This window comes from Methylobacterium sp. Leaf108, from assembly GCF_001423265.1.
Classification (GTDB): Bacteria; Pseudomonadota; Alphaproteobacteria; order Rhizobiales; family Beijerinckiaceae; genus Methylobacterium.
The window spans coordinates 56,842-113,041 of record NZ_LMND01000031.1 but is presented as its reverse complement, the minus strand read 5'-3'; the positions used below and the strand labels follow the sequence as shown (position 1 = coordinate 113,041).

The following is a 56,200-nucleotide window of genomic DNA, read 5'->3' as shown; positions in this document are numbered from 1 at the left end:
CGGCCGCATCGTGGCGCCCTCGCAGCGCGCCCCCGACAGCACCGTCGACGCCACCGGCTGCGTCGTGATGGCCGGCGGCGTCGAGGTGCATTCGCACATCGCCGGCGGCAACGTGAACATGTCGCGCCTGCTCCTGCCCGACCTCTATGCCAGCGAGGCGGCGCCCGAGGGCCATCCCTTCGCCCATGCCGGCGGCTCCGCCGCCTGGATCGGCGCCAACTACGCCCGGATGGGCTACACCACGGCGGTGGAGCCGGCGATGCCGCCCGCCAACGCGCTCTCGACCCAGCTCGAACTCGCCGACATCCCGCTCCTCGACCGCGGCGCGCTCGCCGTGTTGGGGAACGACGACCAGCTCCTCGAGCTCCTGCGCCAGCGCGAGGGCGCCAACGCGGTGCGCGACCTCGTGGCCCTCAACGTCGCCACCTCGCGGGCGCTGGGCGTCAAGTGCATCAATGCCGGCGGCGCCTCGGCCTTCAAGGACGGCGTGCTCAAGCTCAGCCTCGACGACGAGATCCCGGTCTACGGCCTCTCGACGCGCAAGATCATGACGGCGCTCCTCGACGCCGTCGAGGAGATCGGGGTGCCCCACCCCCTCCACGTCCATTGCAACAACCTCGGCATCCCCGGCGCCGACGATTCGTTCGTCGCGACGATGGAGGCGGCGGAAGGCCGGCGCATCCACTTCGCCCATGCCCAGTTCTACGCCTATGCCGTCTCCGACCCGTCCGACCCCTCCGTGGGCGGGTTCCGTTCGGCGGCGGCCCGGATCGCGGAGGCGATGGAGAAGCATCCCAACGCCACCTACGACGTCGGCCAGGTCGCCTTCGGCCAGACCGTGACGATCTCGCTGGACATCCTGCGCCAGTTCGCCGGGCGCAAGGGCGCCAACCCGAAGAAGTGGATCCTCACCGCGGGCGATGCCGAGGGCGGCGGCGTGGTGCCGTTCCTCTACAAGCCGCGCGGCGCGGTCAGCTCCCTGCAATGGGCGATCGGCCTCGAGCTGATGCTGCTCTCGGGCGACCCCGAGCGCACCATCCTCACCACCGACCACCCCAACGGCGGCCCCTTCACCGAATACCCGCGCATCATCCACTGGCTGATGGACAAGGAGGCCCGCGACCGCGAGATCGCGAGCCTGCATGCGGTGATCGGCGAGCGCTCCGGCCTCGGCGCCATCGAGCGCGAATATACCCTGTCCGAGATCGCGCAGCTCACCCGCTCCGGGCCGGCCAAGCTGCTGGGCCTCACCGACCGCGGCCACCTGCGCGAGGGCGCCCGCGCCGATGTCGCGGTCTACCGCGACGACCGCGACCGCACCGCCATGTTCGCCCGGGCGAAACTGGTGTTCAAGGACGGCCAGGTCGTCGTCGAGGACGGCGAGGTGGTGTCCTGGCGCTCGGGCCACACCCTCGCACTGTCGGTGGAATCCGATCGTGCGATGGAGAAGCGCACCGACGCCTACCTGGTCGACCGCTTCGGCGCCGGCCTCGACAGTTTCGCCGTGCCCGACGAGGCGTTCTCCACGCCCGACGCCTTCGAGGACGTGGCATGCCTGGCGTGATCGCGAGGGTTCGTTGCGTCCCGCACGGGACCGTCCGGGCCAGTGGGACGACACGTGGCGTCAAGAACCGGTGACCGAGATGTCTGACTTCACCCTCAACGGCATCACCGTCGTCGACACCTTTGCCGAGGCGTTCGACGTCGCCGGGACGGCGCTGATCATCACCAACGACACCGCCAAATGGGCGATGATCGCGGCCGTCACGATGACCGGGTTCGCCACCTCCGTCATCGGCTGCGGCGCCGAGGCCGGGATCGATTGCGAACTGTCGCCGGACGAGACGCCGGACGGGCGCCCCGGCGTGCGCGTGCTGCTGTTCGGCTTCGAGCCCAACGGCCTCAAGGACCAGCTCCTCAAGCGCGTCGGCCAGTGCATCCTCACCTGCCCCGGCACCGCCTGCTATGCCGGCGTCGAGGGCCCCCACAAGATCAAGCTCGGGGGCGCCATCCGCTACTTCGGCGACGGCTTCGCCGTGGCCAAGCGCCTGCCCGACCCCGCCACGGGCAAGGCCCGGCGCTACTGGCGCATCCCGGTGATGGACGGCGAGTTCCTGTGCGAGGACTTCGTGCGCGCGGTGGACGGTGCCGTGGGCGGCGGCAACCTGCTGTTCCTCGGGCGCACCCACGCCGGGACGCTGAAGGTGGCCGAGATCGCCGTGGACGCCGCCCGCGCGGTGTCCGACGTCATCCTGCCCTTCCCCGGCGGTATCGTCCGCTCGGGCTCGAAGGTGGGGGCGCGCACCAAGGGCATGATGGCCTCCACCAACGACGCCTATTGCCCGACGCTCAAGGGCAGGGCCGGCTCTGAGCTGGCGGCCGAGGTCGGCGTGGTGCTGGAGATCGTCATCGACGGCCTGACCTCGCGTTCGGTGGCCGAATCCATGCGCGCGGCCCTGCATGCCTCCACCGAGGCCGGGGCTGCCCACGGCCTCGTGGCGGTGACGGCGGGCAACTACGGCGGCAATCTCGGCCGCCACCATTACCACCTCAAGGATCTCCTCTCGAAGGAGCCGGCGGCCGAGGCGACAGCGTCATGAGCACCCTCACCCTGCGCCAGGAGCCGCCCGAGCGGCTCGACCTCCTCCCCGTCACCCCGCTCTCGCTGTCCGGCCTGTCCGAGGCCGAGGCGGCGCGCCTGCCCGTCGGCACCAGCCGGCGCGGGCTGACGCTGGGCGATTGCTTCTCCCTGTCGCTCGACGGCTCCGACACGCTCACCATCGAGGGCGGATCCGCGCGCCTCGACGGCGTCGGCGGCTCCCTGAGCGGCGGCGTCATCCGGGTCGTCGGCGACGTCGGCCAGCGGCTGGGTGCCGGCATGAGCGGGGGGACGCTCACCGTCACCGGCTCGGCCGGACCCTTCGCCGGAGCGGGCGCCACCGGCGGCACCATCACGATCGAGGGGGATGCCGGCGACCATGCCGGCGGGGCGGTCTATGCCGCCAAGGCCGGCCTCGACGGCGCCACCCTGGTGATCCGGGGCCGGGCCGGCGACCACCTCGGCGACCGCATGCGCCGCGGCCTGCTCCTCGTGGGCCAGGCCGGCGCCTATGCCGGCGCCCGCATGATCGCCGGTACCATCGCCGCGCAGAGCGTCGGCGACCATCCCGGCTACGGCATGCGCCGGGGCACGATCCTCACCGGCGGCCACGGCGCCCTGTCCCCGAGCTTCGTCGCCACCGGCACCCACGACCTGGTGTTCCTGCGCCTCCTGGCCCGCTCCCTGCGCACGATCAGCGCCACCCATGCCGACCTCGCCGCCGGGGCGCTCACGCGCTACTCGGGCGACCTCGCGACCCTGGGCAAGGGGGAATTGTGGGTGGCGGCGGGCTGAGGGGCCTCTATGACATCATCCTGACGGTCCTCGTCGAGGCGCGGGTTCCCTCTCCTGGAAGGAGAGGGTCAGGGTGAGGTGAGAGGTTTGTCCGGAGAGGTCGCACACCTCACCCCAACCCTCTCCTTCCAGGAGAGGGAGCACCGGCGTGCCGCCCGCGATCGATCAAACCGCTCCAGGCTGCGCGATGGCCATGAGGATCGTTTCTCGCACGCCGTCGAGGTTGTCGTAGACATCTGCGTTGGTCACGCGCAGCACATGAAACCCGCAGGTTTCGAGCACCAGCGTCCGCAGTCTATCCCTCTCTCGTTCGTCGGCCGTTCCATGTGTTGCCCCGTCCACTTCGATGACGAGTTTGGCGTCGTGGCAGACGAAATCGACGATGAACCGGTCGATCGGAGATTGGCGGCGGAATTTCCAGCCGTTCAACCGACGGCCTCGGAGAGCCTGCCAGAGCTTGGATTCCGCCCACGCCGGCTCCGCCCGTAAACGCGCTGCTCTATTCCCGGTTTTCGTCTCGGCTGTCATCGGGAGCGCGAAGCCTGCAATATCCGGAGCACCTATCGCATCGTCGATCCTGAGGCGACGTGGCGCAGACTTTGCCGACGACGGGTCTTGCCTTGGCGATCTGGTTCCGTGACGTTTGATGAACCGGACCAGCGACTGCATCCGGTGCCGTTTCACCGTCAGGCGAGCCCGGACCGATGCTCCTCCTTCTCTCCGTCTGCCTCATCGCGCAGCCCGATCAATGCCGCGAAGATCGCATCAGCATGTCGTTCGAGGCGCGCAGCCCCTTCGTCTGCCTGCGCCACGCCCAGAGCACGCTGGCCACCTGGCAGGCCGAGCATCCCGAATGGCATGTGGCCCGCTGGCGCTGTGCCGTGCGCGGGAGCTTGCCCAAGGACCTCTAGGCGGTTCATCTGCCCCTCGAGCGGCGGTCCGGTCGGGCGTCGCGGGCGGGTATGGACGGTGTGAGACGATGCGGTCCCTGAAAGTCCGGTTCGCGCTTCTCCTCGGCGCGACGGCGGTCCTCGTCGTCCTCGCCGCCCTCGGGGTCCTCGCCGCCATCGGCGCCGCCGAGCGCGCCATCGACCGGACCCTGGCCGCGCAGGGGCGCCTCGAACTGCTGGTCGAACTCTCCGGACGGATGACGCAGTACGGGCTGGCCGCCCTCGAGGCCGTGAGCAACCCCGACGCCCAGCCTGAGGGGCTGGCCCTGGCCCGCACCGCCGTCGACAAGGCCCTGACCGCGGTGGACGATTCCCTCGGGCGCACCATCGTGGCCAGCAACGATCCCCTCGACCGCACCCTCTACGCCGCCCGCACCCGCCCGATGGCGCAACTGCGCTCGGCGCGGGTGGTGCTCGACCGGCAGGTCACCCAGGTGCTGCGCAAGTCCGAGGACGAACAGCGCAAGGCGGCGATCCGCGGCGCCCTCAACGGGTTCGGCGCCATGACAGGCCAGCCGCTGTCGTTCCTGATCGAGGTCGAGCGCCGCTCGATGATCGCCGGATCGGACGAGGCCCGCGACCTGTCGGGCCGGCTGCGGATCGCCGCCTTCGCGGCGGCCGTCTTCGCCCTCGCGGTGGTGCTGGTGCTCTACCGCGGCGTCACCCGCCCGACCCTGGCGCGGATCGAGGCGATCCGCCGGGCCGCCGGTGCCGTCGGCCGCGGCGAACTCGACACCCGTCTTTCGGTGGCCACCCGCGACGAACTCGGGTTGCTCGTCGCCAACTTCAACCGCATGGCCGCGCGCCTCGCCCGGCGCGAGGGCCGGCTGGCGGCGGACAGGGCCGCCCTTGAGGATACGGTGGCCGCCCGCACCCTGGACCTGCGCGCGGCCAACGAGCGCCTGGAGGCGGTGGACCGCTCGCGGCGCCGGTTCTTCGCCGACGTCAGCCACGAGTTGCGCACGCCGCTCACGGTCATCCTCGGCGAATGCGACATCGCCGCCCGTTCGTCCGGGCGCAACCTCGACCCCACCCCGGTCTTCTCCACCATCCGCAAGCGGGCGTTGCGCCTGCAGCGGCGGGTGGAGGACCTGCTGCGGGTCGCCCGCTCGGAATCCGGCCAGATCGAACTCGACCGCCGGCCCACGGACGCGGCCGCCATCCTCACCGATGCCGTCGACAGCATGGCCTCTGAGGCGGTCCGCCGGCGCGTGGCGCTGCGCCTCGAGACGCACGGGCACGAGGCCCGGGTGCTGGCCGACCGCGAGTGGCTGCGCCAGGTCGTCGAGAGCCTGGTGGACAACGCCATGCGCCACGCCCTCGGCCTGACCCGGGTCGTGGTCGCCCTGGAGGTCGGCGAGGCCGTGGCCACCCTCACGGTGAGCGACGACGGCCCCGGCTTCCCCGAGGCGGCCGAGGGGCTGTTCGAGCGGTTCCAGCGCGGCCCGCGCTCGGTGGAAAGCGGCTTCGGGATCGGTTTGGCCCTGGCGCGCTGGGTGATCGAACGCCATGATGGCGCGATCCGCATCGGGACGGCCGAGGGGGGCGGCGCCCGCGTGGCGCTCGACATCCCCCTCCTGGACGCCGATCCGGGCCACCCGATCGAGCTGACGCAGAAGGAGGGCGTGGCATGACGCGCATACTCATCGTGGAGGATGACGGCGACATCCGCGGCATGCTCGCCCGCGGCCTGGAGGCGGAGGGGTTCTCGGTGGGCGTCGCCGGCCGGGTCGACGACGCCCTGGCCGCCGCCCGCGACGACGCCCCGGAGGCCATCGTCCTCGATATCAACCTGCCGGACGGCTCGGGCCACGACGTCTGCCGCTCCCTGCGCGAGGGCGGCTATCCCGGCCCGATCCTGTTCCTGTCGGCCCGCGACGAGGTCCGCGACCGCGCCGAGGGCTTGGCGCTCGGCGCCGACGACTACATCGTCAAGCCGTTCGTGTTCGACGAGCTCCTGGCCCGCCTGCAGACCCACTTGCTACGGCGCAAGGCGTCGGAGCAGCCGCGCACCGTCATCACCGCCGGCCGGCTGATCCTCGACCTGACCATCCGCCAGGTCGCCTTCTCCGACGCCACCGCCCGGCTCACACCCCGCGAGGCCGAGGTGCTGGCCCTCCTGATGGACAGCGCCAACCAGCCGGTCTCGCGCGGCGACATCTTCGACAAGCTCTGGGCCGGCCAGGGCGGGCTCTCGCTCAACGTGGTCGACGTCTACGTCGGCTACCTGCGCACCAAGCTCTCGGACTTCGTGCGGCTCGGCGGCCCGGTGATCGTCACGGTGCGCGGACGCGGGTTCATGCTCGACCTGAAGGGGCAGGATTTTCGCCATTAGGCCCGCCGCGATCGGGCGACGGTGGTATCCGCGACCGCGGCTGCCGCGGGCGCACGGCGATCCCGCCGCCTGACCATCGCCGGGGGCGCGGCGTCGCGCCGCCCTGTCGCGAGGCTGCAGGATATGAGAACTTTCTAATGGCGCAGCGGGACGATTCGGCAATTTTGCGCTTGAAGATTCGGCGTAAAACGACGATACAGCTCCCGCGACAGAAATGACTGCGCCGTCAGTATCTTACGATCTTCTTAGTCGTCGATCCGGACACTGGCGACCCTTAAGAAACTGTATTGGAGAAACACCATGACCTGGGCTGCCCCCATCGTTTCCGAGATCTGCGTCGGCATGGAAGTCACGAGCTACGAGTCGGCCGAGATCGACACCTTCAACTGAGACCTTGTAACCAAGGTCGTGTGGAACCAGAGGATTGAAGGATAGCATCGGTTCGCCATGCATGTCGTGATCCTCGGTTCCGCCGCGGGCGGCGGCCTTCCCCAGTGGAACTGCCGCTGCCCCATCTGTTCCCTCGCCCGCACGGAGTCGGGGCGGGTCAAGCCCCGCACCCAGTCGAGCATCGCCGTCTCTCCCGATGGAGAACGCTGGCTCCTGGTGAACGCTTCGCCGGACATCCGGCAACAGATCTCCGATACCTCCGTGCTGCATCCGCGTGAGGGCCTGCGCCACTCGCCGATCCATGCCGTGCTCCTGACCAACGGCGACGTCGACCATGTCGCCGGCCTTCTCACCCTGCGCGAGGGCCAGCCCTTCACCCTCTACGGCACCGCCGGCATCCTCGATTCGGTGAACGGCAACCGGGTCTTCGACGTGATGGCGGCGGACGTGGTGCGCCGCGAGCCGATCCGTCTCGACTACGCCTTCGAGCCGGTCCCCGGCCTCACCGTCACCCTCTTCGCGGTGCCCGGCAAGGTGCCCCTGTGGCTCGAGGACGAGAGCATGGAGATCGGCGCCGAGACAGAGACCACGGTGGGCGCGATGATCGAGTCCGGCCCCAAGCGCCTCGCCTACATCCCGGGCTGCGCTCGCGTCACCGACGACCTCAAGGCGCGGATCGCGGGGGTCGACGCGCTCCTCTTCGACGGCACCGTCCTCCACGACGACGACATGATCCGGGCCGGGGTCGGCACCAAGACCGGCTGGCGCATGGGCCATGTGCCGATGACCGGTCCGGGCGGCTCGATCGAGGCCCTGGCCGACACGGACATCGGCCGGCGCATCTTCGTCCATATCAACAACACCAACCCGGTGCTGGTCGAGGATTCGGTCGAGCGCGACCGCGTCGAGAGCCGGAATTGGACCGTGGCCCATGACGGATTGAGCCTGACGCTCTAGGTCATGTGCGAGGTGCCCGCGTTCCTTCCGCCCAAGGGCGGAGTGACGCGTGCCCGGTGACGGACCTGGAAATTTAGTTCTCCGGTTCTTATAGGATGCGCAATATAATAGCGCGATCGGCACCCTCGACGGTGTCGCCCACGAACCATTCGGAAACGCCTCGAACGGACGAACGCCATGACCGCGCCCTTCCCGACTCCCAAGACCGAAGATGCCCAGCGCCTGCTCGGCCCCGACGAGATCGAGGCGGCCCTGCGCGACATCGGCGCCCGCCGCTACCACAACCTGCATCCGTTCCACCGCCTGCTGCACGACGGCAAGCTGAACAAGGATCAGGTCCGGGCCTGGGCGCTCAACCGCTACTACTACCAGGCGATGATCCCGGTGAAGGACGCCGCCGTTCTCGCCCGCATGGAGGATGCCTCCCTGCGCCGGGTCTGGCGCCAGCGCATCGTCGACCACGACGGCGACGCGCCCGGCGACGGCGGCATCGAGCGCTGGCTCAAGCTGGCGGAAGGGGTGGGCTTCGAACGCGCCTACGTTGAGTCGACGCAGGGCATCCTGTCGGCGACCCGCTTCTCGGTGGACGCCTACGTCCACTTCGTGAAGGAGCGTTCGCTCCTCGAGGCCATCGCCTCGTCGCTCACCGAGATGTTCTCGCCGACCATCATCTCCGAGCGCGTCGCGGGGATGCTCAAGAACTACGACTTCATCACCAAGGACACCCTGGCCTATTTCGACAAGCGCCTCACCCAGGCGCCGCGCGATGCGGAATTCGCCATCGACTACGTCAAGCAGCACGCCACCACGCCGGAGCTGCAGCGCAAGGCCATGGCGGCACTCACCTTCAAGTGCAACGTGCTGTGGACGCAGCTCGACGCCCTGTATTTCGCCTATGTCGCGCCGGGCATGATCCCGCCCGACGCCTGGACCCCCGGCACCGGGCTCGTGCCCGAGGTGACGCAGGCCGCCGGCACCGGGACGATCGGCGCCACCGACGTGCCGCGCCTGCCCCGCGGCGTGCGCCTGCGCCACGACGAGGTTCGCGGCCAGCACGTGCTGCTGGCGCCCGAGCGCACCTTCGACCTCGACGGCAACGCCGTCGCCGTGCTCTCCCTCGTGGACGGCAGGCGCACGGTGCGCGACATCGCGGGCGTGCTCGCCGAGACATACGCGGCCGATCGCGCGGTGATCGAGGTCGACGTCCTGGCGATGCTCAACGACCTGGCCACGAAACGGGTGCTCGAGCGATGAACGCCGTCACGCCGACCGGTCCCGTGTTGCCGGCCCCGGTCGGGCTGCTGGCGGAGCTGACGCATCGCTGCCCCCTGCGCTGTCCGTATTGCTCGAACCCACTCGAACTCGACCGGCGCTCGGGCGAGCTCGACACGGCCACCTGGCAGCGGGTGCTCACCGAGGCGGCGGGGCTCGGCGTGCTGCACGTCCACCTCTCGGGCGGCGAACCCACCGCGCGCAACGACATCGTCGAGATCACCGAGACCTGCGCCAAGCTCGGCCTCTACTCCAACCTGATCACCTCGGGCGTCGGCGGCGCGCTCGCCAAGCTCGACGCGCTCTACGACGTCGGCCTCGACCACGTTCAGCTGTCGGTGCAGGGCGTCGATGCCGCCAATGCCGAGAAGATCGGCGGCCTCAAGAACGCGCAGCCCCAGAAACTCGCCTTCGCCGAGCGGGTGACGCAGCTCGGCCTGCCGCTGACGCTCAACAGCGTGATTCACCGCGGCAATATCCACGAGGTCGAGGGCTTCATCGACCTCGCGGTGAAGCTCGGCGCCAAGCGCCTGGAGGTGGCCCACACCCAGTATTACGGCTGGGCCTACGTCAACCGGCCCGCTCTGATGCCGGACAAGGCCCAGGTCGACCGGTCGATCCGGATCGTCGAGGCGGCGCGTGAGCGGCTCAAGGGCCAGCTCGTCATCGACCTCGTGGTGCCGGACTATTATGCGAAATACCCCAAGGCCTGCGCCGGCGGCTGGGGCCGCAAGCTGATGAACGTCACCCCGGCCGGCAAGGTGCTGCCCTGCCACGCCGCCGAGACCATCAAGCAACTGGAGTTCTGGTACGTCACCGATCATTCGCTCGGCGACATCTGGGCGAACTCCCCGGCCTTCACCGCCTACCGCGGCACCGACTGGATGCAGGAGCCCTGCCGCTCCTGCGACCGGCGCGAGAAGGACTGGGGCGGTTGCCGCTGCCAGGCCCTGGCGCTGGCCGGCGACGCCGCCGCCACCGACCCGGCCTGCTCGCTCTCGCCCCTCCACGCCAAGGTCCGCGAACTCGCCACCGAGGAAGCGGCCGAGACCCCGCCCGACTACGTGTATCGCACCATCGGCAGTAACGCGGACCGCGCGGTCCGTTCGCCGCTGACGGAGGAAGCCCCCCAGTGAAGATTTTCGGACTGGCCGCGCTGATCGCGGTCCTGACATCGTCCGCTCTGGCGCAGACCGCCCCGCCCACCGAGGCCCCGCCCGTGGAGGCGGCCAAGCCGGACGCCGCCAAAGCGGATGTGCCCAACGCCTCCGACGTGCTGTTCGAACAGCCGCAGATGAAGAACGTCGCCCCCGGCACCACGCTCACCTACGGCTACCTGCGCCGCAGCGGCATCGAGAAGGCCCCGTTCGGCCCTCCCCTCGACGATCGCATCAAGCTGATGGTCGACCCGGGCGCCAACCCCGACACCCGCACCATCCGGGTCGAGATGTTCTCGGGCGCCAACCGCTTCCCTGCCGGCCCTTTCACCGACATGCCCGGCAATCCGGTGATGACGCTGTTCCTGGAGCATCACCTCAAGGATCTCGCCCGCGTCCTGATGGCCAACCCGCGCTACATCAAGAACGCCATCCGCAAGTCCCTGCGCGAGAACGCCACGGTGACGCCGGTCAAGGCGACCTTCAAGGGTCGGACGGTGGATGCCTGGCGCATCGAGACCCGGCCCTTCGTCGAGGACAGGATGAAGGATCGCATGCGCGGATTCGACAACCTGACCTACGTCTTCGTCACATCCGAGGCCGTTCCCGGCGAGCTGCTCTCCATCGAGGCGCAGTCCAAGAACCCGGAGGGCGGAGAACTCCTCGAGGAGAAGCTGAGCTATGATCAGAACGCTGGTTGAACGCGCCGCGGGCGCCCTCGTCGGTTTCGCCATGCTCGCCGGACCGGCGCTGGCCGTGGACGGCGAGAACGACTACCCCACCGAGGCGCGGGCCGATTACATCTTCGGCTGCATGGCGGCCAACGGCCAGTCGCGCGAGGCGCTGTCGCGCTGCTCGTGCTCGCTGGACGCCCTCGCCTCGATCCTGCCGTACGACAAATACGTGCAGGCGAGCACCGTGCTCTCGATGCGCCAGGGTATCGGCGCGCGCACGGCCCAGTTCAAGACCACCAAGGTGTTCGACGACCAGGTCGCCGACCTTCGGCGTGCCCAGGCCGAGGCCGAGATCCGCTGCTATCGCGGCAGCACCTGAGGGCCGGGCGTCGGTCCGTCCGCGAGCGCGGACCGGGCCCAGCGCCCTCGCGTTTTCGCCTTGCATGAGCGCCGTTTCGCGGGGATGACACGGGGGCGGTCCGGGTCTGCCGGGCATGCCCCCTTCCCGAGTGACGAGACGCCGTGCCGACAGCTCCAACGCCCCTCGCCGCGCTGCTTCCGGACCTCGGGCGCCGCACCCTGGTCATGGGCATCCTCAACGTCACGCCCGATTCCTTCTCCGACGGCGGTCGCTTCCAGGCCCTCGACGCGGCCCGGGACCAGGCCGGGACCCTGGTGACCGAGGGCGCCGCCCTCGTCGACATCGGCGGCGAGTCGACCCGCCCCGGACATGTCCCGGTGACCGCGGAGGAGGAGCAGGCGCGCGTCCTGCCGGTGATCCGCGCCCTCGCCCCGCATCTCGGCGTGCCGATCTCCATCGATACCTACAAGGCCTCCACCGCCCGCCTCGCCCTGGAGGCGGGAGCCACCATCGTCAACGACGTCTGGGGCCTGCAACGCGAGCCCGACATCGCCACCGTGGCCGCCGCCCACGGGGCGCCGGTGATGGTGATGCACAACCGCGAGGCCATCGATCCGGGGATCGACATCGTCGCCGACATGCTGGCCTTTTTCGAACGCTCCCTGGCGATCGCCCGGCGTGCCGGCATCCATGACCGCGACATCGTCCTCGATCCGGGCATCGGCTTCGGCAAGAGCTGGGCACAGCATCTCGAGGCCCTGCGGCGCCTCCCCGAGATCCGGGCTCTCGGCTTTCCCGTGCTCGTGGGCGTCTCGCGAAAGTCGCTGCTCGGGCGGCTGCAGGAGGGCGAGACCCGGCCGGCCGACCGGCTGTCGGGATCCATCGCCGCGCATGTCCTCTCGGCCACCCTCGGCGCCGACATCGTGCGCGTCCACGACGTGCGCGCCCATGTCGATGCCCTGCGCGTCGTCGATGCGGTGATGCGTCCTCCGCTTGAGGCGGCATCGGCATGACCGACCACATCCTCGTCGAGCGCATCGCCGTCTTCGCCTATCACGGCCTGCTGGCCGAGGAGGCGCGCATCGGGCAGCGCTTCTACATCTCCCTCGATTGCACCCTCGATCTCGGCCCGGCCGGACGCTCCGACGCGGTCGCCGCCACGGTCAGCTACGCCGATCTCACCGCCGTCGTCGTCCGGATCGCCACGGAGCGGCGCTTCGACCTGATCGAGGCCCTGGCCGAGGCCATCGCCACCGCCCTCCTCGACGGGTTCCCCCTCCTCGACGGCGTGACGGTGCGGGTGGACAAGCCGAGCGCGCCGGTGCCGGCGGTGATCGACGGGGTCTCGGTCGTGATCGCGCGGCAGCGGCGCTCCGCGGTGTCGGCATGACGGCCGCCTATCTTGGCCTCGGCAGCAACATCGGCGACAAGGCGGCGATCCTGGCCGAAGCGGTGGCGCGACTGGCGGTGACGCCCGGCATCCGCATCACGGCGCGGTCGAGCGACTATCGCACGCCGCCCTGGGGCGACACCGAGCAGGACTGGTTCCTGAATGCCGCCGTGGCCGTCGACACGACCCTGAGCCCGCATGCCCTGCTCGAAGCGGGGCTGGCCATCGAGACCGCCCTCGGCCGGGTTCGCGAACGCCGATGGGGGCCACGGGTCATCGACATCGACGTCCTCTTCTACGACGGCGCCGACATCGCCGACGAGCGGCTGGTGCTGCCGCACCGGTTCGTGCGCGAACGCGCCTTCGTCCTCGTCCCCCTGGCCGAGATCGCGCCCGACCTCATGATCGGCCCGGTGACCGTGACGCAGGCCCTGTCGGCGCTCGACGCCACCGGGATCGAACGGATGGCGTGATACGGTTTCCGCTTGGATCAAGCGGGAACCGTATCACCGAGCCCGCGCGGCGCCTGAGCGAAGCCCATGTCCGCACCACAAAGTGATCAACCGGAAATGGCGTGACAGAAAAAAGGCCGGTTCGCGGAACCGGCCTTTCGTCGTCGCCGGCCGGACCGGGATTATTTCGAGGGTTCGAGAAGGGTGTTGCCTTCTTCCGCCAGGAGCGGAACCTCGAACTCCCGCAGCACCGCTTCGATATCGGCCCGGCGCTTGCGCAGGACCGCGTTGAGGCTGCGCTTCCAGTCGTTCTCCTCGAGGCGGACGCCCATGGCGATCCGGAAGCTCAGGGGCGGGCGGTCCGGCTCGTTGAGGAGCGGGACCACGTCCATCCCGACGCCGCTCTGCTTGGCGAGCCAGCCGGCGGCAGGCCCCCACAGGACGGCGGCATCGAGCTTCTTCTCCGCGAGGTCGGCCACGATCTCGGCGGACACCGTCTGGTGCTTGCGGCCGGGATCGAGCTGGTAGGGCGCGTAGGTCCGCATCTTCCCGATCAGCCCGATCTCGCCCATCCGCGAGACCGGCGGCGTTCCGGCGATCACGCCGATGCTCTTGTCCTTGAGCTTGGGGTCGTCGAGGCGCGTGACGCCGTCGTACTCCCCCCGGCGGGTGATCAGCGCATAGGCCGAACGGTAATAGGGGTTGGTGTTCTGCACGCCATCGGCGCCGGAGGTCGACCCGATGATGAGGTCGCACAGACCGGTGCCGAGGGTGTTGCGAACGAACCCCGGTCCCTGCGTCAGCCAGTAGTACCGGACCTTGACCTTGAGCTCGTCGCCGATGATGGCGGCGATCCTGTTCTCGAAACCGTTCTCGCGCCGGTCCGAGAACGGCATGTTGCCCGGATCCCCGCAGACGCGCAGCACGTCCGGCGTCACGAGGTCGGGGAGAGTCTGTGAACGGGCCGGAAGCGCCCCTGCCGTCACCAGCAGGAGCGCGATGGCGTTCCGGAGTGCCGGGCGCATCATCAGCCGCCCAGGCATTCCTTTTCGGCCGCACGGGCAGCCTCGGGCTTCTCTTCCTTGTCGCCCGGACGGATGCGCGGCATCGCGCCGGATGCACGGGCCTTCAGGTACACATAGAGGTCGTCGGCGTAGCACATGACGTTCTTGTTGTCGCCGAAAGCCGGCATCACGCTCTGGCCGCCCGCGCTCTCGTTCTTCTTGCCGCCCGCGATGATACCGACGAACTCCTCGTAGGACAGGCGCTTGAGCGAGTCCTTCAGGGCCGGCGCATAGGTCGAGCCCATGGCATCGGGGCCGTGGCAGACGTGGCATTCGGCATGGTAGCGGCGGTAGCCCGAGTAGGCGTACCAGTCGAACTTCTTGCCGTCGTTGGAGATGTGGTAGGTCGGGGCGCCGTCCTTGTCGATGTACTTACCGTCTTCGACCTTGACCGCCTGATACTTGTCGAGAAGCTTCGGGTCCTGCTCACCGGATTTGTCGTTCGGGTCGAGCTGGTTCGCCAGAGCCGCATCGGCGGGCTTCGCATCTTGAGCGTGGACCGACAGTGTCGCGACGGACGCGAGGGCGACAAAGGCCAGGACCGGACGGATTGCTGCTTTGCTCAGGTAGTGCAACGACGTTTCTCCCATCTTGTATATCACATCGGCCAACATGCCGGATGTCACGACCATTCTTGAGGTGATCTAATCATAAAGGTGCCGGCGCGGAAACCCGCGCCGGCACCCTGAGGTTCAACGTGTCGTGCGACCGATTAGTTCGGCAGGGCGAACACGGTGAGCTGACCACCGAGGTTGGTGTAGTTCGACAGAGCGGCGTAGCCACCCACCGCACCGAGGCCGGCGTTCGGATCGGTCAGACCGGCGGCGAGGCCGATGCCGGCCCATCCACCGACACCCGACAGGATGCCGACGAACTGCTTGCCCTTGTGCTGGTAGGTCATCACGTTGCCGATGATGCCCGACGGGGTCTTGAACTTGTAGAGTTCCTTGCCCGACTTGGCGTCGACGGCCTTCAGGTAGCCCTCGAGGGTACCGTAGAACACCACGTCACCGGCGGTGGCGAGAGCACCGGACCAGACCGAGAACTGCTCGGCGTTGGACCAGGCGATCTTGCCCTTCACGCCGTCCCAGGCGATGAAGTTGCCCATGCCGCCATGGCTGCCCGGAGCCGGGTACATGGCGAGCGTGGCACCGACGTAGGGCTGGCCCGGGGTGTAGGTCACCCGGAACGGCTCGTAGTCCATGCAGACGTGGTTGGTGGGGACGTAGAACAGGTTGGTCTTGGGCGAGAACGCAGCAGGCTGCTGGTCCTTGGTGCCGAGAGCGGCGGGGCAGATACCCTTGGAGTTGGTATCTTCACCGTTCTGCTCGGTGGAGTACTTGGCCTGGACGAGCGGACGACCGTAGGTCTTCGAGCTCTTGTCCATGTCGACCTTGGAGGCCCAGTTCACGACCGGATCGAACTTCTCGGCGACGAGGAGCTCGCCGGTGGCGCGATCGAGGGTGTAGCCGAAGCCGTTACGGTCGAAGTGCGTCAGCAGCGGACGGTCCTTACCATCGACCTTCTGGTCGGTGAGGATCATCTCGTTGATGCCGTCGTAGTCCCACTCGTCGTGAGGGGTCATCTGGTAGACCCACTTGGTCATACCGGTGTCGACGTCACGGGCGAAAACGGTCATCGACCACTTGTTGTCGCCGGGACGCTGCTTGGGGTTCCAGGTCGAGGGGTTGCCCGAGCCGTAGTACATGGCGTTCAGCTTGGGGTCGTAGGAGAACCAGCCCCAGGTGCAGCCGCCGCCGGTCTTCCACTGGTCACCTTCCCAGGTGGTGATGGAGGAGTCCTTGCCGACCGGCTTGCCGAGGTGGGTGGTCTTGGTGGGGTCGATGATCAGCTGCTCGTCGGTGCCGACCGAGTAACCGCGCCACACCTTCTTGCCGCTCTTGGCGTCGTAGGCGGTGACGTGGCACTGCACGCCGAACTCGCCGCCGGAGATGCCGACGATGATCTTGTCCTTGACGGGCAGGACGGTGGCGGTGTTGGTCTCGCCCTTCTTGGGGTCGCCGTTGACGACGGACCAGTTCACCTTGCCGGACTTGGCGTCGAGCGAGACGACGGTGGTGTCGGCCTGGTGCAGGATGATGGCGCCGTCGGCGTAGGCCAGGCCACGGTTGACCGTGTCACAGCACATCACCGGGATGACGCTCGGGTCCTGCTTGGGCTCGTACTTCCAGAGGATCTTGCCGTCCTGATCGAGATCGAGGGCGTACACGATGTTCGGGAAGGGGGTGTGGACGTACATCACGTTGCCCACGACGAGGGGCGAGCCCTCGTGGCCGCGCAGCACGCCGGTCGAGAACGTCCAGGCCACCTGCAGGTTCTTGACGTTGCCGGCGTTGATCTGGTCGAGCTTCGAATAGCGGGTGTTGGCGTAGTCGACGGTCTGAAGGACCTGCTCGGCCGGGTTGGCCGTGCGCTTCAGGACGTCTTCGTTGGCGAAAGCCGGGGCCGAAGCCATCAGGCCGGCGCCGAGTGCGAGAAGATGGACCGCTCTCATGCATTCCTCCGACAAGTCTTTACAGCCGTCATCCGCTCGCATGAGCGGCATGTCCGGTGCGACCTGCTGTTTGCGACTGGGACTCGATCGCCTCGGTGGCTTCGCCAAACCCTTCCGGCAACGAACCTTTTCGCTGCCTTCCGTCTTTGCCGGCCGGACCCCGCTATCCCTTTGCGGCGCCCCTCAAAACCAAAGCTTGAATGAACTCTAAGAAAAAAACGGGCGGCGTCAACACGCTTCGCCAAAGCTCAGCGGTGCGGCCGGGACAGTGATGGTTGACGGTTTGTCTCGGCGGGCCCGGTCTTCGCCCCGCAAAATCGAATGGTGCAGCGCAAAAAGAAGACGAGGGTCGATAAAGCGATTTATAGCAACGACCCCTTTGTTCATGCGCTCCTTGCATGTCTCGCCGGTCTCCCTTTGCTCTCCATGCCGTTCGAGGGGCCGAAGGGCCCGTCGCGGTGCGTCTCGACAATCGTTTCGATACCCGCACGGCCGTGGACGGCAGTTGGATGCAACATGTTGCATGATGGCGGCAGTCAATGGGTGACGCGATTCAGGGCGCGCGATCGCGTCCGCGGTCTCGATTTCGCACGATCTGATCGTGTGTGCGCCTTCTCGCCGCAGAACCCGCCGACGAAACCGTGATCGCCCCCTGCCTCGCCGGAAGGCCTTGAGGCGGTACTTTTTCGCCTCCCGTGCGCGATCTCAGGCCGCGATGATGCCGGGAAAGCGAGTCGCGAGGCCCCGGCGGGTTTCCTCGGTCCAGCTGCGCGGTCGGTCGGAGCGCGGGCGATCGAGGGGAATCGTCGCCATCAGGCTCGCCGGCCGGCCCGAGAGCAGCAGGAGGCGGTCGGCCATCTCGATTGCCTCGGCGACGTTGTGGGTCACCATCAGCACGCTCACGCCTGCGCGGGTCACGCTCTCCACCACGATCGCCCGCAGCGCCGCGGCCGAGGCGTCGTCGAGGGAGACGAAGGGTTCGTCGAGGATCAGGATCCGCGGCGCCAGCGCCAGCGCCCGTGCCAGGGCCACCCGGCGCGCCATGCCCAGCGAGAGGGCGCGCGGGTAGCGGCCGCGCCAGGGAGAGAGGCCGAGGGAGTCGAACAGGGCGTCGAGGTCGCGGCCACGCTGCGGGCGCGGCAACGCGAGCCGCACGTTCTGCTCCACCGTGCGCCACGGCATCAGGCGCGGCTCCTGGAACACCATGCCGATGCCGGCCCCGGCCGGATCGGGCACGACGCTGCCCTCGTAATCGGGGTCGAGGCCGAGCAGGATGCGCAGGGTCGTGGTCTTGCCCGCCCCCGACGGTCCGATCAGGCAGGCGATCTCGCCGGCGACGACCGAGAAGGCGAGGTCGCGCACCGCCTCCACCGGCTCCGGGCCGGTGCCGCCGTAGACCTTGCGGCGGATGGCGACCGACAGGACGACCTCGCCCGCCGCCCGAGAGTCCGCACGCACGTCAGCGCCAGCGTCGGACATGGGCCTCGAGCCTCTGCAGGATCAGGATGTCGATGGCGATCATCACGCTCATGAAGACGATGCTGTAGCCGACGATCGCCGCGACGTTCAGGCTCTGCACGAAGTAGAAGTTGATGGCGAAGCCGACCCCGTTGGGCCGGCCCAGCAGCTCGATCACCAGGACGATCTTCCAGGACAGCGACAGCCCCGAGCGTGCCGCGGCCACCACGAACGGCTGGAGTTGCGGCACCAAGACGTGCGCGATCCAGGTGCGCCGGTCGAAGCGGTAGGTCCGGGCCATCTCCTCCAGCTGCGGATCGAGGCCGCGGGCACCCTCGCGCAGGATCACCGCCACGTTGGGCAGCTTGTTGAGGACGACGGCCAGCACCGCCGCCCCCTCGTTGAGCCCGACCCAGATGTAGGCCAGCACCGTGATCACCAGGGCGGGGGTGTTGAGCAGGATCAGGAGGGGGGTGTCGAGGACGAGGTTGAGCCGCCTGAATCGCCCCAGCGCGATGCCGAGGATCACCCCCAGCACCATGGCGATGAGGAAGGATACGCCCACCCGCGCCAGGGTCAGGCCGACGTTGCGCCAGAGGTCGCCGGTGGCCGATTCGGATACGATGAACGCCAGGATGGTCAGGGGGGCGGGCAGCAGGCGTGAGTCCGCGAGCATGGCCGCGACCTGCCAGCCGGCCAGCAGCACGAGCACCGAGACGAGGCGGGTGGCAAAGCCCATGAGCTTACCGCCGGGTCCGTGATGGCGGCTGGGCCGCGGTCCGCCGGAGGGTCATGTCGGGCATGTCGGGGCGGCCAACTCAGGCGGTGCCGTCGAAATAGAGCCCGGCCGGCAGGGTCTTGCCCGCTCCGACGAGGCGCTCGCCCCCGAGCCTGGCCAGCACGCCGTAGAGGCGTTCGCCGTCCGAGCGCTCGGTGTCGAGGGCACGCTGCGGGATGCCGGCGAGGAAGTCGCGCTTGAGCGCCTCGAAGGTCGGCGCGTCCTCGGCCGACATCAACGGCCTCACGATCTCCCAGGCGGAGGGGTCGGTGGCCAGCAGCGCCTTTGCGGCCTTCGAGGCCCGGGCGAACCCGGCGATCGCCTCGGGCTTGGCCTTCACGGTGCCCGCGTCGAACAGGTAGCCGATCAGGGCGATCGACCCGGTGGCGCCGAAACCGCGCATGATCTCGTCGGCTCCGATCAGCCGGCGAAAGCCCTTGGGCTCGAGGCGGGCGCAATAGGTCCAGTAGAGCAGGCCCGCGTCGAGTTCGCCCTGTTCCAGCTTCAGTGCCAGCAGCGGCGGCGCGCCGAAGGCGACGTTGGCCACCGACTCGAGGTCGATGCCGGCCACGTCGCGGGCCTGCGCCTTGAGGAGCAGCCAGTTCTTGTCGAGGGGGCCGCCGGCGACGCCGAGGCGCTTGCCGGCGAGATCCTTGAGCGAGGCGATCCCGCTCCCGGCCGCCACCATCAGTGAGCCCTCCGTGGTGGAATAGGGCATGAACCGCACCGGACGGCCGTCGTTGCCGAGCCGCGCCGCCCACAGGAGGTCGCCGACGATGGTGTCGACCTGGCCGCCCATGAAGGCGATGCGCGCCGCGTCGTTGCCGGCGAGCTTGACGACGTCGAGGGAAAAGCCGTTGGCCGCGTCGAGGCCGCGCGCCTTGATGACGGCGGCCTCCCAGGAGACGGTGCCGAACGGAAGGCTGCCGACGCTGACCGACCGGGGCGCGGCCACGGCCGGCCGCGCGACGGCGAGCGACCCGGCCAGGGATCCGGCGAGGGACCACAGCGACGCCGTCGCCAGCAACTCGCGCCGTGACAGCATGACCGCATCCTTCCCCGGTGATTCTTCGCTCAGGGCCGCACGATCGCCCGACGCGGCTGGACCGGTCGCGCCGTCATGCAGCTTATTGCCGGTCTAGATAGAGTGGCCCCGCCACCGCGTCCACACGGCCCGGGTGTCCCGGTCGCCCTGGCGGCCCGGCCCGAGCGCGACGTCGGCGCGCAGGTGCCGCGATCGAAAGCCTCACGTCGCCGTTCGATCTTGCCCCGAGGCCGCCCCCCGGCGCAGGGTCGTGCCACCCCCTCTCTCGACAGGAGCGACCCGATCATGGCCGGAACCCGCGACGACGTCCTCGACGACGCCACCATCACCCAGCGCCTCGGTGCCGAGCTGCCGCAGTGGACCTACGAGGGCGGCTGGATCAAGCGCACCTACAAGACCGCGAGCTGGAAGGGCACGCTCATGGTCATCAACACGGTCGGGCACCTGGCCGAGGCCGCCTGGCACCACCCGGATCTCACCGCCTCCTACGCCTGGGTCGAGGTGCGCCTCACCAACCATGCCGCCAAGGGCGTCACCGAGAAGGACTTCGCCCTGGCCAGGAAGATCGAGGAGGTGGTGAGCTGGCAGCCCGGCACCGAGGGCGGCGCCCTCGAAGGCACGCCCACCGATCCGCGCTTCGCCTACGTGAAGTACGACCGATAGCTCCACGCCGGAGTCGTCGCGAAGATCAGTCCGCCTGCTTCACCCGCCGGCATTCGGTCTTGAGGTAGGCGGTCTTGCCGATCTCGGCGCTGAGGTCGGTGCGGGCGATGATCTCCTGCCAGCCGTTGGTGCAGCCGAGCTCGTTGGCCACGCGCACCTTGCGCACCTCGCTCGCCTTGTCGTCGGTGCAGGCCTGCTGCGGGATGCCGTTGGCGCAGACGAGGACGACGGCGATGAAGCTGTTCATGGGAATTGTCCTGGGCGCGCGAGGGTGCGATTTGCGACGGTGCACCTTCCATGACCTTACGCTCGGGACGGCGGGCCGGTTTCACGAGGCCCCGCGCAATCGTCAGTCCTCGTCGAGTTCCCGCAGCATCGCGTCGACGACCGGCGCCAGAATGGGGAGATGTTCGGACAGGATGTTCCATAGTACCGGCGCCTCGACCGCGAAGTAATCGTGGCGCAGGATATTCCCGATGCCTTTGATGTCGGCCCAGGCCGGACCGGGATGACGGTCCGTCAGCTCGAGAGGAAGCGCCCTCACCGCTTCCGAAATGATGAGGATCGCGTGTTCCGTGGTGCGTCGCAGGACGTAGGAGGCCGCAAAGGCCTCCGGTGTCAGCCCGCGGGTGGCTTCGGAGAGATCCCGGATCTCGGCTCGAATGTGTTCGAGACGTATCCTTGGGTTTCGGCTTGCTGCCATCAGAAGACGCGGACGGCCTCACGTTCCACCGTCGGTCGGACGGCCGATGCGAGCCCCTGGCGAGTGGAGTAACCGATCGTGACGCCGGGAAAGGCCTCCACCAGACGCCTGTAGGCACCGACGTAGTTTCGCAAGCCGTAGAAGGCGTCCGTTCCAGGATCCACGAAGACGTCGAGGTCCGATCGGGCCTCTGCCTCGTCGCGGGCGACGGAACCGAAGATCGACAGGCTTTCGACCCCGAATGCCCGGATGTCCGGCTCGATCGCCTTCAAGATGGTCACTGCGTCCTGGCGCCTCATGAGCCGATCCTAGAGCATCGAAGACGGAGGTGGGAACCGGCTTCCTGCGTCGATGACGGGTCACCCCACCTCGATGATCCTGTCGGACTTGAAGCTTCCCCCCTCCACCGGATTCGCCACCCACCTGGTCCGCCCGACCCGGATGTCGTGGCCCGCGTGGAAATGACCCGAGATCCACAGGTCCGGCCGGTCGGAATCGGGGAGGTCGTCGAGGACGCGGCTGGCGTAGAAGGCCGGCAGCCACCAGGGCACGCCCGGCGCGTCGCGGAACGCGTCGGCCGCCATGGTGCCGGCGGGGTGGTGGGTGACGACCACGGTCGGGCCGGCGTGACGCACGGCCAGGGCGGCCATGAGGGTCGCGCGCTCGCGGGCATGGGCCGCCATCGCGTCGCCCGGCGACCACACCGAGCCGTCGCCGTTGCGGATCGCGCCGCGGAACTCGCGCGAGCCGGTGACCGGGTCGGTCATCCGTGCGGCCGCGTAGGCGACGGGGTCGCCGGGGTGCTCGGGATCGGCCGGGTCGAGCCAGCGGCCGGCGAGCGACCAGTCGCTCCACAGGGTAGTGCCCACGAAGCGCACGCCCGCGATCACGACCGCCTCGGCGTCCTGGAGGAGGTGGATGCGGGGCATTCCTCCGCCCCCGTTGATTCGGGCGACCTCCGCGCCCAGCGCCGCCATGAGTTCGGGGGCGGTGCGGCCGTCGCCGGTGGGGGCGTAACGCTCGTGGTTGCCCGGTACCAGCACGATCGGGCGCTCGCCGGCCAGAGCCAGCAGGGCGGCCAGCCCCCGCTCGGGCCGGCCCTCGTGCATGTCCCCGGCACAGACGAGGACGTCGAACGGCCGGCTCGGCGGCGGAATCAGGTCCGGCCGCCGCCGTTCGAGGTGGAGGTCCGAGATCGGGAACAGGCGCAGGCTCATCGGGTCGTCTCCTCGCCCGCCCGCGCGGCCCGCCATTCGGCGCGGGCGGCACGGACGATGTCGCCGGCCGAATCGGCGTTGAGGACGGCGATGCCCGCCGCCGCCACGAGGTCGGGCCAGGGCGAGAGCGTCATCGCCGTGGCAAGCCCCGCCGCGATGATGGCGAGGTTGGCGAAGGCGTCGTTGCGGGCCGAGAGGAAGGCGGCCCGCGTCAGGCTGCCGCCGCCGTCGCGGTGGGCGCTGAGCATGGCGGCACAGGTGAGGTTCACGGCGAGCGCCCCGAGTCCGGTGAGCGTCAGCGGGATCGGGTCGGGGGGCGCCATCGTCGCGAACTTCTGCCAGGCGGCGTAGGCGGTGGCGATCGCCGGTAGCATCAGGATGGCGGCCAGCGCCATCCCAAGGCGGGCCCGGTTGCGCAGGCTCCAGCCGATGCCGGCGAAGATCAGCAGGTTGATCGCCGCGTCCTCCAGGAAGTCGAGGCTGTCGGCGATGAGGGCCACCGAGCCGATCGCGAGGGCGACGACGATCTCGATGCCGAAATAGGCGAGGTTGAGCCCGGCGACGCGGGCGACCACCGGGCGCAGGGCCGGGTCGGGGGTAGTCTGGCGAGGCATGGGGTTGGCCGATACTCCGAAGGCCCGGCCTCATGGCGCATCCGCCACGCGCGTGTCGAGGGCGCATTTTCAGGTGGCGGCGGGCTGGATTTGAGTGTTCGCCTGTGTGAAGGGCGATGGACGGCCCCTGCGGCACCAAGCCCTCGCCTGCAACGAGCCCCTGCCCGTATCGGGCGACCGCGACACGGAGACCCCGACGATGATGCCCGAACTGCGCGTCCTCTATTTCGAGGATCTCGAACTCGGCATGTCCGAGACGCTGCTCAAGGTCATCGCCTCGTCCGACGTGGTGGGCTTCGCCGAGATCACCGGCGACCGCAACCCCATCCACCTCTCCGAGCATTTCGCGGCGCGCACCCCCTTCGGCACCCGCATCGCCCACGGCCTCTACACCGCCGGGCTGATCTCGGCAGTGCTCGGCACCCGCTTGCCCGGTCCGGGGGCCATCTACATTTCCCAGACCCTGAACTTTCGCGCGCCGGTGCGCATCGGCGACACCGTCGAGGTAAAGGTCGAGGTGGCCGAGTTGGTGCCCGAGCGCCGCCGCGCCCGCCTCAAGTGCACCTGTTCCGTCGCCGGCGAGGTCGTCCTCGACGGCGAGGCCCTGGTGAAGGTGCCGACCAAGGCGGAGGCCGACCCGCTGGCGATCCGGATGGGGGGGCGCGCCCCGGAGGCGTGACGCGGGCGTGCCCGACGTCTTTGCCATCGACGACCCCGCCGATCCGCGCATCGCCGCCTACGGCGCGATGCGCGAGCGCGACTTGATCGGACGGGCCGGGCGCTTCGTCGTCGAGGGCGAGGTCACCCTGCGCATCGCCCTGTCGGCGCGGTCGCGCTTTTCCCTCGACTCGATCCTGCTGCTGCCCGAGCGGGTCGAGGGCCTGACGGGGGCGATCGCGGCCCTGCCCGCCCCTCCGCCGGTCTACGTCGCTTCGCGCGCGGTCATGAGCGCCATCGCCGGCTTTCCGATCCACCGCGGCGTGCTCGCGGTGGGGGTGGCTGGCCCCGCGCCCGACCCCGAGGCATCGATCCCCCCTGCCCCGGCCGGGGCCCTCGTCGTCGGCCTCCTCGGGCTCACCAACCACGACAACGTCGGCGCGATCTTCCGCAACGCCGCCGCCTTCGGCGTCGACGCGGTCCTGCGCGACGCCGCCACCTGCGATCCGCTCTACCGCAAGGCGATCCGGGTCTCGGCGGGCGCCGCCCTGATCGTGCCCTCGGCGCGCGTGGCCGATGGACATGCCCTCCTCGACCTCGCCGAGCGGCACCACCTCGTACCGCTGGCCATGACGCCGCGGGGACGCACCGACCTCGACCGCCTCGACCACGTTCCGCGCGCCCTGCTCCTGCTCGGCACGGAGGGGCCGGGCCTGGCGCCCGAGGTCATGGCCAGGGCGCGGACCCTGCGGATCGCGATGGCGCCGGGCTTCGATTCCCTCAACGTCGCCACCGCCGGCGCCATCGCGTTGCACCATCTGGCGGGCCGGTCGCGTGCGATGCGCGACAATCGGTGGCAATTGTCGCATACCCAAGCGTAGCCGATGTTGCCCCCAGTCGGTACGCGGCGGCCCCGGGGTTCCAACCGGCCGGCCCCGCCTCGTTTCGGCTGCGCGGGCGAGTGCGCTATGATCGCCGCGTAGGCCCCCAGGCATCGGGAGTTGTGAGCGTTGCTTCAGTCACGGGACGGCTTGCGGACCTTGTCCGGACGCCGAGTCATCATCGTCGGTGCCGGTCCCGGTGGCCTGGCGACGGCCCTGCTCCTCGCCAAGGCGGGGGTCCACGTCACCGTCCTGGAGAAGGACGAGGCGGTCGGCGGGCGCACCAAGACGGTCGAGGCGCCGGGCGGTTTCCGGTTCGACATCGGACCGACCTTCTTCCTTTACCCGCAGATCCTCGCCGACATCTTCGAATCCTGCGGTGAGCGGCTCGAGGACCACATCAAGCTCGAGCGGCTCGATCCGCAGTATCACCTCGTGTTCGAGTCGGGCGGCGAGATCCGCGCCACCAATGACATGGACCGGCTCGAGGCCGAGGTCGCCCGCATCGCCCCCGGCGACGCCCCGAACGTGCGCAAGTTCTTCGCGGACAACCGCGTCAAGCTGAAGTTCTTCAAGCCGATCCTGCAGCAGGCCTTTCACACCCTGCGCTCGATGGCCTCGCCGGCGATGCTCACGGCCCTGCCCCACCTCCACCCGGGCCGCAGCGTCGACCAGGACCTGAAGCGCTACTTCAAGGACCCGCGCATCCGCCTGGCCTTCGCGTTCCAGACCAAATACCTCGGGATGTCGCCGTTCCGGTGCCCGAGCCTGTTCACAATCCTCTCGTTCCTCGAATACGAGCACGGCGTCTATCACCCGGTCGGGGGCTGCGGCGCGGTCTCGGAGGCGATGGCCAACCTCGCCCGGCGCATGGGCGTCGACGTCCGTCTCAACGCCGCGGTCGAGCGCGTCACCTTCACCGGAAAGAAGGCCGACGGCGTCATCGTCGGCGGCGAGCGCATCGGCGCCGACGCGGTGGTGATCAACGGCGACTTCGCCCGTGTCGTACCGGACCTGGTGCCCGAGACTCATCGGCCACGCTGGCGCGACGCCAAGGTCGCCAAGGCGCGCCTCTCGTGCTCCACCTTCATGCTCTACCTCGGCATCGAGGGGAGCGTGCCGGACGCGCTGGGCCACCACACCATCCTGCTCGCCGACGATTACGCCCGCAACATCCGCGAGATCACCGACGGCACGCTGTCGCAGCAGCCCTCGCTCTACGTCCAGCACGCGGGCTTCACCGACGGCGGCATGGCGCCCCCCGGCCACACCAGCCTCTACGTGCTTGTGCCGGTGCCCAACCTCAAGGCTGGCATCGACTGGCCGGGCGTGCGGGCGGACTACCGCCGCCTCGTCCTCGACCGCCTCAAGCTCCTGGGCCTCGGCGACATCGAGTGCCGCATCCGCTACGAGCGCATCGTCGACCCGACCCAGTGGCGCGACGATTTCTTCGTCCACGAGGGCGCCACCTTCAATCTCGCCCACGACCTGATGCAGATGCTGTACTTCCGGCCCCACAACCGCTTCGGGCCGGGGCTCTACCTCGTCGGCGGCGGCACCCATCCGGGTTCGGGCCTGCCGGTGATCTACGAGGGCGCGCGCATCACCGCCCGGCTGCTCATGGAGGAGCTTGCGGCCGGCCGCGTGCCCGTCGAGACCTCCGGGCTGCCCACCACGCCCCCGCTCGCGACCTCGGGCGAGGCCACGTGAGCGTGCTGCGCTGGGCCGCTCCCGCCGTCCTGGGCCTGTCGTTGACGGGGATCGCCGCCGCCGCCACCGTCGAGGTCACCGTCGACGGGATCGAGCCGGTGCAGAGCAACCTGTACGTCGCGCTCTGCCAGGGCGGCCTCTCCGAGGCGAACTGCCGGACCGGGCAGGACGCCCCGGTTCGGGGCACGCTCCAGCGGGTCGTCCTCCAGGACGTCGCGCCGGGGACCTATGCGGTCGCCGTCTTCCAGGACGTCAACGGCAACGGCCGGCTCGACCGGACCGGCCTCGGCCTGCCGATGGAGCCCTACGGCTTTTCCGGCGAGGCCGTGCGCGGCGCCCGGCCCGATTTCGAGCGCGCCCACATCGCCGTGCGCGAACCCGGCCTGTCGGTGCGGGTCCGTCTCTCGCGCGCCCTGCCGCCGCGCTGACCCATCTGCGCGCGATGAGCCAGCCGGACGTGCCCCTGGTCCGGGTCAGGGGGGCCTCGCTCTCCTATCGCGGGCGCCGGGTGGTGGAGGGGGTCGACTGCGTCCTCGACGCGGGCGAGACCCTGGCGCTGCTCGGCCCCAACGGTGCGGGCAAGAGCTCGCTGATGCGCCTCGTCGCCGGCCGGCTGCCGCCGGAATCGGGGACCGTGCGGATCGCCGGGGCCGACCCCTACCGCGAGCGCGCCATCCGTGGCGGCATCGGCTGGGTGCCCCAGGACATCGCCCTCTACCCGCGCCTGAGCGTCGCCGAGAACCTCGACGTGTTCGCCCAGCTCTCCGGCCTCACGCGGCGCGAGCGCCCCGCCCTGGTGCGGGCCGCCCTCGACCTGGCCGACATCGCCGACGTCGCCCGCCGGCCGGTCGGGCTGCTCTCGGGCGGCTACCAGCGCCGGGTCAACATCGCCGCGAGCCTGATGGCGCGGCCGCGGCTCGTCCTCCTCGACGAGCCGACGCAGGGCGTCGACCTCGCCGCCAGGGCCGCGATCCACGCGGTGCTCGCGCGCCTGAGGGCGGAGGGTGCGGCGATCCTCATCGCCAGCCACGATTTCGCCGAGGTCGAGCGCCTCGCCGACCGCATCGCGGTCATGGCCGGCGGCAGGATCGTCCAGGAGGGTCGCCTGTCCGACCTCCTCGCTCGCCTGCACCAGGGCGCGCCCGAGCACGAGGTCGCCCTCGTCGACCTGCCCGACGCGGCGGCCACCGCCGCCCTGCGCGGCGCGGGCTTCACCCCCGTCGATACCGGCCTGACCTGGCGGGCGACCCATCGCGGCGGGCCGGAGGGCGCCGCCCTCCTGTCCGCCCTGCGCGGCCACGGCGTGCCGGTGGGCGAAATCCGCATCCGCGCGCCGGGCGTCGAGACCCTCTACCGTGCCGCCCTCGACCCCGCCCCGGTCGACCGGGGCCATCCGCGCATCGTGGCAAGGAGCCCGTCGTGATCGGTGCCGCCTTCCGGGTCATGCTCCTGAGCCTGCTGCGCGACCGCGCCGCCCTGGCGATGGCGTTCGTGCTGCCGACCGTGATCTTCGTGATCTTCGCGGCGATCTTCTCGGGCGCCATCGGCGACCGCATTCGCATCCACCTCGGCCTCGTCGACCTCGTCGGCAGCGCCACCACCCAGCGCCTGGTCGCCGCCCTCTCCGAGGATCCCTCGCTGCGCATCGAGATGCTGCGCGCCACCTCCATCGCGCAGGCCACGGCGTCCGTCCGCCGCGGCGAGGTCGATGCCGCCCTCGTCCTGCGCGGCGACCTCGACGCCGGCGCCGGCAAGGACGAGGCCGCCCAGCCCGTCGTCCTCGTCGAGAACCCGGCCCGCGCCCTGGCGACGCCGATCGCCCTGGGCCAGCTGCAGCGGGTCCTCAACGAATCGCTGCCCGACGTGGTGCTGGCGCGGATCGTCGCCGACGTCGAACGCTCGGGCAAGATCGGGCCGGACGAGCGCGCCTTCCTTACCTCCGCCTTCGCCGAGCAGCGGGCGCGCAAGGAGCCGTTCTCCTTCGCCTCCCTGGTGGAGCGCCGCTCGACGTCCTCGGGCCAGGCCAACGAGCGGGTCGGCTATTATGCCGGCGCCATCACCGCGGTGTTCCTGCTGTTTGCCGCCATGCAGGGGGCGATGTCCCTGGTGGAGGAGCGCCAGTCGGGCCTCGCCGACCGCCTGATGGCCGGCCCCGGCGGCCTAGCGGTGATCGTGGTCGGCAAGTTCGGCTTCCTGGTGGTGCAGGGCGTGCTCCAGGCCGGGCTCATCTTCACCGCCGCCACCCTGTTCTACGGGGTCGACGTCGGCCCGCATCTGGCGTCCTGGCTCGCGACCTCGCTCCTCGTGTCGGCGATGGCGGCCGGTTTGGCGCTGGCGGCCTGTGCCGCGGCCTCCACCCGCCAGCAGGCGCATCTGGCCTCGACCTTCGGCGTGCTCCTGCTCTCGGCGGTGGGCGGCAGCATGGTGCCGCGCTTCCTGATGCCGCCCTGGCTGCAGGAGGCGGGCTGGTTCACGCCCAACGCCTGGGCGATCGAGGCCTACCAGATGGCGCTGGGCGAAGGCTGGGCCGCGGCGCTGCCGGCCTGGGGCGTGATGATCACCGTCGCGGCGCTCTCGCTGGTGACGGCGGTGGGGCTGGTGTCGCGCCGGGTGGTCTGACCGGCGAGCCCGGCGGTCAGAACGGGCTCACCGGGAAGAAGCGCAGGTAGATCTCGGTGTACTTGCCCTCGTCCCACAGCCGCTGCAGGGCGTCGTCCAGGGCGCGGGACAGGGCAACGTCCTCGCGGCGGGCGACGAAGCCGATGCCCTCGCCGAAGTAGCGGTTCTCCAGGTAGTCGCCGCCGAGGAAGCCGCAGCAGCCCTCGGCCTCGGTGCCGCCGATCCAGAGGGCGAGGGTGAGGCCGTCGGAGAACAAATAGTCGGTCTCGCCGCGCTTGAGCGCGCCCTGCGCCGCGCTGAGATCGGTGAAGTCCTTGGCCAAGGACTTGGGAAAGAACGCCTTGAGGTAGGCCGCATGCGCGCTGCCGCCCAACACCGCCACGGTCCTGCCGGCCAGGGCCTCGGCCGAGGGCGCCGGCAGTCCCCGGTCGCTGCGGGCGGCGAAGCGCGCGGGCCACCGGAAGTACGGCCGCGTCGCCAGGAAGCGGGCGCGCAGGGCCGGCGTCAGCGGGATCGCCGCGGCGACCACGTCGCCCTGGCGCTCGGCCAGGGCGTCGAGGAGGGTATCGAACCGGCGGGCCTGGACGGTGCAGGTGATCGACAGGCGCTCGCAGACCGCGCGGGCGAGCTCGACCACGAAGCCCGTGGGCGTGCCGTCGGGCCCCGAGAAATGCAGCGGCGGAAACTCGTCGTCGGTGAGGAAGCGGACCGGGCGGCCGGTCTGTGGCGCCTCGAGGCGCTCCTGGCGGCTGCGCGGATTCCACAGGTTGGGCACCATCACCCCGGGGGCGGCGGATTTCGAAGCGTCGGTCTTCGAAGCCTCGGTCTTCGGGATCTCGGCTGTGGGAGTCTCGGCTCTGGGAGTCTCGGCGCCCTGGGCCAGGGCCCCGTCCCCGCCCGCGAGCGTCAGAACGGCCAGGACGATTGCGGTTCGCAATCCCTGCGGGCATCTTGACGCAAGGGTTGCAGGCGTGGTGCGCTGGCGATGCGCGGACGGGCTGTGGCTCACCGAGGTCCTCTCAGCAGGGTCCGCAAACGTGCCGTGCGGTTTGTTCGACCGGACCTTGCGGCACTCCGAGGATCGCGGCGGGCGAAACGTCGGCCAGCCGACGCGCACCCGCTTAGCACGATCCGCAACCGTCGGGAGCCGGTTCTGGTGTCGATCCCGGGTTTCAGGTGGCCGCGACGGGACGCCGGACGACCGGTTCGCGGGGAAACGCGGGCCGGCGGCACCCGGCTCCCGGTGGAGATCGGCTTCCTCCTCGCCGAAGGCGTCGCGCCGGCCGGGCTCGTCGAGGCCGCCGCCCGGGCCGAGGCCTGCGGCAGCGACGCCGCCACGGTGCTGGTGGCCACCGGGACGGTGAGCGAGGACGCCTATTACCGGGCCCTGGCCAGCGCCCTCGGGGCGCCCTTCCTCAGCGAGCCCCTGCCCCTCGGACCGGGCACCCGCTACCCCGAGAGCCTGGTGGCAGGGCTCGCTCCCCTGCTGCCCGGGACGGGTGCCGCCTTCGTCTACGCTCCGCGCGGCCGGGCCATCCGCGAACTGCTGGAGGGCCGTGGCCCGGTCGGGCGGATGCCGGCGATCGCGACGCCGACCGGCCTGCGCCGGGCCGTGTTCGCCCAGAATCCCGCCGGCATCGCCGCCCACGCGGCGGACGACCTCCAGGTCCGGCGGCCGGACTGGGCCCTCAAGACGCGGGCGCCGCCGCCGACCCTCGCCGCCGCCGGCCTCGGGCTCTGGGCTGTCGCGGTCGCCTGCCTTGCCCTGCCGTCCCCGGTGCTCATGGGCGCCTGGACGCTGCTGCAGATCGGCTTTCTCGTCCTCGTCACCTTTCGCGTGGCCGCCGTCTCGGTCGACCCGGACCCGGAGGCCACCGCCCCGCCGCTGGCCGACATCGACCTGCCGATCTACACCGTCCTCGTCGCCCTCCACCGCGAGACCGCCGTGGTGCCGCGCCTGATCCTGGCGCTCGGCCGGCTCGACTATCCCGCGGCCAAGCTCGACATCAAGCTCTTGATCGAGGCGCACGACGGCGAGACCGCCGCCGCCCTGGCCGCCGCGCCGCTGCCGGGCCGGTTCGAGGTGATCGTGGTGCCGCCGGGCCTGCCGCGCACCAAGCCGCGCGCCCTCAACGCCGCCCTGCCGCTCGCCCGCGGCGAGCATCTCGTGGTCTACGACGCCGAGGACGTGCCCGACCCCGGCCAACTGCGCGCCGCCGCCTCGCGGTTCGCCCGCGCCCCGCGCCAGACCGCCTGCCTCCAGGGCCGCCTCGTCATCGACAACGTCCGCGACGCCTGGCTCACCCGCCTGTTCGCCCTCGAGTACGGGGCGCTGTTCGACGTCCTCGGCCCGGCCCTGGCCGCGTGGAAGATGCCGACGCCGCTGGGCGGCACCTCGACCCATTTCCGCACCGACGTGCTGCGCGCGGTCCATGGCTGGGACGCCTGGAACGTGACCGAGGATTGCGACCTCGGCATCCGGCTGGCGCGGGCGGGCTATCACGTCGGCGACCTACCCAGCGACACCATCGAGGAGGCACCCGCGCGGATCGGCGCCTGGCTGGCCCAGCGCACCCGCTGGATGAAGGGCTTCCTGCAGACGAGCCTGACCCATGGCCGTCACCCGCTGCGGACCTTTCGCGAGCTGGGCCTGCCGGGCACCCTGTGTGCGCTGGCCATGGTGCCGGGCACCGTGCTCTCCGCCCTCGCCTACCCGTTTCTGATGCTGCCGGCGGTGATCGGGCTCTGGCCGGGCCGGATCGAATCGGCGCCGGATTTCTGGTCAAACCTGCCCACGGGCACGGCGATCGTCATCCTCCTCACCGGATTTGCCGCGATGCTGGCACCGGCGGCACTCGGCGCGGTGCGGCGGGGATGGTGGGACCTGCTGCCGTTCGTGCCGCTGCTGCCGGCCTACTTCCTGCTCATGAGCGCGGCGGCCTGGCTCGGGCTGATCGAACTCGTCACCGCGCCCGACCGCTGGAACAAGACCGAGCACGGCCTCTCGCGCACCTCCCGCAGCGGCGCCCTGTCGCCCGGTCGCAGTGATCCTAAGGCGTCCGCTTGATCCAGGCGGACGCCTTGTGATTCAGCCCGCGCGGCGCTCGAGCGAAGCCGAGATCCGTATTGCAAAGCAATCGAACGGATTTCGCGTCATATCATTTCCGGTTGATCACTTCGTGATGCGGAAATGGGCTTCGCTCAGGTGCCGCGCGGGCTCGGTGATGCGGTTCCCGCTTGATTCAAGCGGGAACCGCATCACAACAGCTTGCCGAGTTCGGCCGCGCTCTGCTCGGGGGGGCGGGCGAGGTTGAGGGCGGTCGCGAAGCGGTTCCTGGCGTCCATGATGTAGACCAGCGCGGTGTGGTCCATGGTGTAGTCGTCGCCCTTGGTCGGTACCTTGCGGACGTAGGCGCGATAGGCCTTCACCGCCGCGGCGACCTCCTCGGGCGAGCCGGTGAGGCCGACGATACGCGGGTCGAAGCTGGCGAGATAGGCCTTGAGGGCGGCCGGCGTGTCGCGCTCGGGGTCGACCGCGATGAACAGGGCCTTGGTGTCCCGGCCCTTGGGCCCCAGCGCCTTCAGCACGTCGCCGATCTGCTGCAGGGTCGTCGGGCAGATGTCGGGACAATGGGTGAAGCCGAAGAACACGAGGTGGGTGGCGCCGGTGAAATCGCGCTCGGTGACCCGTCGCCCGTCCTGCGTCGTCAGCGTGAACGGCCCGCCCACGCTGCTGGTGGACACCTCGCGCGCGCCGGGCAGGAACGCGAACACGCTGGCGATGCCCAGCGCCACGACACCCAGGGCGAAAGCGATGATGGGAAGCGCACGCCGCATGTCGAAAACCCCTCGCTCCCGATCGCGGCGCGCCGTCGCCGCCCGACCGGTCCCGGGGCCAAGACCATAGGGCGGCGGCACGGGCAACCCCGCAAAGGGTCGCCCGTGCCGCTCCGAGGGGATGCGCGAGGGTCACACGCTCGCCGCCTCGATCCATCACACCCGCGGTCGCACCGCCTCAGCCCCCGAAAGCCAGAATGCCCTCGACCCCCGCGACCGAGACGTCCGCCACCGGCCGGCCCACCGAGATCATGGCCATCAAGATCCCGGCCACAGAGATCCTGGCCACCCGCCTCCTGTTCCTGATCGTCGGGTTCGGCGTCGCCGCCTGGGCGCCGCTGGTGCCCTTCGTCAAGGCGCGGACCGGGCTCGACGACGGCGCCCTCGGCCTGCTGCTCCTCGCCCTCGGGATCGGCTCCCTCGTGGCGATGCCGACGGCCGGCGCCATGGCGGCCCGGTTCGGGTCGCGCACGGTTCTCGCCGTGGCCGTGGCGGTCATCTGCGCCACCCTGCCGGTCCTGGCGGCGGTGGCCGACGTCGCCCTGCTCACCGCGGCCCTCGTGCTGTTCGGGGCCGGGATGGGCTGCCTCGACTGCCTCATGAACCTCCAGGCCGTGGCGGTGGAGCGGCGGGCCGGACGCCCGATGATGTCGGGCTTCCACGGGCTCTACAGCCTGGGCTGCATCGTCGGGGCCGCCGGGGTCAGCGCCATGCTGAGCCTCGGCCTGACGCCGTGGAGCGCCACCCTCGTCGGCGTCGCCTGCATCGTCGCGGCCTTCGTGGCGGCGCTGCCCGGCATCCTGCCGAGCGGCGGCGGCGGCGGGCCCGCCTTCGCGATGCCCCGCGGCCGGGTGCTGTTCCTCGGCGTCCTCTGCTTCGTCGTGTTCCTCACCGAAGGGTCGGCGCTGGATTGGAGCGCGGTGTTCCTGGTGCAGGAGCGCGGGCTCCCGGCGGCGCAGGCCGGCCTCGGCTATGCCGCCTTTTCGGCGACGATGACGGTGGGGCGGCTCACCGGCGATGCGATCGTGGCGCGGCTGGGCCCGGCCCGCGTGGTCGCCGGCGGCGGTGCGCTCGCCGCGCTGGGCCTCGCGGTCGTCACGATGGTGCCCGGCTGGCCGGCGGCGCTCGCCGGCTACGCCCTGGTCGGGGCCGGCTGCGCCAACATCGTGCCGGTGCTGTTCACCGCGGCCGCGCGCCAGCGGGCGATGCCCGAGCGCCTGGCGATCCCGGCGGTGACCACGCTGGGCTATGCCGGCGTGCTGGCCGGGCCGGCGCTGATCGGAGTCCTCGCCCATGCCACCAGCCTGGCGGCGGCCTTCCTCCTGGTGGCGGTCCTTCTCGTCGGCGTCGCGGGCGGCGGACGGTGGCTGCGGGCCTGATCCTTCACACCGCCACCTGCCCGCGTTCGCCCGCCTCCGCCGTCGCCTGGGCGCCGTGGTGGTGCAACGCCTCGCCCACCATCAGCAGCGCGGGTCCCTCCAGGCCCGAGGCCTCGACCCGGTCGGCGAGGTCGGCGGCCGTGCCCGCGACCACCGCCTGGTTGGGCCGGGTGGCGTTGAAGACGAGGAGCGCGGTGGTCGTCGGCGCCAGCCCTTCGGCGACCGCGCGTTCCAGCAGCACCCGCAGCGTCTTCTTGGGCATGTAGACCACGGTGGTGACGCTCGGATCGGCCAGCGCCCCCCAGTTGAGGTCTTCGGGCAGCGCCCCGCGCCGGTCGTGGCCGGTGACGAACTGCAGGCGCCGGGCCGCGTCGCGGTTGGTGAGCGAGACGGTGAGCGAGGCCGCCGCGCCCTGCGCCGCCGAGATGCCGGGCACCACGCTCACCGGCACGCCGGCCAGACGGCAGGCGTCGATCTCCTCCCCGGCCCGGCCGAACACCAGCGGATCGCCGGACTTGAGCCGCACCACCTGCTTGCCGGACTTGGCCAGCGAGACCATCAGCGCGTTGATGTCGTCCTGGCGACAGGACGGGCCGTGCCCGGTCTTGCCCACCAGCATGGTGCGGGCCTCGCGGCGGGCGTAGTCGAGGATCTCGGGCGCGACGAGGTCGTCGTAGAGGATCACGTCGGCGTTGCGCAGGGCGCGCAGGGCCTTGAGGGTGAGGAGTTCGGCGTCGCCGGGCCCGGCGCCGACCAGCGTCACCGCCCCGCCCTTGGGCGCGGCCTCGGTCTGGCCGAGGAGTTCGGCGAGGTCCTGGCTCGTGGGCGTCCGGTCGGGTTCGGCGAAGGCGCGATCCGTGAACCGCTCCCAGAAGGCGCGGCGGTCGGAAAAGGCGTGGAAGCGGCTCGTCACCTCCTCGCGCCAATCCCGCGCCGCGCCGATCCAGGCCTTGAACCCGCGCGGCAGCATGCCCTCGATGCGGGCCCGCACCGTCTGCCCGAAGACCGGGGCGGCGCCCTCGGTGGAGATGCCGACCACCATCGGCGAGCGGTTGACGATGGCGCCGAACTTCACGTCGCACAGGTGCGGCCGGTCGACGGCGTTGACGATGGCGCCGGCCCGGCGCCCGGCGGCGACGAATTCGATGCAGTCGGTCTCGTCCTCCATGGCGCCGATGACGAAGGCGGCGCCGTCGAGGTCGGCCGGGTGCCACTGGCGCTCGTGCAGCGTGACCGAGCCCGCGACGATCTCCCCCGGCACCGCGCGCAGTTCCTCGCTCGGCTCGGGCGCGTAGACATCGACGTGGGCGCCGGCCGCGGCCAGCAGCTTCACCTTCCAAGGCGCCCCGCCGTTGGACCCGGCGAGCACCGCGCGCTTTCCGACGAGCGGCACGAAGACCGGCAGGACGGCGAGCGGTTCGAGGCCGGCCGGACCTGCGCCCTCGCGGGTGGTGCTTCCGGCGGCCCGGGTTTCGCGGGGAGTTCTCGGTGTACTCATGGTTCTCGACAGCGGATCGGGCCTGGGACGGCCCGCGACCCGAAAGTGCGACTACGCGGCGTCGCGCGCAAGCGCGGGAGGCAGCATCTTGCGGATCTCAGGGATGCACGAGCCGCAATTCGTGCCCGCCCTGCAGGCGGCGCCCACCGCCTCCACGCTGCCGGCACCCGCCGCGATGGCGGCCGCGATCACGTCGAGGCCGACCCCATGGCAGGCACAGACCGTGGGCCCGGCCGATGCGGTCTCGGCCCGGCCCGAGAGCAGCGCGCGCCGCGCGCTCGGCTCGAGGGCCGGAGCCGCGAAATAGGCCTTTTCCGCCTCCCAGTCCGGGCGCTCCGCGCTCGGTGCCAGGGCGAGGCAGGCGACGAGGCGGCCCTCGTCGTACACGGCACAGCGATAGCGGCCGCGACCGTGGTCGGCGTAGTCGGCGACGTCGAGGCCCTGGAACAGGCCGCGCATCGCCAGGGCCACCTCGCGGGAGGAATCCTGCGTGGCGAACTGCAGCCCCGAGCCGCCCTGGACCGTGGCCCGCGCCCACCACCAGCCCGCCGGCGGACGGATCGGCGCGCGGGCGAGGAGGAAGCCGCGGTGGCGGTAGGCGACCGGCGCGACCGCGGCCGGGGTCGCCTTGAGCTCGGGCTGGCCCGAGACCGGGTCGGGCACGCCACGCACCAGGGCGCCGACGCGGGCGTCCGACGCCGTGGCGTCGCTCCAGTGGAAGGGGGCGAACAGGCTGCCCGGACGGACGCCTGCGGTGACCATCACCTCGAGGACGGCGCTGCCGTGGAACGTGGCGACCCGCGCGAGGTCCCCGTTGGCGAGGCCCGCCGCGGCCGCGTCGTCGGGGTGGATCTCGACGAAGGGCACGGCCCGGTGCGCCGAGAGGCGCTGGCTTTTGCCGGTGCGCGTCATCGTGTGCCAGTGGTCGCGGACCCGGCCGGTGTTGAGGACGAAGGGGAAGTCCGGGCTCGGCGCCGAGGCCAGTGCCGGCGCTTCCACCGCCACGAAGCGGGCGCGCCGGTCGGGCGTGAAGAAGCGGCCGTCCGCGAACAGCCGGGCCTGTCCATCCCCTGAGTCGCGCAGCGGCCATTGCAGCGGCGCGGCGTCGGCGTAGGCGGCGTCGGTGATGGCGCCGACGCCGGTGAGGTCGAAGTCGCGGCTGCCCGCGTTCTCGAAGCCGGAGAGGGCGGCATGCTCGCGGAACACCGCCGCCGGCCCGTCGAACCGGAAGGCGGCCCCGAAGCCCAGGCGCCGGCCGACGTCTGCCATCACCGCCCAATCGGCGCGGGCCTCGCCCGGCGCGGGCAGGAACCCGCGCTGGCGCGAGATGCGGCGCTCGGAGTTGGTGACGGTGCCGTCCTTCTCGCCCCAGGCCAGCGCCGGCAACAGCACCGTGGTCCGCCCGCGTGCGCGTACCGTGTCGCTGTCGTCCACCGCCTCGGAGACCACGTAGAGGTCGAGTTGTCCCATGCTCTCGCGGATCGTGTCCGCCTGCGGCATCGAGACGAGGGGGTTGGTGCCTATCACCCACAGCGCCTTGACGGTGCCGGCGCGGATCCCCTCGAACAGGGCCACGGCCTTCCTGCCCTCGCCGGTGACGATGGCCGGCGCGTCCCAGAACCGGCGGACCCGGTCGACGTCGGGGGCGGAAAAGCCCATGTGGGCGGCCAGCATGTTGGCCAGCCCCCCGACCTCGCGCCCGCCCATGGCGTTGGGCTGGCCGGTGAGCGAGAACGGCCCGCACCCGGGCTTGCCGATGCGCCCGGTGGCCAGGTGGCAGTTGATGATCGCGTTGCCCTTGTCGGTCCCCTGCGCCGACTGGTTCACGCCCTGCGAGAAGGCGGTGACCACGCGCGGGGTCGCGGCGAACAGCGCGAAGAAGGCGGCCACGTCCGCGATCGCGAGGCCGGTCGCCCGAGCGGTTGCGGGTACGTCGGGGGCGATGGTGCGGGCGCGCTCCAGGGCGGCCTCGAAATCCGCGGTGTGCTCGGTGACGAAGCGGCGGTCGATCGCCCCGGTCTCGGCCAGATGGACGAAGAGGCCGGAGAACAGGGCCGTGTCGGTGCCGGGCTCGAGCCCGAGGAAGAGGTCGGCCTCCTCCCCGGTCTGGGTGCGCCGGGGATCGACGACGACGAGCTTCGTCCCGCGCCGGGTGCGCGCGTCGACCATGCGGCGGAACAGGATCGGGTGGCACCAGGCGGTGTTGGAGCCCACCAGCACGATCACGTCGGCCTCGTCGAGGTCCTCGTAGCAGCCGGGCACCGTGTCCGAGCCGAAGGCGCGCTTGTGCGCGGCCACCGCGCTCGACATGCACAGGCGCGAGTTGGTGTCGACGTTGGGCGTGCCGATGAAGCCCTTGGCGAGCTTGTTGGCGACGTAATAATCCTCCGTGAGCAACTGGCCCGACAGGTAGAACGCGATCGCCTCCGGCCCGTGCTTTGCGGCGATGCGGGCAAAGCCGTCGGCCACCGTCGACAGGGCGGCGTCCCAGCTCGCCCGGGCGCCGTCGACGGAGGGGTGCAGCAGCCGGCCGTCGAGGGACAGGGTCTCGCCCAGCGCCGAGCCCTTCGAGCACAGGCGGCCGAAGTTGGCCGGATGCGACGGGTCGCCCGCGATCGCCGCCCCGCCCTGCCCGTCCGGGGTCGCGAGCACGCCGCAGCCGACGCCGCAATAGGGGCAGGTGGTCTTGACGGTGACCGGCACCGGGTCCGGGACGTGCGCATTCATGGCGTGATCCTCGGGGATGGCGACGTGTCCTCCCCCCTTGCGGGGAGGGGGAATGCCACCTCAGTAAACGTCGGCCTGGTAGCGCCCGCTCTTCTTCAGGTGCGCGAGATAGGCCACGGCCTCGTCGGGGTTCTTGCCGCCGTGGGCGCCGGCGACGTCGATGATCGCGCGCTCGACGTCCTTGGCCATGCGCTTGGCATCGCCGCAGACGTAGAAATGCGCGCCGTCCTCCAGCCACTTCCAGAGTTCGGCGCCGTTCTCGCGCATGCGGTCCTGGACGTAGGTCTTCTCGGTACCGTCGCGCGACCAGGCCAGCGACAGGCGGGTCAGAACACGCGCGTCCTTCAGGCCGTTCAGCTCGTCCCTGTAGAAGAAGTCGGAGGCCTGGCGCTGGTGGCCGTAGAACAGCCAGTTGCGCCCCGGCGCCTTGGTCGCGGCCCGCTCGCGCAGGAAGGCCCGGAACGGCGCGATGCCGGTGCCGGGGCCGCACATGATCACGTCCTTCGAGAGATCCTCGGGCAGCGCGAAGGCGTGCGCCTTCTGCAGGTAGACCTTGACCTTGGTGCTCTCGGGCATGCGCTCGCCCAGGTGCGTCGAGGCGACGCCGAGCCGCAGGCGCGAGCGGTGGGTGTAGCGCACCGCGTCCACCGTCAGCGAGACCCGGCCCGGATCGGCCTTGGGGCTCGACGAGATCGAGTACAGCCGCGGCTGCAACGCGTCCAAGGCTTCCAGGAACACCTCCGCATCGGGCCGGGCACCGGGGAACTTGTGGAGCGCGCCGAGCACGTCGAGATGGGCGGCGTCCCCGTCCGGGTCCTCGCCGGCGGCGAGCGCCTGCGCCTTCCTGCGGGCCTCCCCCGCGGTGAGAAGCGAGAGGAGCTGGTAGAGCGCGTCCGGCGCGCCGCCGAGCGCGTAGTCGGCGATGAGGCGCTGACGCAGGGTCTTGCCCCCGATCATCCGCTCGGGCCGGCTGCCGAGTTCGGCGATCACCGCATCGACCAACGCCGGGGCGTTGGTCGGGAACAGGCCCAGCGAATCGCCGACGACGTATTCGATCGGCGTATCCGTCAGGTCGAACTCGATGTGCCAGGTCTCCTTCTCGCCGCCCGGCGCGTTGAGGCGCCTGCGGAACAGGAAGGTCGCCTCCACCGGGTTTTCGCGGCAGTAGCCGAGCGGGCCGAGCGGGGCCTCCGCCTTGGGCGCATCGGCATCGACGGTCTTGGCGGTGACGCCTCCGGCAGCGCCGAACTCCTCCTCCAGCTTCTTGAGCATCCGGAGGGTGTCCTTGCCCCCGGGCTGGCACAGGTTCAGCCGCTCCTCCTTCTTGAGGAAGATCGCATTGGCGTAATCGGCGCAGTTGTAGCCGCACTGGCCGCAGTCCTGCTGGGCCATGGCCGCCATCAGCTTCTGGGGCTCGGGCCGCTCACGCGCCATGTCCATGCGCTCGGGCAGGGGCATGGCCGGGTCGTGCCAGGGCGCGTCGTCGTTGTCGGCGAGCTTTGGCCCGCCCGGCAGGGCGCCGGGTGCCAGCGCGGTGGCACCCTCGACGGCCGGGCCGAGCAGCGCCGCGAAATAGCCCGACAGCCAGGAGCGCTGGTCGTCGGAGAAGGGGGCGGTCTCGGGGATGAGGACCAGCGGGGGGGCGACGTGCTCGCTCATGCGGCGGCTCTCAACACGGGTTGGTCTTCGGCGAGGTTGCGCAGGGTCTCGGGCCCGGTGCGGGCGGTGAAGGCCTGGAAGCTCTCGGCGGGGCTCGTGCGCCGGGCGAGGTAGCTGCGCAGCAGCGCCTCGACCCGGCCGGGGCAATCCTCGGCCTTGACCGCCTTCCAGATCTCGGTGCCGATCTTGGGGGCGTCGCCGAAGCCGCCGCCGACGACGATGTCGTAGCCCTCGACGGTGTCGCCCTCCTCGCCCACCGGGACCTTGGCGCCGATGAGGCCGATGTCGCCGATGTAGTGCTGGGCGCAGGAATGGTGGCAGCCGGTGACGTGGACGTTCACCGGCACGTCGAGCTCGAGGACGTTCGCCTCGATGTAGTCGGCGATCATCAGGGCGTGGCCCTTGGTGTCGGAGGCGGCGAACTTGCAGCCCTTGATGCCGGTGCAGGCCACGAGGCCGGCGCGGATGCTGGAGGCCGAGGTGGTGAGCCCCAGCGCGGCGACCCGCGCCTCGACCTCGGCGACCTTCGCGTCAGGCACGCCCGAGAACAGGAAGTTCTGCCAGACGGTGAGGCGGATGGCGCCGTCGCCGCAGTCGGCGGCGATGGCGGCCAGGGCCCGCATCTGGTCGGTGGTCATCTTGCCCACCGGCAGGATCACGCCGATCCAGTTGAGGCCGGGCTGCACCTGTTCGTGGACGCCGACATGGGCGAAGCGGTCCATGGGCCCGCGCGGGGCGACATGGGCGGGATCGACACGAGCGAGCGTGTAGCCCAGCTCCTCTTCGACGGCGGCGAGGTACTTGTCGAAGCCCCAGGCGTCGAGGACGTACTTCATGCGGCTCTTGTTGCGGTTGGTGCGGTCGCCGTTCTTGATGAACACCCGCAGGATCGCGTCGGCGACCCGGTTGCAGTCCCCGGGCTTCAGGACGACGCCGGTGTCGCGGGCGAGGTCGCGGTGGCCGGAAATGCCGCCGAGCACGAGGCGCATCCACACGCCCGGAGCGACCGCGGCACCCTCCAGGACCTCGACCGCCTGGAAGCCGATGTCGTTGGTCTCCTCCAGCACCGGCATGACGCCGCCGCCGTCGAAGGCGACGTTGAACTTGCGCGGCAGGCCGTAGAGCGAGCGGTCGTTGACGATCCAGTTGTGCCAGGATTTCGCCAGCGGCCGGGTGTCGAGCAGTTCCTGCGCGTCGATGCCGGCCACCGGCGAGCCGGTGACGTTGCGGATGTTGTCCGCCCCCGAGCCGCGGGCGGTGAGCCCGAGGTCGATCAGCCCGTCGAGGAAGGGCTGGCCGTGCTCGACCTTGATCTCGCGGACCTGGAGGTTGGCGCGGGTGGTGACGTGGCTGTAGCCGCCGCCGTGGGCGTCGGCGAGGTCGGCGATGCCGGCAAACTGCCAGTGCTGCAGGATGCCGTTGGGGATGCGCAGGCGGCACATGAAATCGCTGCTGGCCGGCGAGAGCCAGAACAGGCCGTGGTAGCGCCAGCGGAAGTTGTCCTCGGGCTTCGGGGTCTTGCCGGCGGCGGCTTCCGCGATGAGGCGGTTGTGGCCCTCGAACGGGTTCTCGGCGCGCTTCCACTTCTCCTGGTCGACGAGCTTGCCGCCGGCCTTCACGGCGGCGTCCTGCGCCTTGATGTGGATTGCGTCCGGCCCGGTGGGTTCGGAGGGCGCGGCGGCACCTTGCCCGAGGGCGAGGCCGCCGGTGAGGCGCGCGGCGGCGATGCCCGAGGCGAAGCCTTCGAGGTAGCGCTTCTGCTCGGCGTTGAAGTCGTCGGCCATGGTAGCCTCCATCATGCTGCCAGGGATTGAGCTTGGGGCGCCGCGCGCCCGAACATCAGGTCGTCGCGGCGGTCCGCGATGCGTTCGCCCGAGCGGATCAGGGACTTGCACCAGCCCTGTTCGGAGATGTCGCCGACGAAGACCGCGCCGATGAGCCGGTCGTCGGCGATGACGAGCTTGCGGTAGAGGCCGAGGCCGGGATCGGACATCACCACCGTCTCGGCGCCATCGGGCGCCTCGATCTGCCCGGCGGAGAACACCGGCAGGCCCGAGACCTTGAGGCTCGTCGACAGGGCGGTGCCGGCATAGGCCGCCTCCTCGCCGATGAGGTGGCGGCTCAGGGCCTCGGCCTGCTCGTAGGCCGGCTCCACGAGGCCGTAGACGAGCCCGCGATGCTCGGCACATTCGCCGAGCGCGAAGATGCGCGGGTCCGAACTCGTCATGCGGTCGTCGACCTTGATGCCGCGACCGACCTCGATCCCGGCGTCCCGGGCCAGGCCCGCGTTGGGGCGCACCCCCACCGACATCACCACGAGGTCGGCCGGCAGCACCGTGCCGTCCGAGAGGACGAGGCGCTCGACCCGGCCCTCGCCCTCGATCGTGGCGGTGTCGGCCTCGAGCAGCACCCGGATGCCGCGCGATTCCATGGCGCGTTTGACGAGGTCGGCGGCCGCGTGGTCGAGCTGGCGCTCCATCAGCCGGTCCATGACGTGGAGCAGGGTGGTGTCGACCCCGAGGCGGGCGAGGCCGACGGCCGCCTCCAGCCCGAGCAGGCCGCCGCCGATGACGATGGCCTTCGCCCCGGCCACCGCCGCCCGGCGGATCGCGGCGACGTCGGCGAGGTCGCGGAAGGTGAGGACGCCGGGCAGGTCCATGCCGGGCTTCGGCAGCCGGATCGGCAGGGAGCCGACGGCCAGCACGAGCTTGTCGAAGGGCAGGACGTGCGCCTCGCCGACGATGACCATCGCGTTCTCGCGGTCGATCTGCGTGACCGGAGCGCCGGTGATGAGGCGGATGCCGTGGCTCTCGTACCAGTCGAGGCCCCGGAAGGCGCAGGCGCCCTCGTCGACCTCGCCGCCGAGCAGCGAGGACAGCAGCACCCGGTTGTAGGCGGCCACCGGCTCGGCGCCGACCACCGTGACGTCGTAGAGGCCCGGCGCCGCCTCGGTCAGGCGTTCGAGGAAGCGCAACGAGGCCATGCCGTTGCCGATGACGACGAGACGCTCACGCATGACGGGCTCCCGCACGGTCCGCGTCAGGCCGCCACCGCCGGCTTGGCGTGGCGGGCGTAGAGGAACTCCAGCACCTCGGCGCGGGCGTGGGTGTAGGTCGGGTCCTCGACGAGTTCGAGGCGGCGGCGCGGGCGCTCGAGGTCGACCTTGAGGATCTCGCCGACCGTGGCCGAGGGGCCGTTGGTCATCATCACGATGCGGTCGGACAGCAGCACCGCCTCGTCGACGTCGTGGGTGATCATGATGACGGCGTTGCCGAGCCGCCCGTGGATCTCCATCAGCGAATCCTGAAGGTGGGCGCGGGTGAGCGCGTCGAGCGCCCCGAAGGGCTCGTCGAGCAGCAGCACCTTGGGCTCCATCGCGAGCGCCCGGGCGATGCCCACGCGCTGCTTCATGCCGCCCGAGATCTCGTTGGGCCGCCGCTCGGCCGCATGGGTCATGTTCACGAGCGCCAGGTTGTGGTCGATCCACTCGTTGCGCTCGGCCTTGGTCTTGCGGCCCTTCATCACCTTGTCCACGGCCAGCGACACGTTCTCGCGCACCGTGAGCCAGGGCAGGAGGGAATGGTTCTGGAACACCACGGCCCGGTCGGGGCCGGGGCTGTTCACCTCCTTGTCCTCCAGGAGAACCACGCCGGTGGAGGCCTTGAGCAGGCCGGCGACGATGTTGAGCACCGTCGACTTGCCGCAGCCCGAGTGCCCGATCAGCGAGACGAACTCGCCCCTGGCGATCTTCACGCTCACGTCGCGCAGCACCTCGTTGGTGCGGCCGTTGCGCGTGAAGCTGATGCCGACGTTCTCGATGCTGAGGTAGGTCATCGTGGGCTCTTCGATGTCGGAGGAAGCGGGCGTCGTCGGGGGCGTGCCCGCGGCCCGCCGGGCCGCGGGCACGGGGGTCAGGCGGCGGCGCCGCGGGTGACGAGGTTGCCGATGAAGGCCACGAAGCGGTCGAGGATGAACCCGATCACCCCGACGTAGACGAGGGCGACGATGATCTCGCTGATGTGCGAGGAATTCCACGCGTCCCAGATGAAGAACCCGATCCCGACGCCGCCGATCAGCATCTCGGCGGCCACGATGGCGAGCCAGGACAGGCCGACGCCGATGCGCAGGCCGGTGAAGATGTAGGGAGCGGCCGAGGGGAGCATGATCTTGGAGAAGAACTCGATCGGGTTGAGCTGCAGCACCGCCGAGACGTTGCGGTAGTCCTGCGGGATGTTGCGGATGCCCACGGCCGTGTTGATGATGATCGGCCAGATCGAGGTGATGAAGATCACGAAGATCGCCGAGGGCTGCCCGTCGCGAAAGGCGGCGAGCGAGAGCGGCAGCCAGGCCAGCGGCGGGATCGTGCGCAGCACCTGGAAGATCGGGTCCAGCCCGCGCATGGCCCAGTCCGACTGCCCGATCAGGGTGCCGACCAGGATGCCGACGACGGTGGCGAGGGCGAAGCCCAGGGCGACGCGCTGGATGCTGGCGGAGATGTGCCAGAACAGGCCCTTGTCGGTGCCGCCGTTGTCGTAGAACGGGTTGACGATGATGTCCCAGGCCTCGGTGACCACGCGCGAGGGCGGCGGCAGGCCGGCGCCGGGGCGCGAGCACAAGAGCTCCCAGATCACCAGGAAGGCGATCATCACCACCACGGGCGGGATCAGGTTGGCGGCCATCCCCCGCAGGGACGCCGCGGTGATGAACGGCGCCCGCGGTGCCTTCTCCGCGGCCTTGGCGGCGATGCCCGGCGCGGTGACGCCGATGGTGGAGGTGGTGGCCATTTAAGCGGTCCTCTTGATGCCGAGGCTGGCGAGGTAGGCGGCGGGATCGGCCGGATCGAACACCTTGCCGTCGAAGAAGGTCTCCTTGCCGCGCGAGGTCGAGGCCGGGATCGCGGTGACGCCGAGCGCCTTGGCGGCCTCGCGCCAGAGGTCCTCGCGGTTGACCTTGGCGATGAGCGCCTTGGTGTCGGTCTGCGCGTCGAACTTGCCCCAGCGGATGTCCTCGGTGAGGAACCAGAGGTCGTGGGACTGGTAGGGGTAGGAGGAATTGTCGGCGAAGAACTTCATGATGTGCGGGCTGTTCTCGACCACGCGGCCGTCGCCGTAGTCGATGGTGCCCTTCATGCGGCCGGCCACGTCGCCGACGGGGATGTTGATCCACTGGCGCTTGGCGACGATGGCGGCGAACTCGTCGCGGTTCTCGGGCTTGTCGCACCACATCTGCGCCTCGAGCACCGCCATCAGCAGCGCCCTGGTCGCGATCGGGTTCTTCTCCACCCAGGAGGTGCGCATGGCGAAGGCCTTCTCGGGGTGGTCCTTCCAGAGTTCGCCGGTGGTGAGCGCGGTGTAGCCGAGCCCCTGCTGCACGAGCTGGGCGTTCCACGGCTCGCCGACGCAGAAGCAGTCCATCGTGCCGACCTTCATGTTCGCCACCATCTGGGGCGGGGGCACGACGATGGTCTCGATGTCCTTGTCCGGGTCGATGCCGCCGGCCGCCATCCAGTAGCGGATCCAGAGATCGTGGGTGCCGCCGGGGAAGGTCATGGCCGCCTTGGCCGACTTGCCGGCGGCGCGCTTCTTCTCGACGGCCGCCTTGAACACCTTGGAATCGAGCCCGACCTTCTGCTCGAGGTATTCCTTGGCCACCGAGATGCACTGGCCGTTGGTGTTGAGCCGCGCCAGGATCTGCATCGGCACGGGGACGTTGTTCTGCGTCACGCGGCCGGCGGTGATGAGGTAGGGCATCGGCGTCAGGATGTGGGCGCCGTCGATGCCGTTGCCCTCCGAGCCCAGCACGAGGTTGTCGCGGGTGGTGCCCCAGGAGGCCTGCTTGAGCACCTCGACGTCGGGCATGCCGTGCTTGGCGAAGAAGCCCTTCTCCTTGGCGACGAACAGCGGGCCGGCATCGGTGAGCGCGATGAAGCCGAGCTTGGCGCCCTTGACCTCCGGCCCCGCGCCTTGCGCGAAGGCGCCGCCGGGAAGGGCGGCCCGGGCGGCGGCGGCCACCGAGAGGGCGGCGGCCGCCCCCTTCAGGAGGCTGCGCCGGCTTGTGGGGCGGTCATGTTGAAAACTGTCACCCATCGAACCGCAGACTCCCTCGTGAAGATCGCCAAACAAAAAACCGCCGCCCAGCGCCGATCGTCGGCAGCAGCGGATGCGCGCCAACGGAAGACTTGGGTCAGCGGCTTTGCCGACGGATACGCCCATCGCCTTTGACGGACCGGGGGGAGGCTTGCAGATCGCGTGCCAACCGCCGTGAGCGGCCGATTCCAGTCGCGGACGGCAGCGCAAGGGGGGCACGGCGACGGCGGGCGCCGCCTCGCCCGGTCTCGGCGTCTTGAGTGCGCTGCACAAAAGCCGGGCAGGCTGCCGGTGTGCCGTGCAGAAAGGCATCCGGCGTTGCGTGACGGACTCAGGCGATCCCGGTCGCGAGGGCGTCGTCGTAGAGGTCGGGCCGGTAGATCGCGGCGGCGACCTCGGCCGCGCCTGCGGTCGGGACGACCTGGCCGGCCCGCCGCATCGCATCGAGGCACCAGAGCGCGTGGGCGGGATCGGGCCTTTGCGCGCCCTCCCCGAACACGATGAAACGCGGATCGACCCTGACGGCACCGTCGGCGCCCGAGATCGGGGTTCCCGCCAGGGCATGCCCCAGTACGGTGGGATCGACGCCGAGGACGTCGCGCGCGGACAGCAGCGCGGCCAGCTGCGCGCGGTTGCCCGGCTCCTGGCACCAGAGCCCGGCCCGGCGCAGGGCCCGCACCAGCGGCAGGCTGATCTCGGTCTCGCTGGCGGGCAGGGCCAGCACCTTTTCCGGGCAATCGGCGATGAGTTCGCTGCCCAGGACCGCGACCCGCCCGTAGCCGGCGGCGGCCGCGACGCTGTTCCAGGGGCTGCCGACGCAGAACCCGTCGATGAGCCGGCGCTGCAGCGCCTCGGCGATCTGCGGCGGCGGGATCACCACGAGGTGGACGCCCTCGTCCAGGTCGAGGCCGCCGAGTTCGGCGAAGCGCCGGAGCTGGTAGGTGTGGCTGGAGAACGGGTGCACGGTGCCGATGACGAGCGGCCTGCCCTCCCCCGACCGGCGCCGGGCGACGCCGGCGAAGGCCCGGGCCACGGTGCCCGCGTCGCTGCCGTCGGTGACGGCCATCGCCTCCCAGACCGGCATCGACACGGTGATGGCGTTGCCGTTGAGGTTGAGCGCGATCGGCACGATCAGCGGCGTCTCCAGGCCGCTGAGGCCGAGCGCGCTCGCCACCGCCAGCGGCGCCAGCATGTGCGCCCCGTCGAGGTGGCCGAGCGCCAGCCTGTCGCGCAGGGTCGCCCAGGACGGCACCGGCACGAGGTCCACGGCGAGCCCCTCCTGGGCCGTGAAGCCGAGCTTCACCGCCGCGATCAGCGCGGCCGCATCGAGGAGCGGGACGTAGCCGATCTGGAGCCTCATCCGAGCATGTCCGCGGCGGTGACGATGGCCCGGGCGATGTCCGCCATCCGCCGCTTCTCGTTCATGGCCTTGCGCCGCATCATCTTGTAGGCCTCCTCCTCGCCGAGGCCGCGGGCGGCCATGAGGATGCCCTTGGCGCGTTCGATGACCTTGCGGTCGGCCAGTTCCTCGCGGGCCTCGGACAATTCGCGCTGCAGCCGGGCGAAGGCGTTGAAGCGCAGGATCGCGATGTCGAGGATCGAGCGGATGCGCTGGGGCTGCAGCCCGTCGACCACGTAGGCCGAGATGCCGGCATCCACCGCCGCCTGCATCATCGGCACGTCGGAGCGGTCGACGAACATCGCCACCGGCCGTTCGACGTGGCGCGACAGGCCCGACATCTGTTCGAGGATGTCCCGGCTCGGACTCTCCAGGTGGATGACCACCACGTCCGGCCGCAGGGCCGCCACCTGCGCGGGCAGGTCGGCACTGTCGGACAGGATGACGACGCGCTCCACCCCCGCCGCCCGCAGCCCCTCCTCGAGGATCGCGGCGCGGGCGTGGCTCGGGTCGATCACGGCGACGGTGAGGGTGGTCTCGGTCATCGAAGCCAGGGGGCAAGAGGGGACGCCCGCCCCTCGCTGCGCGGCATCCATAGGCGACGGCTCGGCGGTTCCGCAAGTTACGGTCGGGCAAGCAAACGGCCCCGCTTCCGCCGCAAACCGCGGGCTCTATCGCCGCAGGCGCAAGCACCGGAGGGTCGGACGAGATGGCGAGGCGGAACGGGCCAAGCATCGGGCCATGCACCGGGCCGGACGCGTTCGCCGGAGCGCCGTCGGCCGGCGCGACCCTGCCGTTCCTGCCCACCCTCGTCGTCGCCGCCGTGATCGGACTGACCGCGGTGTGCTGGGAGTCGATGCCCGCGACCGGCCCCTCCGAGCCGGCCGCCACAGTCTCCACATCGGTCTCGTCCGATGCCCCGGCGCTGCCGCGCATGGCCCGCCTGCCCCTCGGCGCGGCCGAGCCTTCGGTGGCCGTTCTCGACCAGGACCGGACCGGGGCCGTCGCCACCTTCGCCGCGTTCACGCCCCTGGTGCCGTCCGTGACGGTCGCCCGCGTCGCCGCGCGACCGGTCAGGATCGCCGCCCCACATATCGCCGTCCCCCAAATCCCCGCATCCCTCGGCCGCTGCGGCGGGGACCGCTGCCGCGAGGCGCCGGCGCAGACAGCGGCGACGTCGCCGCGCCGGCACCCGGCCGCCCCCGTCGTTCCGGCCGAGGCGCAGCCGTTCGCGGCCGCCGTGGTCGAGGCCGAGGCCGCCGACGAGGCGCTGCCGGAGCGCCTGCTGCCCTTCGCCCCGACGCTGGCGCCCACGATCCGCGCCGTCCGGCGCACCGTTGGCTTCGTCGGGGCCCAGGCCGCCGCCCTCCGGACCGAGGCCGTCGCCATCGGCGGTGCGGTCGGCGATCTCGTGGGCGACCTGCGCTGAGCGGCCGGCGCTCCGGCGCCGCCCTTCGCGCGACATCATCCCTGCCATTCCCCCTGCGGTCTGGACCCGCTCGCCCCCGAGACCTACCTGGACGCGGGACGACGGCGCTCGCGGACGGGCTGGCCCCGTGAGCGACGCCGAGGGCATGGATGGCAGGACGGATCGAGGATTACGCGCTCGTCGGCGACGGCCGCACGGCGGCTCTGATCGGGCGCAGGGGCAGCGTCGACTGGCTGTGCTGGCCGCGGTTCGATTCGTCCGCCTGCTTTGCCGCGCTCCTCGGCACCGAGGATCACGGCTTCTGGTCGCTTTTCCCCGTCGAGGCCGACGCGGTGGAGTCGCGGGCCTACCGCAGCGGCAGCCTCGTCCTGGAGACCTGCTACGCGACCCCCACCGGCGAGGTCCGGGTCACCGACTACATGCCGGCCAACGACGGCTCCCACCTCGTGCGCATCGTCGAGGGTCTCACCGGCTCCGTGGCGATGCGGATGCGGCTCTCGGTGCGGTTCGACTACGGGCTCGCCGTCCCGTGGGTCTCCCACAACGAGCTCGGTGACCTGAGGGCCATCTCGGGACCGCACAAGGTGGTGCTGCGCACCCCCGTGCCGCTGCGCGGCGAGGACCAGACCACGGTCGCGGACTTCGCTGTCGCGGCGGGGGAGAGCGTCGCCTTCACCCTCAGCTACGGCCTCTCGCACGAGGACGATCCGCCCCCCATCGAGCCGCGCAAGGTGCTGTTCGAGACCGACCGCTACTGGCGCGACTGGTCGATCCGCTGCGCCCGCGGCACCCCCTGGGACGAGGTCCTGCAACGGTCGCTCCTGACCCTCAAGGCGCTGATCTACCAGCCCACCGGCGGGATCGTGGCGGCGCCCACCACTTCCCTGCCGGAGGAGCTCGGCGGCGTGCGCAACTGGGACTACCGCTACTGCTGGCTGCGCGATTCCACCTTCACCCTGATCGCGCTGATGGACGGCGGCTACATCGACGAGGCCCGCGCCTGGCGCGACTGGCTGGTGCGGGCGGTGGCCGGCAACCCGGAGCAGGCCCACATCCTCTACGGCATCGCCGGCGAGCGCATGCTGCCCGAGATCGAGCTCGACTGGCTGCCCGGCTACGAGGGCGCCAAGCCCGTGCGGATCGGCAACGCCGCGGTCGACCAGTTCCAGCTCGACGTCTACGGCGAGATCTTCGATGCGCTGTTCCAGGCGCGCCAGCGCGGGCTCCTGGGCGACCGCGACGGCTGGCGGGTCGGCCTCGCCCTCCTGCGCCATCTCGAGACGGTCTGGACCGAGCCCGACGAGGGCATCTGGGAGGTGCGCGGCGGGCGCCGGCACTTCGTCCATTCCAAGGTCATGGCCTGGGTCGCCTTCGACCGGGCGATCCGGGCCTACGAGGACGGTGACGCCCCCGACGCCCCGGTGGACCGCTGGCGCGCCACCCGCGACCGCATCCATGCGGAGGTCTGCCAGAAGGGCTTCGATCCCGAGCTCGGCAGCTTCGTACAGTTCTACGGCGGCAAGAGCCTCGATGCGAGCCTGCTGCTCATCGCCCTCGTGGGGTTCCTGCCCCAGGACGACCCGCGTGTGGTCGGCACGGTGGCGGCGATCGGCCGGACCCTGATGCGCGACGGCCTCGTCCTGCGCTATGACACCGAGGATCAGGCCACCGACGGCCTGCCCGGCGGCGAGGGGGCGTTCCTGCCCTGCAGTTTCTGGTATGCCGACAATCTCATCGGCCTCGGCCGCCGGGAGGAGGCGCGCGCCATGATCGAGCGGCTCATCGGTCTCAGCACCGATCTCGGGCTGCTGTCCGAGGAATACGACGTGGAGGCCAAGCGGCTCGTGGGCAATTTCCCTCAGGCTTTCAGCCACGTCACCCTCGTGAACACGATCCTGAACTATGCGCGTGCCGCCGGACCTGCCAAGGAGCGGTGCGAGGGGTGAGACCACGCCCGCGGCCGGCCCGATCGGCCGAGGCGTCTCTTTGACGGACGCGTCTCATGGATGGACGCGTCCCGGGGTGAAGGACATCGCGGCGCGGGTGCCGCATGCATGGGGACCTGATGCACGGGGATCCGGGCGAGCCGCCCGGCGCCGCCGCGTGCAGAAGAACGGAAAGACTGAGACATGAGCGGAGCCGACACCAAGCCCACGGGCGCCTTGAGCGAGATCGACAAGCTCTCGATCGATACGATCCGGACGCTGGCGATCGACGCGGTGCAGAAGGCCAATTCCGGGCACCCGGGCGCCCCGATGGCGCTCGCCCCCGTCGCCTACACCCTGTGGAACCGCTACCTGCGCTACGATCCGGCGCATCCGCACTGGCCCAACCGCGACCGCTTCGTGCTGTCGGCCGGCCACGCCTCCATGCTGCTCTACGCGCTGCTGCATCTGGCCGGCGTGGCGGAGACGGACGGCGGCAACGCGCCGGCTGTGAGCCTCGAGGACATCAAGAACTTCCGCCAGCTCGACTCGAAGACGCCGGGCCACCCGGAGTACCACTTCACCACCGGCGTCGAGACCACCACCGGGCCGCTCGGCCAGGGGGTCGCCAACTCGGTGGGCATGGCCATCGGCGGGCGCTTCCTCGGCGAGACCCTGAACCGGCCCGACCTGCCGCTAATCGACTACAACGTCTACGCCATCTGCTCGGACGGGGACCTGATGGAGGGCGTGGCCGCCGAGGCCGCCTCCATCGCCGGGCATCTGCGCCTGTCGAACCTGTGCTGGATCTACGACAACAACACCATCACCATCGAGGGCCATACCGAGCTCGCCTTCTCCGAGGAGGTGGCGACGCGCTTCCTCGCCTACGGCTGGCAGGTGCTGCGGGTGGCGGACGCCAACGACGTGCACGCCATCGCCGGCGCCCTGGAGACCTTCCTGCAGTCCGGCGACCGGCCGACCCTCATCGTGGTCAACTCGGTGATCGGGTTCGGCGCACCAAGCAAGCAGAACACCTCCAAGGCCCATTCCGACGCTCTCGGCGAGGAGGAGGCCCGGGGCGCCAAGCGCGCCTACGGCTGGCCCGAGGACGCGCAGTTCCTCGTGCCCGACGGGGTCGTCGAGAACTTCCGGGCCGGAATCGGCGAGCGGGGGGCGGCGCTCTATGCCGATTGGGAGGGCTTCCTCGCCGAGGCCAAGGCCTCCGATCCGGCGCTGGCCGAGGAGATCGCCGCCATCCACGAGGGCCGTCTGCCCGAGGGCTGGGACAGCGACATCCCGGTCTTCCCGGCCGACGCCAAGGGCATGGCCACCCGCGAATCCTCGGGCAAGGTCCTCAACGCGATTGCCAAGAACCTGCCCCATCTCCTTGGCGGGTCTGCCGATCTGGCCCCCTCCAACAAGACCAAGCTCGAGTTCGAAGGCGCCGGCACCCTGTCGCCGTTCGATCCGGGCGGCCGCAACATCCACTTCGGCGTGCGCGAGCATGCGATGGGCTCGATCGTGAACGGCCTCGGCCTCGTCGGCCTCCGGGCCTACGGCGCCACCTTCCTGGTGTTCGCCGACTACATGCGCCCGCCGATCCGCCTCGCGGCCCTGATGGAGCTGCCGGTCTTCCACGTGTTCACGCACGATTCCATCGGCGTCGGCGAGGACGGGCCGACCCACCAGCCGGTGGAGCAGCTCCTGAGCCTGCGCTGCATCCCCGGCCTCGTCACCCTGCGCCCGGCCGACGCCAACGAGGTGTCGGAGGCCTATCGGGTGATCATGGGCCTGAAGAACCAGCCGGCGGTCCTGGCCCTCTCGCGCCAGCCGCTGCCGACCCTGGACCGGACCCGCTTCGCGAGTGCCGCCGGCGTCGCCCGGGGCGCCTACGTGCTGGCGGGCGGCGACGACACGCCCGACGTCATCCTGATCGGGACGGGCAGCGAGGTGCAGCTCTGCATCGGCGCCTACGAGGCGCTGACGGCGGACGGGGTGAAGGCCCGCGTCGTCTCGATGCCGTCCTGGGACCTGTTCGAGCGCCAGACGCAGGCCTACCGCGACGCGGTGCTGCCGTCGCGGGTTCTCGCCCGCGTCGCGGTGGAACAGGGCTCCGCGATCGGCTGGGACCGCTACGCCGGCTCGGCCGGCACGATCATCGGCATGCACACCTTCGGCTCGTCCGCGCCGATCAAGGACCTCCAGACCAAGTTCGGCTTCACGCCGGACAAGGTGCTGCAGGCCGCGCGGGACCAGATCGCCAAGCACCAGATCGCCAAGCACAGGACGTAGCGAGACGTCCCTCCCCCCTGTGGGGAGGGGCCGGGGGTGAGGGTGGTTCCGCCGTCCCGGATGTCGGGGGCACCCGGCCACCCCCACCTCCCTCCTCCTCCCCACCAGGGGGAGGAGAGGCGCCAGGCCCCCGTTCGGCCTGGTCACGAAGAAACAGGAGACCGGCATGAACCCGCTCAAGGCACTCTTCCCCGAACAGGGCCAGGCCGTGTGGCTCGACTTCGTCGCGCGCGGCTTCATCGCCGACGGCCGCCTCAAGGCCCTGGTGGACGGCGACGGCCTGCGCGGCGTCACCTCCAACCCGTCGATCTTCGAGAAGGCGATCGGCGATTCCACCGAATACGACGGGGCCCTGAAGGCGGTGATGGACGGGGGCGACAGCCGCGTCGTCGACCTCTACGAGGGCTGCGCCATCGCCGACATCCAGGCGGCCGCCGACGTGCTGCGCCCGGTCTACGAGGCGAGCGACGGGGCCGACGGCTACGTCAGCCTCGAGGTCTCGCCCTACCTCGCCCTGAGCACCGAGGACACCCTCGAGGAAGCCCGGCGCCTGCACGCCACGGTCGCCCGCGACAACCTGATGGTGAAGGTGCCGGCCACCCCCGCCGGCATCCCGGCGATCCAGGCGCTCACCGCCGAGGGCATCAGCGTCAACGTCACCCTGCTGTTCGGGCAGGACGCCTACGAGCAGGTGGCGCGCGCCTTCGTCGCCGGCCTCCGGGCCTTCGCCGACAAGGGCGGCGACGTCTCCCGGGTGGCGAGCGTCGCCAGCTTCTTCATCAGCCGCATCGACGTGGCGGTCGACAAGGCGCTGGACGAGGCGATCGCCCGGACCGAGGGCGCCGACGAGAAGGCGGCGCTGGAGGCCCTGAAGGGCAAGGTCGCGATCGCCAACGCCAAGCTCGCCTACCAGCGCTACAAGCGCATCGTCGCCGAGCCGGCCTGGCAGGCCCTGGCGGCCAGGGGCGCCAAGCCGCAGCGCCTGCTCTGGGCCTCCACCGGCACCAAGAACAAGGCCTATTCCGACGTGCTCTACGTCGAGGAGCTGATCGGCCCCGACACCGTCAACACCATGCCGCCGGCCACCATGGACGCGTTTCGCGACCACGGCACCGTGCGCGCCGCCATCGAGGAGGACGTCGCGGGCGCAAGAGCCGTGATGGCGAGCCTCGCCGCCGCCGGGATCGACATCGACGCGATCACGACAAGGCTCGTCGAGGAGGGCGTGCAGCTCTTCATCGACGCCGCCGACAAGCTCCTGGGCGCGGTGGCGGCCAAGCGCGCCGACCTGCTCGGGCCCAAGCTCGACGGCCAGACCCTGGTCCTCGACGACGCCATCGGCGGCCACGCCCGCAAGGCGGTGGAGGCCTGGCGCGCGTCCGGCGCGATCCGCCGGCTCTGGGCCCGCGACAAGACCCTCTGGAGCGACACCGACGAGGACAAATGGCTGTCCTGGCTGCGCATCGTCGAGGACGAGCTCGCCCATGTGTCCGACTACGCCGCCTTCGCCGAGGACGTGCGCCAGACCGGGTTCACCGACGTGGTGGTGCTCGGCATGGGCGGGTCGAGCCTCGGGCCCGAGGTGCTGGCCGAGACCTACGGCGCGCGCGAGGGCTACCCGAGCTTGCGCATCCTCGATTCCACCGATCCCGACCAGGTCCGGCAGGTCGAGGCGGCCGTCACCCTGGAGACGACGCTGTTCGTCGTGGCGAGCAAGTCCGGCTCGACCCTCGAGCCCAACGTGTTCCGCGACTATTTCCTCGGCCGGATGAAGGCGCTGGTGGGGGCGCGGGCGGGCGCGCATTTCGTGGCCGTGACCGATCCCGGCTCGGCCATGGAGGCGGCGGCCAAGGCCGACGGCTTCCGCAAGGTGTTCTACGGCGTCAAGCAGATCGGCGGGCGCTATTCGGTGCTCTCGGCCTTCGGGCTGGTGCCGGCCGCCGCCTCGGGCATCGACGTCGAGGCCTTCCTGAACACCGCCCGGACGATGGTGCGCTCCTGCGGCCCGGCCGTGCCGCCGGCCCAGAACCCCGGCGTGCTGCTGGGGACGGCGCTGGGCGCGGCCGCCCTGCAGGCGGGGCGCGACAAGGTCACCTTCATCGCCTCGCCGGGCATCGACACCTTCGGGGCCTGGGCCGAGCAGCTCATCGCCGAATCCACCGGCAAGGAGGGCAAGGGCCTGATCCCCATCGACGGCGAGCCGGTGGACGTGCCGGCGGTCTACGGCCGCGACCGCATCTTCGTGTACCTGCGCCTCGACAATCGCGCCGACCCCTACCAGGACGAGGCGGTGCGCAACCTCGAGCGCGAGGGGCATCCGGTCGTCCACATCACGATGGCCAACGAGGAGCAGCTGCCGCAGGAGTTCTTCCGCTTCGAGATGGCCACCGCCGTGGTCGGCGCGATGATGGGCATCAACCCGTTCGACCAGCCCGACGTCGAGGCGAGCAAGATCGAGACGAAGAAGCTGTTCGACGCGGCCGAGCGCGACGGCGCCCTGCCCGCCGAGACGCCGCTGTTTGCCGACGACACCATCGCCCTCTACGCCGACCCCGCCAACGCCGGGGCGCTGCCCGCGGCGGCCGAGGGGCTGGAGGCGGCCATCGCCACCCATCTCGCCCGGGTGAAGGACGGCGACTACGTGGCGCTTCTGGCCTATGTCGCGCGCACCGAAGGGCATCGGGCCATCCTGCAGGACGCCAGGGTGCGG

General features: G+C 70.7%; 52 protein-coding genes (2 of these 52 running past the window's edge). 28 read left to right on the top strand and 24 right to left on the bottom strand.

The features are described from left to right. The 3 genes from ASF39_RS15225 to ASF39_RS15215 all read left to right on the top strand — a co-directional run. Window positions 1-1,564 carry the 3' portion of a formylmethanofuran dehydrogenase subunit A gene (locus ASF39_RS15225; RefSeq protein WP_055889203.1) on the top strand. The gene continues 80 nt to the left of window position 1, outside the view, so the window shows 1,564 of its 1,644 coding nt (coding positions 81-1,644); its start codon lies beyond the left edge, outside the window; its stop codon occupies window positions 1,562-1,564. Window positions 1,565-1,643: 79 nt separating this feature from the next. After that, window positions 1,644-2,600, top strand: coding sequence for a formylmethanofuran--tetrahydromethanopterin N-formyltransferase (gene fhcD, locus ASF39_RS15220; protein ID WP_055889446.1), 957 nt, complete (start codon window positions 1,644-1,646; stop codon window positions 2,598-2,600). After that, window positions 2,597-3,394, top strand: a complete 798-nt coding sequence (locus ASF39_RS15215) for a formylmethanofuran dehydrogenase subunit C (protein WP_055889200.1) — start codon at window positions 2,597-2,599, stop codon at window positions 3,392-3,394. Before fhcD ends, ASF39_RS15215 begins: the two co-directional genes overlap by 4 nt. Before the next feature lie 165 nt (window positions 3,395-3,559). Here ASF39_RS15215 and ASF39_RS15210 read toward each other — a convergent pair whose 3' ends face one another. After that, complete coding sequence (locus ASF39_RS15210; protein WP_056285421.1) at window positions 3,560-3,922, bottom strand: endonuclease domain-containing protein; 363 nt, start codon at window positions 3,920-3,922, stop codon at window positions 3,560-3,562. A 176-nt stretch (window positions 3,923-4,098) separates the two neighbouring features. Between ASF39_RS15210 and ASF39_RS15205 the strand changes: the two genes are divergently transcribed. From ASF39_RS15205 to folK, 12 genes are all read left to right on the top strand, one after another. Beyond that, window positions 4,099-4,305 carry a hypothetical protein gene (locus ASF39_RS15205; RefSeq protein ID WP_055889197.1) on the top strand — a complete coding sequence of 69 codons (207 nt, stop codon included), beginning with the start codon at window positions 4,099-4,101 and terminating at the stop codon, window positions 4,303-4,305. 68 nt (window positions 4,306-4,373) lie between these two features. Continuing rightward, entirely contained in the window at window positions 4,374-5,978 is a 1,605-nt protein-coding gene (locus ASF39_RS15200; RefSeq protein ID WP_055889194.1) for a HAMP domain-containing sensor histidine kinase, read from the top strand. Next, on the top strand, window positions 5,975-6,679 hold the full coding sequence (locus ASF39_RS15195; RefSeq protein ID WP_055889190.1) for a response regulator transcription factor: 705 nt from the start codon (window positions 5,975-5,977) through the stop codon (window positions 6,677-6,679). Before ASF39_RS15200 ends, ASF39_RS15195 begins: the two co-directional genes overlap by 4 nt. A 300-nt stretch (window positions 6,680-6,979) precedes the next feature. Next, window positions 6,980-7,069: a pyrroloquinoline quinone precursor peptide PqqA gene (gene pqqA / locus ASF39_RS15190; protein WP_055889187.1), complete on the top strand. Its 90-nt coding sequence runs from the start codon at window positions 6,980-6,982 to the stop codon at window positions 7,067-7,069. Between the two features lie 57 nt (window positions 7,070-7,126). Continuing rightward, window positions 7,127-8,026, top strand: coding sequence for a pyrroloquinoline quinone biosynthesis protein PqqB (gene pqqB / locus ASF39_RS15185; protein WP_056285418.1), 900 nt, complete (start codon window positions 7,127-7,129; stop codon window positions 8,024-8,026). 177 nt (window positions 8,027-8,203) lie between these two features. Next, window positions 8,204-9,280 carry a pyrroloquinoline-quinone synthase PqqC gene (gene pqqC, locus ASF39_RS15180; RefSeq protein ID WP_056285415.1) on the top strand — a complete coding sequence of 359 codons (1,077 nt, stop codon included), beginning with the start codon at window positions 8,204-8,206 and terminating at the stop codon, window positions 9,278-9,280. Further along, the gene (pqqE, locus tag ASF39_RS15175) at window positions 9,277-10,434 is read left to right on the top strand and encodes a pyrroloquinoline quinone biosynthesis protein PqqE (RefSeq protein ID WP_055889171.1); all 1,158 of its coding nucleotides are present in this window, start codon (window positions 9,277-9,279) and stop codon (window positions 10,432-10,434) included. The genes pqqC and pqqE overlap by 4 nt, the downstream gene beginning before the upstream one ends. Beyond that, window positions 10,431-11,156 carry a hypothetical protein gene (locus ASF39_RS15170; protein WP_056285412.1) on the top strand — a complete coding sequence of 242 codons (726 nt, stop codon included), beginning with the start codon at window positions 10,431-10,433 and terminating at the stop codon, window positions 11,154-11,156. Before pqqE ends, ASF39_RS15170 begins: the two co-directional genes overlap by 4 nt. A gap of 31 nt (window positions 11,157-11,187) precedes the next feature. Further along, complete coding sequence (locus ASF39_RS15165; RefSeq protein ID WP_244472437.1) at window positions 11,188-11,508, top strand: hypothetical protein; 321 nt, start codon at window positions 11,188-11,190, stop codon at window positions 11,506-11,508. A 143-nt stretch (window positions 11,509-11,651) separates the two neighbouring features. Then, window positions 11,652-12,503 carry a dihydropteroate synthase gene (folP, locus tag ASF39_RS15160; RefSeq protein WP_056285406.1) on the top strand — a complete coding sequence of 284 codons (852 nt, stop codon included), beginning with the start codon at window positions 11,652-11,654 and terminating at the stop codon, window positions 12,501-12,503. Next, complete coding sequence (folB, locus tag ASF39_RS15155) at window positions 12,500-12,880, top strand: dihydroneopterin aldolase (protein WP_056285403.1); 381 nt, start codon at window positions 12,500-12,502, stop codon at window positions 12,878-12,880. The genes folP and folB overlap by 4 nt, the downstream gene beginning before the upstream one ends. After that, window positions 12,877-13,353: a 2-amino-4-hydroxy-6-hydroxymethyldihydropteridine diphosphokinase gene (gene folK / locus ASF39_RS15150; protein WP_055889155.1), complete on the top strand. Its 477-nt coding sequence runs from the start codon at window positions 12,877-12,879 to the stop codon at window positions 13,351-13,353. The genes folB and folK overlap by 4 nt, the downstream gene beginning before the upstream one ends. Before the next feature lie 161 nt (window positions 13,354-13,514). On the opposite strand, the gene xoxJ is transcribed toward folK, so the two are convergent. The 6 genes from xoxJ to ASF39_RS15120 all read right to left on the bottom strand — a co-directional run bounded on the left by xoxJ (window position 13,515) and on the right by ASF39_RS15120 (window position 20,192). Further along, on the bottom strand, window positions 13,515-14,360 hold the full coding sequence (gene xoxJ / locus ASF39_RS15145; protein WP_056285400.1) for a rare earth element methanol dehydrogenase accessory protein XoxJ: 846 nt from the start codon (window positions 14,358-14,360) through the stop codon (window positions 13,515-13,517). After that, window positions 14,360-14,986, bottom strand: coding sequence for a c-type cytochrome, methanol metabolism-related (locus ASF39_RS15140; RefSeq protein WP_056285755.1), 627 nt, complete (start codon window positions 14,984-14,986; stop codon window positions 14,360-14,362). Before ASF39_RS15140 ends, xoxJ begins: the two co-directional genes overlap by 1 nt. A 122-nt stretch (window positions 14,987-15,108) precedes the next feature. After that, window positions 15,109-16,911 carry a lanthanide-dependent methanol dehydrogenase XoxF5 gene (xoxF5, locus tag ASF39_RS15135; RefSeq protein WP_056285393.1) on the bottom strand — a complete coding sequence of 601 codons (1,803 nt, stop codon included), beginning with the start codon at window positions 16,909-16,911 and terminating at the stop codon, window positions 15,109-15,111. 705 nt (window positions 16,912-17,616) lie between these two features. After that, window positions 17,617-18,390, bottom strand: a complete 774-nt coding sequence (locus tag ASF39_RS15130; RefSeq protein ID WP_056285389.1) for an ATP-binding cassette domain-containing protein — start codon at window positions 18,388-18,390, stop codon at window positions 17,617-17,619. Then, complete coding sequence (locus ASF39_RS15125) at window positions 18,371-19,108, bottom strand: ABC transporter permease subunit (RefSeq protein ID WP_055889142.1); 738 nt, start codon at window positions 19,106-19,108, stop codon at window positions 18,371-18,373. Before ASF39_RS15125 ends, ASF39_RS15130 begins: the two co-directional genes overlap by 20 nt. A gap of 79 nt (window positions 19,109-19,187) precedes the next feature. Then, the gene (locus ASF39_RS15120; protein WP_056285388.1) at window positions 19,188-20,192 is read right to left on the bottom strand and encodes an ABC transporter substrate-binding protein; all 1,005 of its coding nucleotides are present in this window, start codon (window positions 20,190-20,192) and stop codon (window positions 19,188-19,190) included. A 285-nt stretch (window positions 20,193-20,477) separates the two neighbouring features. On the opposite strand from ASF39_RS15120, the gene ASF39_RS15115 reads away from it, so the two are divergent. Further along, entirely contained in the window at window positions 20,478-20,855 is a 378-nt protein-coding gene (locus ASF39_RS15115) for a 4a-hydroxytetrahydrobiopterin dehydratase (protein WP_055889136.1), read from the top strand. A gap of 25 nt (window positions 20,856-20,880) precedes the next feature. Here ASF39_RS15115 and ASF39_RS15110 read toward each other — a convergent pair whose 3' ends face one another. From ASF39_RS15110 to ASF39_RS15090, 5 genes are all read right to left on the bottom strand, one after another. Beyond that, window positions 20,881-21,102 (bottom strand): hypothetical protein, encoded by a 222-nt coding sequence (locus ASF39_RS15110; protein WP_055889132.1) that lies wholly within the window; start codon window positions 21,100-21,102, stop codon window positions 20,881-20,883. A gap of 102 nt (window positions 21,103-21,204) precedes the next feature. Next, the gene (locus ASF39_RS20700) at window positions 21,205-21,558 is read right to left on the bottom strand and encodes a HepT-like ribonuclease domain-containing protein (protein ID WP_082494594.1); all 354 of its coding nucleotides are present in this window, start codon (window positions 21,556-21,558) and stop codon (window positions 21,205-21,207) included. Then, window positions 21,558-21,830 carry a nucleotidyltransferase domain-containing protein gene (locus ASF39_RS15100; protein WP_200938232.1) on the bottom strand — a complete coding sequence of 91 codons (273 nt, stop codon included), beginning with the start codon at window positions 21,828-21,830 and terminating at the stop codon, window positions 21,558-21,560. The genes ASF39_RS20700 and ASF39_RS15100 overlap by 1 nt, the downstream gene beginning before the upstream one ends. An 87-nt stretch (window positions 21,831-21,917) precedes the next feature. Further along, complete coding sequence (locus ASF39_RS15095; protein ID WP_056285752.1) at window positions 21,918-22,775, bottom strand: metallophosphoesterase; 858 nt, start codon at window positions 22,773-22,775, stop codon at window positions 21,918-21,920. Next, a complete protein-coding gene (locus tag ASF39_RS15090) occupies window positions 22,772-23,389 on the bottom strand; it encodes a cation transporter (RefSeq protein ID WP_055889120.1) in 618 nt (205 codons plus the stop codon). Before ASF39_RS15090 ends, ASF39_RS15095 begins: the two co-directional genes overlap by 4 nt. A gap of 199 nt (window positions 23,390-23,588) precedes the next feature. Here ASF39_RS15090 and croR point away from each other — a divergent pair, with 199 nt between their 5' ends. The 6 genes from croR (at window position 23,589) to ASF39_RS15060 (ending at window position 29,256) form a co-directional block, all read left to right on the top strand. Next, window positions 23,589-24,068, top strand: coding sequence for a 3-hydroxybutyryl-CoA dehydratase (gene croR / locus ASF39_RS15085; RefSeq protein ID WP_055889117.1), 480 nt, complete (start codon window positions 23,589-23,591; stop codon window positions 24,066-24,068). A 7-nt stretch (window positions 24,069-24,075) separates the two neighbouring features. Beyond that, on the top strand, window positions 24,076-24,927 hold the full coding sequence (locus ASF39_RS15080; RefSeq protein ID WP_056285385.1) for an RNA methyltransferase: 852 nt from the start codon (window positions 24,076-24,078) through the stop codon (window positions 24,925-24,927). A gap of 129 nt (window positions 24,928-25,056) precedes the next feature. Next, on the top strand, window positions 25,057-26,637 hold the full coding sequence (crtI, locus tag ASF39_RS15075) for a phytoene desaturase family protein (protein ID WP_056285382.1): 1,581 nt from the start codon (window positions 25,057-25,059) through the stop codon (window positions 26,635-26,637). Beyond that, window positions 26,634-27,065, top strand: a complete 432-nt coding sequence (locus ASF39_RS15070; protein ID WP_244472428.1) for a DUF2141 domain-containing protein — start codon at window positions 26,634-26,636, stop codon at window positions 27,063-27,065. The genes crtI and ASF39_RS15070 overlap by 4 nt, the downstream gene beginning before the upstream one ends. Before the next feature lie 14 nt (window positions 27,066-27,079). Then, window positions 27,080-28,060: an ABC transporter ATP-binding protein gene (locus ASF39_RS15065; protein ID WP_056285380.1), complete on the top strand. Its 981-nt coding sequence runs from the start codon at window positions 27,080-27,082 to the stop codon at window positions 28,058-28,060. Next, window positions 28,057-29,256 (top strand): ABC transporter permease, encoded by a 1,200-nt coding sequence (locus ASF39_RS15060; protein WP_055889104.1) that lies wholly within the window; start codon window positions 28,057-28,059, stop codon window positions 29,254-29,256. The genes ASF39_RS15065 and ASF39_RS15060 overlap by 4 nt, the downstream gene beginning before the upstream one ends. A 16-nt stretch (window positions 29,257-29,272) precedes the next feature. Here the strand turns inward: ASF39_RS15060 and ASF39_RS15055 are convergent, their stop codons facing one another. Continuing rightward, window positions 29,273-30,091, bottom strand: coding sequence for a transporter substrate-binding domain-containing protein (locus tag ASF39_RS15055; RefSeq protein ID WP_244472436.1), 819 nt, complete (start codon window positions 30,089-30,091; stop codon window positions 29,273-29,275). Between the two features lie 408 nt (window positions 30,092-30,499). Here ASF39_RS15055 and ASF39_RS15050 point away from each other — a divergent pair, with 408 nt between their 5' ends. Further along, entirely contained in the window at window positions 30,500-32,323 is a 1,824-nt protein-coding gene (locus ASF39_RS15050) for a glycosyltransferase family 2 protein (protein ID WP_056285371.1), read from the top strand. Window positions 32,324-32,514: 191 nt separating this feature from the next. On the opposite strand, the gene ASF39_RS15045 is transcribed toward ASF39_RS15050, so the two are convergent. Then, a complete protein-coding gene (locus ASF39_RS15045; RefSeq protein WP_055889098.1) occupies window positions 32,515-33,093 on the bottom strand; it encodes an SCO family protein in 579 nt (192 codons plus the stop codon). A 197-nt stretch (window positions 33,094-33,290) separates the two neighbouring features. On the opposite strand from ASF39_RS15045, the gene ASF39_RS15040 reads away from it, so the two are divergent. Then, entirely contained in the window at window positions 33,291-34,472 is a 1,182-nt protein-coding gene (locus ASF39_RS15040) for an MFS transporter (RefSeq protein WP_156648516.1), read from the top strand. A gap of 4 nt (window positions 34,473-34,476) precedes the next feature. On the opposite strand, the gene cysG is transcribed toward ASF39_RS15040, so the two are convergent. From cysG to ASF39_RS14990, 10 genes are all read right to left on the bottom strand, one after another. Then, window positions 34,477-35,970 carry a siroheme synthase CysG gene (gene cysG, locus ASF39_RS15035; RefSeq protein WP_055889095.1) on the bottom strand — a complete coding sequence of 498 codons (1,494 nt, stop codon included), beginning with the start codon at window positions 35,968-35,970 and terminating at the stop codon, window positions 34,477-34,479. A gap of 51 nt (window positions 35,971-36,021) precedes the next feature. Further along, window positions 36,022-38,697, bottom strand: a complete 2,676-nt coding sequence (locus tag ASF39_RS15030; protein ID WP_056285368.1) for a nitrate reductase — start codon at window positions 38,695-38,697, stop codon at window positions 36,022-36,024. A 60-nt stretch (window positions 38,698-38,757) separates the two neighbouring features. After that, window positions 38,758-40,356, bottom strand: coding sequence for a sulfite reductase subunit alpha (locus tag ASF39_RS15025; RefSeq protein ID WP_056285365.1), 1,599 nt, complete (start codon window positions 40,354-40,356; stop codon window positions 38,758-38,760). After that, window positions 40,353-42,140, bottom strand: coding sequence for a NirA family protein (locus ASF39_RS15020; protein ID WP_056285362.1), 1,788 nt, complete (start codon window positions 42,138-42,140; stop codon window positions 40,353-40,355). Before ASF39_RS15020 ends, ASF39_RS15025 begins: the two co-directional genes overlap by 4 nt. A gap of 11 nt (window positions 42,141-42,151) precedes the next feature. Beyond that, the gene (locus ASF39_RS15015; RefSeq protein ID WP_055889084.1) at window positions 42,152-43,372 is read right to left on the bottom strand and encodes an FAD-dependent oxidoreductase; all 1,221 of its coding nucleotides are present in this window, start codon (window positions 43,370-43,372) and stop codon (window positions 42,152-42,154) included. 23 nt (window positions 43,373-43,395) lie between these two features. Then, entirely contained in the window at window positions 43,396-44,190 is a 795-nt protein-coding gene (locus tag ASF39_RS15010) for an ABC transporter ATP-binding protein (protein WP_056285359.1), read from the bottom strand. Window positions 44,191-44,267: 77 nt separating this feature from the next. Further along, window positions 44,268-45,140, bottom strand: a complete 873-nt coding sequence (gene ntrB, locus ASF39_RS15005; protein ID WP_055889077.1) for a nitrate ABC transporter permease — start codon at window positions 45,138-45,140, stop codon at window positions 44,268-44,270. Next, window positions 45,141-46,442, bottom strand: coding sequence for a CmpA/NrtA family ABC transporter substrate-binding protein (locus ASF39_RS15000; RefSeq protein ID WP_056285357.1), 1,302 nt, complete (start codon window positions 46,440-46,442; stop codon window positions 45,141-45,143). A gap of 331 nt (window positions 46,443-46,773) precedes the next feature. Beyond that, a complete protein-coding gene (locus ASF39_RS14995) occupies window positions 46,774-47,802 on the bottom strand; it encodes a CmpA/NrtA family ABC transporter substrate-binding protein (protein WP_056285353.1) in 1,029 nt (342 codons plus the stop codon). Continuing rightward, complete coding sequence (locus ASF39_RS14990; RefSeq protein ID WP_055889067.1) at window positions 47,799-48,386, bottom strand: ANTAR domain-containing protein; 588 nt, start codon at window positions 48,384-48,386, stop codon at window positions 47,799-47,801. Before ASF39_RS14990 ends, ASF39_RS14995 begins: the two co-directional genes overlap by 4 nt. 164 nt (window positions 48,387-48,550) lie before the next feature. Between ASF39_RS14990 and ASF39_RS14985 the strand changes: the two genes are divergently transcribed. The 4 genes from ASF39_RS14985 to ASF39_RS14970 form a co-directional block, all read left to right on the top strand. After that, window positions 48,551-49,270 carry a hypothetical protein gene (locus ASF39_RS14985; protein WP_056285351.1) on the top strand — a complete coding sequence of 240 codons (720 nt, stop codon included), beginning with the start codon at window positions 48,551-48,553 and terminating at the stop codon, window positions 49,268-49,270. 149 nt (window positions 49,271-49,419) lie between these two features. Further along, window positions 49,420-51,216: a glycoside hydrolase family 15 protein gene (locus ASF39_RS14980; RefSeq protein ID WP_056285348.1), complete on the top strand. Its 1,797-nt coding sequence runs from the start codon at window positions 49,420-49,422 to the stop codon at window positions 51,214-51,216. Between the two features lie 183 nt (window positions 51,217-51,399). Then, entirely contained in the window at window positions 51,400-53,490 is a 2,091-nt protein-coding gene (tkt, locus tag ASF39_RS14975) for a transketolase (protein ID WP_056285343.1), read from the top strand. Window positions 53,491-53,656: 166 nt separating this feature from the next. Beyond that, window positions 53,657-56,200 carry the 5' portion of a bifunctional transaldolase/phosoglucose isomerase gene (locus ASF39_RS14970; protein ID WP_056285340.1) on the top strand. 309 nt of this gene lie beyond the right edge of the window, so only the first 2,544 of its 2,853 coding nucleotides appear in the window; the start codon lies at window positions 53,657-53,659; its stop codon lies beyond the right edge, outside the window.

Excerpts from the sequence above, each read along its gene's own strand:
- ASF39_RS15065 (WP_056285380.1), top strand. The coding sequence starts at position 27,080 with ATGAGCCAGCCGGACGTGCCCCTGGTCCGGGTCAGGGGGGCCTCGCTC.
- ASF39_RS15010 (WP_056285359.1), bottom strand. The coding sequence starts at position 44,190 with ATGACCTACCTCAGCATCGAGAACGTCGGCATCAGCTTCACGCGCAAC.
- cysG (WP_055889095.1), bottom strand. The coding sequence starts at position 35,970 with ATGAGTACACCGAGAACTCCCCGCGAAACCCGGGCCGCCGGAAGCACC.
- xoxF5 (WP_056285393.1), bottom strand. The coding sequence starts at position 16,911 with ATGAGAGCGGTCCATCTTCTCGCACTCGGCGCCGGCCTGATGGCTTCG.
- ASF39_RS15125 (WP_055889142.1), bottom strand. The coding sequence starts at position 19,108 with ATGGGCTTTGCCACCCGCCTCGTCTCGGTGCTCGTGCTGCTGGCCGGC.
- ntrB (WP_055889077.1), bottom strand. The coding sequence starts at position 45,140 with ATGGCCACCACCTCCACCATCGGCGTCACCGCGCCGGGCATCGCCGCC.
- ASF39_RS14990 (WP_055889067.1), bottom strand. The coding sequence starts at position 48,386 with ATGACCGAGACCACCCTCACCGTCGCCGTGATCGACCCGAGCCACGCC.
- ASF39_RS15015 (WP_055889084.1), bottom strand. The coding sequence starts at position 43,372 with ATGCGTGAGCGTCTCGTCGTCATCGGCAACGGCATGGCCTCGTTGCGC.
- ASF39_RS15090 (WP_055889120.1), bottom strand. The coding sequence starts at position 23,389 with ATGCCTCGCCAGACTACCCCCGACCCGGCCCTGCGCCCGGTGGTCGCC.
- pqqB (WP_056285418.1), top strand. The coding sequence starts at position 7,127 with ATGCATGTCGTGATCCTCGGTTCCGCCGCGGGCGGCGGCCTTCCCCAG.
- ASF39_RS15165 (WP_244472437.1), top strand. The coding sequence starts at position 11,188 with ATGCTCGCCGGACCGGCGCTGGCCGTGGACGGCGAGAACGACTACCCC.
- folB (WP_056285403.1), top strand. The coding sequence starts at position 12,500 with ATGACCGACCACATCCTCGTCGAGCGCATCGCCGTCTTCGCCTATCAC.
- ASF39_RS15110 (WP_055889132.1), bottom strand. The coding sequence starts at position 21,102 with ATGAACAGCTTCATCGCCGTCGTCCTCGTCTGCGCCAACGGCATCCCG.
- ASF39_RS14985 (WP_056285351.1), top strand. The coding sequence starts at position 48,551 with ATGGCGAGGCGGAACGGGCCAAGCATCGGGCCATGCACCGGGCCGGAC.
- croR (WP_055889117.1), top strand. The coding sequence starts at position 23,589 with ATGATGCCCGAACTGCGCGTCCTCTATTTCGAGGATCTCGAACTCGGC.
- ASF39_RS14995 (WP_056285353.1), bottom strand. The coding sequence starts at position 47,802 with ATGAGGCTCCAGATCGGCTACGTCCCGCTCCTCGATGCGGCCGCGCTG.
- pqqA (WP_055889187.1), top strand. The coding sequence starts at position 6,980 with ATGACCTGGGCTGCCCCCATCGTTTCCGAGATCTGCGTCGGCATGGAA.
- ASF39_RS15140 (WP_056285755.1), bottom strand. The coding sequence starts at position 14,986 with ATGGGAGAAACGTCGTTGCACTACCTGAGCAAAGCAGCAATCCGTCCG.
- ASF39_RS15200 (WP_055889194.1), top strand. The coding sequence starts at position 4,374 with ATGCGGTCCCTGAAAGTCCGGTTCGCGCTTCTCCTCGGCGCGACGGCG.
- ASF39_RS15120 (WP_056285388.1), bottom strand. The coding sequence starts at position 20,192 with ATGCTGTCACGGCGCGAGTTGCTGGCGACGGCGTCGCTGTGGTCCCTC.
- ASF39_RS15095 (WP_056285752.1), bottom strand. The coding sequence starts at position 22,775 with ATGAGCCTGCGCCTGTTCCCGATCTCGGACCTCCACCTCGAACGGCGG.
- ASF39_RS15130 (WP_056285389.1), bottom strand. The coding sequence starts at position 18,390 with ATGTCCGACGCTGGCGCTGACGTGCGTGCGGACTCTCGGGCGGCGGGC.
- fhcD (WP_055889446.1), top strand. The coding sequence starts at position 1,644 with ATGTCTGACTTCACCCTCAACGGCATCACCGTCGTCGACACCTTTGCC.
- ASF39_RS15040 (WP_156648516.1), top strand. The coding sequence starts at position 33,291 with ATGCCCTCGACCCCCGCGACCGAGACGTCCGCCACCGGCCGGCCCACC.
- ASF39_RS15030 (WP_056285368.1), bottom strand. The coding sequence starts at position 38,697 with ATGAATGCGCACGTCCCGGACCCGGTGCCGGTCACCGTCAAGACCACC.
- ASF39_RS15045 (WP_055889098.1), bottom strand. The coding sequence starts at position 33,093 with ATGCGGCGTGCGCTTCCCATCATCGCTTTCGCCCTGGGTGTCGTGGCG.
- ASF39_RS15025 (WP_056285365.1), bottom strand. The coding sequence starts at position 40,356 with ATGAGCGAGCACGTCGCCCCCCCGCTGGTCCTCATCCCCGAGACCGCC.
- ASF39_RS15115 (WP_055889136.1), top strand. The coding sequence starts at position 20,478 with ATGGCCGGAACCCGCGACGACGTCCTCGACGACGCCACCATCACCCAG.
- ASF39_RS15215 (WP_055889200.1), top strand. The coding sequence starts at position 2,597 with ATGAGCACCCTCACCCTGCGCCAGGAGCCGCCCGAGCGGCTCGACCTC.
- xoxJ (WP_056285400.1), bottom strand. The coding sequence starts at position 14,360 with ATGATGCGCCCGGCACTCCGGAACGCCATCGCGCTCCTGCTGGTGACG.
- ASF39_RS15195 (WP_055889190.1), top strand. The coding sequence starts at position 5,975 with ATGACGCGCATACTCATCGTGGAGGATGACGGCGACATCCGCGGCATG.
- ASF39_RS15205 (WP_055889197.1), top strand. The coding sequence starts at position 4,099 with ATGCTCCTCCTTCTCTCCGTCTGCCTCATCGCGCAGCCCGATCAATGC.
- ASF39_RS15000 (WP_056285357.1), bottom strand. The coding sequence starts at position 46,442 with ATGGGTGACAGTTTTCAACATGACCGCCCCACAAGCCGGCGCAGCCTC.
- folK (WP_055889155.1), top strand. The coding sequence starts at position 12,877 with ATGACGGCCGCCTATCTTGGCCTCGGCAGCAACATCGGCGACAAGGCG.
- ASF39_RS15210 (WP_056285421.1), bottom strand. The coding sequence starts at position 3,922 with ATGACAGCCGAGACGAAAACCGGGAATAGAGCAGCGCGTTTACGGGCG.
- ASF39_RS20700 (WP_082494594.1), bottom strand. The coding sequence starts at position 21,558 with ATGGCAGCAAGCCGAAACCCAAGGATACGTCTCGAACACATTCGAGCC.
- pqqE (WP_055889171.1), top strand. The coding sequence starts at position 9,277 with ATGAACGCCGTCACGCCGACCGGTCCCGTGTTGCCGGCCCCGGTCGGG.
- ASF39_RS14980 (WP_056285348.1), top strand. The coding sequence starts at position 49,420 with ATGGCAGGACGGATCGAGGATTACGCGCTCGTCGGCGACGGCCGCACG.
- ASF39_RS15020 (WP_056285362.1), bottom strand. The coding sequence starts at position 42,140 with ATGGCCGACGACTTCAACGCCGAGCAGAAGCGCTACCTCGAAGGCTTC.
- pqqC (WP_056285415.1), top strand. The coding sequence starts at position 8,204 with ATGACCGCGCCCTTCCCGACTCCCAAGACCGAAGATGCCCAGCGCCTG.
- tkt (WP_056285343.1), top strand. The coding sequence starts at position 51,400 with ATGAGCGGAGCCGACACCAAGCCCACGGGCGCCTTGAGCGAGATCGAC.